Origin of the sequence: Flavobacterium sp. UBA5153 (genome assembly GCA_002413745.1) — a bacterium.
Taxonomy (GTDB): Bacteria; Bacteroidota; Bacteroidia; order Flavobacteriales; family Flavobacteriaceae; genus Flavobacterium.
In genome coordinates this window covers 1-57,671 of record DHXP01000012.1, presented here as the reverse complement: position 1 = coordinate 57,671, position 57,671 = coordinate 1, and the positions used below count along the sequence as shown (strand labels likewise).

Below are 57,671 nucleotides of genomic sequence, written 5' to 3'. Positions count from 1 at the left end.
GTTTTCTAAAAACATCAATATCCGACGGATGATATAGTTTTTTAAGCTTATTCTTGGCGTTACAAAAAACTTGTCCATCATCATTTTGACCGTCTAAAAAATCAAATACTTTTTCGTCTAATCGTTTTATTGTCAAGAACTCATATTTCTTAAGTTGCTCAATATAAACGGGGAACAATTCGTTTATGATAGTTTCTTTTTGGTCTTCAATTTTATTTGATTTCACAAAATAACTCACCTTTTTGTCTAAATCTGATTTGTATGCGGCTTCTGCTTCTTTTGAATAATAGAAACCTCCAACTTTACATTCCTTAATAAGTCCATTTACAATTTCCAATAAATTATTATCAAAGGTATTTGTGTCTATTAATTCGGCGATTTTAGTTTGAATATATTTCCTGTCATCAAGGTTTTTCCAAATGTCGGCATCTACAATATTTTCAATATTTGCCATAAAAACAGCGTGCGAATACAATAATCCTTCTCTTAAAAAAGGATTTATTTTATTAATTGCCGTTAAACTCAAACTGGCAAAGTCTTTCTTTAGTTTTATTTTGCTGAATAAAATGGCTTTTTTATCGTCTAATTTCAATTTGTCTTTTGCAAATTCCTGCAAATACAAATCAGATGTAGATACGGAAATCAAATGCCATAAATCATTATAATCTACATTTCGTGTTACACTTTCACCATTCTTATTAAGAGTTTCATAGCTATAGATTTTAGTCTTCCAATCTTCACCCAAAGCATTTTTAAATGAAGTAGAAACCACACATCCACTCACGGAAGAATTCATATTATAATTAAACAAGTAATTGAAAGTTGCAGCTGTAGACGATTTATAAAAAGCATATTTACTGCCACTTGGCACTAACTCCTTGGCTAAATCTTCAAAATTAAAGTTGTCTTTTTTACGTAAAAACTTGGGAATGATTTTCAATCTTTCTTCGTTTGTAAGGAATCGTAAACCCTCATCGTCAGGAGTTTTTATCTTAATCGTATTGATAAAACACAACATTCTGTATTCCTCGAAATCTGGATGCGAGACTGCACATCGGGACTTGCTTTTTTCAAAAGTACATTTGCCAATTAAGCCTTTTTGGGACTTTAACGGTCTTTGAAAAAAGATTGCTTTATAAAGTTCTTTAGCTAATCCAAAATATCTTTTTTCGGGAAGTTTTTCAGAGGCTATAATTCCTTCAATTCCTTGAGCCAAACAAATAACTTCAAATTCAGAACGGTAATGTTCTTCACGAGAAGTATATTGATTTCTGATTTTGCCTTTGTTATACAAGCTGAAAAAATATTGTCCTAAAGTGGTATAATTTCCCAATTTCATAGCTTGAGAAATCTCGCCAATCTTTTGTTTGACAGCTCCTAAATCTTCTTTCTTGTTTAAACGTTCTATGAGAATGGATTTAGTTTTCTCAAAATCTTTTGGGTTATCTTTAATCGTTTTAAGAAATGAATTGTATAAGGTTTTCAATTTCTTTTCTCCTTCGTCCAAATCCGTGGCTTTGCGTTCAATTAAATCACGATCTTGAAAATAGTCTGTAAGTTCCATTTGAAGTTCGGAAATAGTTGAAACACTTTCAAGAATATCTTCTAAACCTGGTTTATGTTGCTCGATAACACCTTCCGCAGATTGGTCTAATCTGTTGCTCAAAAACCCACGCCTTTGCGCAATATGATACAAAGCTCTTCCTAACTCAAAAAGCGAAACCTTTTGTTTACTGGCTCTATCTCTAAAAATGTAGGGATTTATATTTTGGTCATCATCGGTTCGCAACCATTTCAAAAATTCAGGGTTTAGCGGATATTGCTTAAAGCCCGACTTACGCCATTCTTCAACTTCCTCAATTGACAAAGGGCACATTCCGTTTAAAGAAAGTACTTTTAGAGTTTCGTACTTTCGTAATTTTCTACGAAACTTGATTTTTCTGGCACTTCTAAAAGCTGTTCTTTCAGCTGCACGTGAACTTTCAATTCCTTTTTCTGATTTTACTCCTTCCGAAAATACCCGAACTCCTTTATCAATTAATGAAAAATCACTACTATCTTTCTCCACAATCGCCCACCCAATTGAGTTTGTCCCTAAATCCAATCCTAATATTTTTGCCATAATAATCTGTCTTTTTAAGAATTTCTAAAGTTAATAAGAAAATAATTGAATATTTTACGGTTTTCCACATTCAAACCTAATTATTTTATATGTACATTTGAATAGTGAAAATTTTATTCTAATCTTTAATCTTATCACAATAAGGCTATATGCCGTAGATGAAAATCTTTAGTCCTGCTTCGGTGGGACTTTTTTGTAATTACCCCACACTTCCTTGCTATCAATTCTTAATTATTTGACTTTGGCTAAAATAAATTTCAATTATGTAACTAAAGTTACTGTTAAGCTTTAGTTGATATGCTAACTTTGCCCCATTATAAATTCAAACACACTTTCTTGAGTAAAATCATGACAAGTTTATTATTTTAAAAATGAACATAGAAAAAATTATTACAGAAAAAAAAGGCACAATAGTGGATGTGCGATCCTATGGAGAATTTTTGGGAGGCAATGTTGTCGGATCCATCAATATTCCCTTGAATGAAATCCCACAAAGAATAGAAGAATTACAAAAACTCGAAGCACCATTAGTACTTTGTTGTGCATCGGGAAGCCGAAGCGGACAAGCACACCATTTCCTTTCACAATACGGAATTGAGTGTTATAATGGAGGTTCATGGTTAAGTGTAAATTATTATAATTCTCAAAACAAATAAATAACAATGATAAACACACTCAAGCAACTATTCGGATTTGGACCAAAAGTGGACTTTGCAAAATTGATACAAGAAGGAGCAATAATAATTGATGTTCGCAGCAAGGCAGAATACCAACAAGGGCACATTAAACGTTCTTTAAATATTCCGTTGAACACCCTTCCAAACCATTTCTCAAAAATTAAAAAAGAAACCACCATTATTACCTGTTGTGCTTCAGGAATGAGAAGTGCATCGGCAAAAAGTATTTTGAAATCAAATGGATATACCCTAGTTCACAATGGTGGCGGTTGGGGTCGTCTAGAAAACAAAATAGGATGATCAAACAAACACTATTAACGGGTTGGCACTTTATGCGTTTTCTACGTTTGGGTTTAGGTATTTATATCGCCGTCCAAGCCGTTGAAACCCATAGTATATTTTCAGGAGTTGTAGCCGCATTTTTTATGTTTCAAGCAGTTACCAATACTGGTTGTTGTGGATCAAATGGTTGCGCTGTACCAATAAAAAAGGGCAATTCCGATAAAATTGAAGAAGTTGAATTTGAAGAAATTAAATAAAAATCAAAAATGGAAGCACATTATTACAACGTGAACCTCAGTTGGATTTCAGATCGAAAAGGCGAAATTTCGTCTCCAGAACTGGATCAATCCATTGAAGTGGCCACTCCTCCACAATTCCCCAACGGAATCGAAGGAATATGGTCACCCGAACATTTGCTGACAGCAGCGGCAAGCAGTTGTTTTATGACCACTTTTTTATCCGTTGCCGAAAACTCAAAATTAGAATTTACAAGTTTTAATTGTCCTGCAAAAGGCAAATTAGAACAAGTGGAAGGCAAATTACTGATGACCGAAATAATTCTGGAACCCGTATTAGTCATCACAAAGGAATCTGACAAAGACAGAGCCGAAAGAGTCCTTCAAAAATCAGAAGCAGCCTGTTTAATTTCCAATTCCATAAAATCAAAAGTGACTCTGATTCCAACAATAAAAATTGCCGACGCAGTATCATAATTTTCGGAAATGCATTACCCATTGTAAAATAAAAAAAGTGTTCAACTGTACCGAATACTTTTTGAAAGTCCCGTATTTGCGGGACTTTTTTTATTGCCATATACCATAAATAACTATTCCAAAAATCATTTGTCTTACGCCGAAATAAAAATTACATTTGCAACAGTTTAACTTTTACATATAAAATGAAGCCTAACACACAACAATTAAACGATTTAACTATCCAAGTCAGAAGAGACATTCTTCGTATGGTTCACGCTGTCAATTCAGGTCATCCCGGAGGTTCTCTTGGTTGCACCGAATTTATGGTCACATTGTACCAAAACATAATGGACAGAAAACCAGGTTTTGATATGGATGGAATTGGAGAAGATCTTTTCTTCCTTTCAAACGGTCATCTTTCTGCCCTTTTCTACAGCGTTTTAGCAAGAAGCGGTTATTTTCCGGTTTCGGAATTAGCTACTTTCCGCCTTCTCAATTCAAGATTGCAAGGTCACCCAACTACCCATGATGGTTTGCCTGGCGTGAGAATCGCTTCGGGTTCACTTGGTCAAGGATTATCGGTGGCTATTGGTGCTGCACAAGCAAAAAAATTAAATAATGACAGCCACTTGGTTTTCACCTTGCATGGCGATGGCGAATTGCAGGAAGGTCAAAACTGGGAAGCCATTATGTATGCTTCCGCCAAAAAAGTGGATAACCTTATTGCAACTGTCGATGTAAACGGAAAACAGATTGACGGAACGACAGACGAAGTTTTGGCAATGGGAAGTATTCGTGCCAAATTCGAAGCATTCGACTGGGATGTTGTCGAAATTGCAAAAGGAAATGACATTGAAGCCATTATTGCTGGAATGAACGATGCCAAATCAAGAACTGGAAAAGGAAAACCGGTTTGCGTATTGTTGCATACTGAAATGGGTAACGGAGTAGATTTTATGATGTACAGTCACGCTTGGCACGGAAAAGCGCCTAACGATGCGCAACTCGAAAATGCTTTGGGTCAAAACTATACTGAAGCCGAAAGCGATTATTAATCACCACCTAGCCTCCCCGAAGGGGAGGAACAGCTACAAAATTGATAAATAAAAATATAAAACCCTATTTACCCCAATAGGAACTCCCCTCCTTCGGAGGGGCTGGGGGAGGAAAATGAAAAAATATACAAATACAGGAAGTAAAGATACTCGTTCGGGTTTTGGAGCGGGAATGACAGAATTAGGAGCAAAAAATGAAAAAGTGGTGGCACTTTGTGCTGATTTAATTGGTTCGTTAAAATTTGATGATTTCAAGAAAAATCACCCGGAGCGTTTTTTTCAAATCGGTATTGCCGAAGCCAATATGATTGGTATTGCAGCCGGATTAACCATTGGTGGAAAAATTCCTTTTACGGGAACTTTCGCCAACTTTTCCACTGGAAGAGTTTACGACCAAATTCGTCAATCAGTTGCCTATTCTGACAAAAACGTAAAAATTTGTGCTTCACACGCCGGATTGACATTGGGAGAAGATGGCGCAACACACCAAATTCTTGAAGACATTGGATTGATGAAAATGTTGCCGGGAATGACGGTAATCAATACATGCGATCACAATCAGACCAAAGCGGCCACATTGGCAATTGCAGACCATCACGGTCCTGTTTATTTGCGTTTTGGACGTCCCGTCGTGCCTAATTTCATGCCTGCCGACGAACCTTTCGAAATAGGCAAAGCCATCCTTTTAAACGAAGGAACTGATGTTACCATCATCGCAACTGGTCATTTAGTTTGGGAAGCACTTATTGCTGCCGAAGCTTTGGAAGCCAAAGGAATTTCAGCCGAAGTAATCAATATTCACACCATCAAACCATTGGACGAAGCCGCAATTTTGAAATCTTTGGCAAAAACCAAATGTATTGTTACTGCCGAAGAGCATAATATTCTTGGTGGTCTTGGCGAAAGCGTTGCGAGAGTTTTGGCTTTGAATAATCCATCTCCACAAGAGTTTGTTGCCGTTCAGGATAGTTTTGGCGAAAGCGGAACACCTGCACAATTAATGGACAAATACAAATTGAACAATCAGGCGATTGTTGAAGCTGTTGAAAAAGTGATCAAGAGAAAGTAATATTTAGCTTTGACAAAGTTTTAAACTTTGTCAAAGTGGCAATCAAAAAAATCCCGTCCTGATAATTTATCGGAACGGGATTTTTTTATGTCTGTATTTTAAATTTACGGATGACAAGTTGCATCTAAATAATTTTTCTTCCCTGAGCTACAGGTCGGAATATCTGCAAATGGATAAGGCAATCCAGTTAATGGATTTTTAATTTCCAATTTAGTGGTATAGTTGTCTCCATCATCATCAACATCCAAGAAATTAGGAATTCCATCTCCATCAGTATCGTCAGGATTAATAACTCCCGTTGCCAAAGTTCTCATGTAACCATCTCCATTTATATCCTCTAGATAAGACGGAACACCGTCACCATCCTGATCTAATCGTTGAATTTCAAATAATTTAAAGCTAAAAACCAAGGGAGCATAAGCCGGGATTAAACCCGCTCCAGAATTATAATAAGCCAATCCGGAAGGCACAAACATAACTCCTGCACCAAAATCATTATGGGAAACTGTTCCGTCTGGATTTGATGCGTAGGTTCCTGTTTTGAATTGTGGGAAAATTTCTCCCCATCCTGTTATCGTACTATATAAGCTTAAAAATTGTTGTGGATATTTTACCTCTTCAAAATCAGTGGCAGTAACCGTTGTGGCAGTGCCTGTGGTAACTACACGCTGTAAATAATCCCCCTTATATGATGTCATCACTCCATCAACATTACATGGTGACTGGCCTACACCAGGTCTTAGCACTAAATAGTAAAGTTTATAAGTTATATTGTGTAGATTCACATCCCTACTTTTAAGTTGATAGGTTGTTTGATCCCAAATAGATGTTTCTCCGGCTGAAATACTTGAAATCGTTACGTCTTGGTCATCTGAAAAACCTGGATGATTGATGACGGTTATATAATTTGTTTTTAAATATTCTTCAATATCAGTATTATCTGCGGTAAATTGTGCTGCATAGTCTCGTGGTGGTTCAATTGTGGGTGCATTATTCTTCGAACATGAGAATAAAGAGACTGTTGTAATTAATAAAATAAAATAATACCGAAATTTGTTCATTATTGCTAATTTTTAGGTGCGCAAGATACAATTTTGATTTATTTTTGTAAACAATTTAACTTCGATTTTAGAAAATTTATGAGAATAGACAAATATTTATGGTGCATGCGTTATTATAAGACTAGAAACATGGTTACCGAAGCCTGTAAAAAGAATCATGTCACCGTAAATGGCCAAGTCGCCAAACCATCAAAAGAAGTTTTCCCCACTGATAAAATCACTTTTAGAAAAGACCAAATCACGCAAATAATTACCGTGCTGGATATACCGGACAATCGTGTTGGAGCTAAACTGGTTGATATTTATCGGAAAAATGAAACCCCGGCAGAAGCCTACGAACATTTAGAACTATTAAAATTATCGAAGGAACATTATCGAAAGACCGGAACAGGAAGGCCAACAAAAAAAGACAGACGGGATATTGACGAGTTTGGAAATGAAGTAAAAACAGATTCTGATGAAACTGAATAATCAAAAATATTTCCATCTAATTTTACACCAAAAAAAATAAAAATATTTATAATTCGGTAAAACCCAGAAAAGAGAGCGAACTCTTTTTTACCTTTGAAAAAAAATAATTCCAATGAGCAAAAATATCATCTTATCGAATCAAGAAATTGAGCACACCATAAAAAGAATTGCTTATCAAATATATGAAACATTTGTTGATGAGGAAGAAATTGTCATTGCAGGAATTGCGGCTAACGGATTTACTTTTGCCAAAAAAATCACCGAAGTACTGGAAACTATTTCTCCCCTAAAAATCTCGCTATGTGAAGTTCAAATCAACAAACTGAATCCTGAACTACCCATTCACACTTCCTTGACAAAAGAGCAATATGCCAATAAAGGGTTGATCCTTGTTGATGATGTGTTGAATTCTGGAACTACATTAATCTATGCGGTAAGACATTTTCTGGACGTTCCCTTGAAAAAATTCAAAACTGCCGTGCTTGTGGATAGAAATCACAAAAAATACCCTATAAAAGCCGATTTCAAAGGAATATCCCTGTCTACATCATTATTAGAGCACGTACAAGTAGTTTTTGATAAAAATGGTGATGACTATGCTTATTTAAGCTAAAATGGCAAGAATATCCATAACCGTCTCCTCTTTTGTCCTATCATCTACGCTCACTTTATATTGCGCTTGGTTGTAATAGAAACTTCTGTCAAAAAGGTGCTTGGCAATAAATTCTTTCATTTCGTCCTCATTTTTGTCGGCAATAATAGGCCGTTTACTTTTATTGGAAACCAGCCTGTCAAATAAAGTTTCAATCGAGGCTTTCAGATATATGGACAATACGTTTTCTCCTTTCAATAATTCATGGTTATTCGCATAGCATGGAGTTCCCCCTCCTAAACTTATAATTAAATTTTCGGGTGAATTCAATAATTCAACAAAAACTTCGTGTTCCAGTTTCCTGAAATAAATTTCGCCTTTCTGTTCAAAAATTTCATTTATGGACAAATTTGTTCTCTCTTCGATACATTTATCCAGATCCATAAAGGGAATTTTTGTGCTATTTGAAAGTCTTTTTGCAATTGTAGACTTCCCACACCCCATATAACCTAATAAAATAATTTTTCTCATTTGAATAAAACCTTATATACTAGGACATTAAGTCCTTTTGATTAAAAAAGACAAATTTATACTAAAATAGCTTTGAAAAATTAAAAATAAGACCTTATATTTGCACCCGCATTCAAGAAAAGAAATGACTCGATAGCTCAGTTGGTAGAGCACATCACTTTTAATGATGGGGTCCTGGGTTCGAGCCCCAGTCGGGTCACAAAATTTGTGATTATCAAATACTTTTCTTGAATCAATGACTCGATAGCTCAGTTGGTAGAGCACATCACTTTTAATGATGGGGTCCTGGGTTCGAGCCCCAGTCGGGTCACTTTTTTTATATTATTTAGTCGCGGCGAAGAAGTTTATCCCGATAGCGCAGCAAATCGGGAAGCCCCAGTCGGGTCACAATAGAATACATTAGTTAAAAGAATCTTGAGAGTCTGAAGACTTGATAGCTCAGTTGGTAGAGCACATCACTCTTAATGTTGGGGTCCTGGGTTCGAGCCCCAGTCAGGTCACAAAAACTGGAGAGACGCTGCATTGCAATGTCTCTCCAGTTTTTATTAACGGCCACGTGGAGAAACGGTAGACTTGCCAGCTTGAGGGGCTGGTGCTCGCAAGGGCGTGCGGGTTCAAATCCCGCCGTGGTCACTTTTGGAACAAAAATAAAATTCTAATTACTTATAAATAAAGTAGTTAGAATTTTTTTAGTTTTAAACATGTACGATTTATGTACGATGAGATTTTTAATGGATCAATCCCAAAACCTGTGGAGCGATAAAAATCACGCATAAATAGTAGTTAGCCTAAAAAGAAAAAACTCAACGTTTCTATCGCCTCTAAATTTTGATCTAAAAGCTTTTATTTTAGCATTAAAATTAGGGTTTTTATTCTCAACTTTTTATGCGGGCAAAGTTAGCAAGTCCAGTTTTGAATTACCAATCTTCCTTATTCTTGGTCCTCCTTTGATGCTAATTCCAGATTGCTTGGTTACTGGAGTCTGTCCACAAAATGAACAAAGTTGAGTGCTGTTTTCAAAGCGATTAAAACCATCTGTTAGTACAACAAGCATCATGGCCGTTTTACAACCGATTCCAGATGTGATTTCATACTCACAATTCAAAGAAATTATAAATTCTTAAATAATTTATCGCTACATTTGATATAGATATTGATTTGTTTTTTTTACTTCAATATATTGAATTTCAATATATTGAATACTATTCAAACTGCTTATTTTTAGAAAACAATTACACCCAGCGGGTATAAAATAAGTAAATTAAAATATGAAAAAATTAAAATGAATAAATATAAAGCAGCTGTACAGGAATTAATTTCAGAGACTGGAATTACTATCAATGGTAACAAGCCGTATGATATACAGGTTCATAATCCAAAATTCTATCAACGTGTTTTAAGCCAGGGATCGCTTGGCGTGGGAGAAAGTTATATGGAAGGCTGGTGGGATTGTGAAGACTTAGACACTTTTTTTAATAAAATATTTACAAATGGAATAGAAAAAAAGCTTCAAAATAACTGGAAATTTATTTTGTTAGCTCTTAAAGCAAAAATTTTTAATCTTCAAACTAAATCTAAAGCACTTCAATCCATAGCCCATCATTATGATATTGGCAACCTATTTTATAAAAATATGCTCGATCCTTTAATGATGTATTCTTGTGGTTATTGGGAAGGGGCATCTACTTTAAGTGAAGCACAAGAACAAAAACTGAAATTGATTTGCGAGAAACTACAATTAAAACCGGGTCAAAAAATATTAGACATTGGTTGTGGATGGGGCGGATTTGCTTATTATGCCGCAAAAAATTACAAAGTGAACGTTGTTGGCATCACTATTTCAACGGAACAACAAAAATTAGCCATTGAACGTTGCAAAGGATTGGATGTTGAAATTCGTTTTCAGGATTATAGGGATATTGACGAACAATTTGATCGTATTGTATCCATTGGAATGTTAGAGCATGTAGGTTATAAGAATTACGGTAAATTTATGAAAATTATCAATAAAAATCTAACCGATAATGGTCTCTGCCTATTGCATTTTATTGCCAGCAATAAAACTGATTTGAATACTGATCCTTGGTTTCATAAATATATTTTCCCCAGCGGATTAATTCCCTCTTTGACCCAAATAGGAAAAGCAATGGAAGAAAAACTCCTTCTGGAGGATTTGCATAACATTGGTTTACATTATTATTATACTTTAATGGCTTGGCAAGAAAATTTTAAAAAATCCAGGGATTCTTTAAAAAAGGAGTATAATGAAACGTTTTACCGAATGTGGAATTTTTATCTGGCCACCTCGGCAGCTTCCTTTCGTTCCCGAAGGTTAAATCTTTGGCAGATTGTGGTTGCAAAACCAAGTTTTCAAAAGGAATATAAATCCGTTCGCTTTTGAGTGCCACATTCCTATTAAATTATGGGGACTAACAAAATAAAAGAAAAACTGCTTTTAGAAACTGCTAAGACGGAGAAAGCAATTCAAGATTATAGAAAACTAACCAAACCCGAAGCTCCAGATGTTGCTCTCCAATTCAGTCCTTTTAAAAAAAGGCACTTCCAGAAATGGCATTTTTTAACGAAAATTTAAAATTAGGTGTATCCTGATAATCCTATATAATCCCCTCGTTAACACAAGCGTTCCGTTCGTGCCAACAAACTAACTCATTTATTTAGTTTGTTTAAAAAGTATAATCCAAAAGAGAATAATCCTGCTTTGACAAAATTCGTCTTGAAAAGTCAACCAGAACGGGAAGGTGTGAATGATGCAACTAATCTCTAAAACTGTATAACATCACTTAAACAAAGTAATCTAACTTTACCGAAAAAATTAAAATTTATTAAATGCTTAAAATACTATGCAAATGAAAGCAAGCATGGGAATTTTTGACAAGACAGTGAGAATACTTGTGGCCGCCACAATTGCAGTGTTGTATTTCACCAATCAAATTTCTGGCACAGTAGCAATCCTTCTTTTTGTGCGTGTGGCAAGTTTTATCATCAAAAATTTTATTAATTTTAGTGTGTTGTATTATCCCTTCGGGATTTCAACAGAAAAACAGAATTAACATTCCATAAACTATTATTAGAACCTGACAAAAGCCAAAATGAAATTATCAATTGCTTATCTAAACGATGTTCATGGTTATCTTGAACCACATCCTGAATTATTTTACAAAGGTGGAAAGGAAATAGTAGAAACAGCAGGAGGATATGCTCCGATTGCTTCAATTGTAAAGGATATTCGAAACAATAATTCGAACACTCTATTGTTTGATGGAGGAGATACTTTTCACGGCACATTACCATTGGTTCAATCCAAAGGAGAAGCGATAATTCCAATATTAAATAAAATGGGGTTTAGCGCAATGGTAGGTCATTGGGATTTTGCTTATGGTCCTGTTCAATTAAAAAAACTTGCAAATCAATTGAATTATCCTGTTTTGGGAATTAATGTTTACAACGAAGATGGCAGCCTTTTTCTTCCACCCTACATCATAACCGAAGTTGAAGATTTAAAAATAGCTGTAATTGGCATTTGCTCAAATATTATTGACAAAACAATGCCTAAGCATTTTAGTGAAGGATTGAAAATTACGGATGGAGCAAAAGAATTACCTATAATGGTTCAACGTGTAAAGGATGAAGGTGCAAATCTCATTATCCTTCTTTCTCACAATGGATTTCCGCAAGATGTGGACTTGTTAGCTAATGTTGCCGGTGTTGATATTTGTTTAAGTGCCCATACCCACAACCGTTTATACGAAGCTGTAAAAATTAATGATGCTATCATTATTCAGTGCGGTTGTCACGGGTCTTTTTTAGGTCACTTAAAACTAAAAATTGAACAAAAGAAAATTGTTGACTTTAGCTACGAACTTATCACCATTGATACAACTGTAAAGCCAGATGAAGAGATTGGAAATTTAGTGGAAGGCATAATGAAGCCCTATCAATATTTGAAGCAAGAAGTATTAGGTCAGTCTAAAATTATACTGCACAGATATAACACAATCGCATCTACAATGGATGACCTTTTATTATCAGCCATAAAATCAATAAGTAATGCTGACCTTGCTTTTTCAAATGGCTGGCGGTATGGAGTGCCAATTGCTGTTGGTGCAATAACAAAATGGGATTTATACAATATTATTCCTATGAACCCTGTAGTATCGACTGTGGAATTAAGCGGTGAAGAAATAATACTAATGCTTGAAGAAAATCTTGAACGAACATTTTCTGTTGAGCCGATGAAACAAATGGGCGGTTACATAAAAAGATGTCTTGGCTTAAGCGTAAAAATGAGAATTGAAAATCCAAAAAGCCATCGTATTCAGCAAATATTTATTGGTGCAGAACCACTGATAAAAGAGCAAATATACAAAGCTGCATATGTCACCGTGCAGGGTGTACCAGAAAAATTGGGCACTAACAGGCAAAATCTATCCACTAAAACTGTTGAAGCAATGGCAATATATTTGATTAAAAACCCTGATTATAAAGCTACATCTTACGATACATTTTCCCTGGTTTAATTTTAATACTGCAATCTTACTATCTATATTTGTTAATAAATATGTCTTAAAATGAGTGACCCTAAAAAACAAGATAATTCACGTGAACATTTAGCGAATGAACGTACCTTCCTTGCCTGGATGCGAACCAGTATAGGTATTATGGCATTTGGTTTTGTTGTGGTAAAGTTTGCATTATTTGTAAAACAAGTTTCTATGATGCTTGGCAAAGAGAACATTATTCACTCCAAGGGATATTCCGGTATTATTGGAATAGTTTTGGTGGCTGTGGGAACTGTAACATCAATACTCTCCTACATCAGATATAGGCAAACAGAAAAACAAATAAATGAAGGATACTATACCCATTCCTCATTACTTATAACCATGCTGACAGCATTCATTTTTTTAGTAAGTGTATTTCTAATTGTTTATCTAATAAAAAGTCTTTAATGGTATACTCCCAGCTGGCGCGGATATGTCTCTCGGTTCGTTAGCGCGGATTTGCAACCCGAGACCAAAGGTCAAACAAGCGAAGCAAAATCTGCGTAATCAGTGGCCAATAAAATAGACTTAGTCCGCTTAGCGGACAGCCATATTAAATTAATATCTGCCAAATGTAACCTGTTAATAATCAATTAAATTTAGGTTTCCGGTAATGGCAGTCTTTTTTTGAAAATTCCCCTTAACGCTCCCTAAATATAAAGAATGCACCATTCCATTTCATGAAAATTGTCAGGAATATCAACCATAATTTAGACCTAATTTTCAAAGTTTCAGAACGAATAAAAAATGATACCGAAATTGAAAAAAAATCTTAACTTGTGGGCTCTTTAACACCTAATTGAAAACAGTATGATTACTCTTCTAATTAATGAAAAAAAATACAAGATAGATGTAGATCCGGAAATGCCCTTACTTTGGGCTATTAGAGATATTATTGGACTTACCGGCACTAAATTCGGATGCGGCATCGGTTCCTGTGGTTCGTGCAAAGTATTGATTGACAATTCAGATGTTTTTTCGTGTATGACCCCTGTTTCCGAAGCCGTGGGAAAAAATATTGTAACCATTGAAGGAATCTCAGAAAACTTGCAATTGTTGCAAAAATCATGGTCTGATTTGAATGTGCCGCAATGTGGCTATTGCCAACCTGGTCAATTAATAACGGCAGCTTCCTTACTCAATGCCAATGATAACCCAACAGATACCGACATTGAAGAAGCCATGAGCGGCAATCTTTGCCGTTGTGGAACGTATCAACGCATAAAAAAAGCCATTCACCATACCGTTGAACTTAAAAAACAAAGCAAATAATGGGAAATATTCAAAACATGAGCCGCAGAAGTTTTGTAAAAAACGTTGGTTTAGCCTCAGGCGGATTAATCCTGGCATGCAATACTTCTCTATTTTCCAACGAAAAACAATCAGTTGATTTCACTGAATTTACCCCGAATTTATTTGTTCAGTTAAATTCTGACGGAAGCCTAATTTTAACTGCTTCCCGGTCTGAAATGGGGAACGGAGTCAGAACCTCATTAACCTCAATTATCGCAGACGAAATGGATGCTGATTGGACCAGAGTTTCTGTTAAACAAGCGGTCGGCGATGCCAAATACGGCGATCAAAATACGGACGGTTCCAGAAGTGTCCGTACTTTATATGAACCTATGCGAAAAATGGGAGCCATGGCAAGAGCGATGCTAATTACTGCCGCCGCAAAAACCTGGCAAGTTCCCGAAGGAGAATGTACCGCCCAAAACCATTTTATCGTTCATTCCAGCGGTAAAAAACTAGGATTTGGCGACTTGGTTGAAATTGCCAAAACCCTTGAAGTTCCAACAAAAATTACCTATAAAAACCCAAATGAATTTAAATACATTGGCAAACATCTAAAAAGTGTTGATGTTAAGGAATATGCAAATGGAAGTGCCACTTTCGGATTGGACAAACGCTTGCCCAATATGAAATTTGTAGCCATTGCCCGTTGTCCCGTCACATTCGGAACGGTTAAATCTTTCGACAAAACAGCAGCGATGAAAATTCGTGGAGTTGAAGCAGTCATTGAAATCCCTAGAATTGAAAAACCATTTGGTCCACTTGGAGGCGTAGCCGTTATTGCCACAAATACATGGGCCGCTTTTAAAGGAAAGGCAGCGTTGAAGATTGAATGGGATTATGGTAAAAACGAAGCGTATGATTCTGAAAAATACATGAATCAAATTACCGAAAATGTTCATAAACCGGCTAAAGTTGGAAAAGAAATCGGTGATGTGACCGAAGCTTTCAAGGTTGCTGCCAAAACTATAGAAAGTACGTATCAACTGCCTCATTTAGCACACACTCCTATGGAAGTTCCTAATGCCACGGCTTGGGTTCAAGGGGATACTTGCGAAGTTTGGGCACCCACTCAAGACCCGCAAACTGCCCGGAAAGAGGTTGTAGACTATTTGGGAACCACGGAAGACAAAGTTACCCTAAACGTTACTTTTTTGGGTGGAGGTTTTGGTAGAAAATCCAAACCCGACTTTATCGTAGAAGCGGTTATGGTCTCAAAAGCAATCAATGCCCCGGTTCAAGTAGTTTGGACACGTAAAGACGATATAGCACACGGCTATTACCATACCGTAAGTTCCCAGTATATGAAGGCTTCACTAGATGATCAAGGAAATGTTACCGGCTGGTTACACCGATTTGCAATGCCTTCTATCCTGTCTACATTTTCTCCCGGAACTGATTATGCTGACGGGTGGGAAATGTCGAGTGCCTCAAATTTGCCGTTTGATATCAAAAATTTTAAGGTCGAAGTGGGTCGAGCTCCAGCTCATGTAAGAATTGGCTGGATAAGGTCGGTAATTAATATTCCACACGGATTTTCGGTTAATGTATTTGCAGATGAATTGGCTTTTGCAGCAAATAAAGATCCATTGGAATTTCGAATGAATTTAATTGGTGCCGATAGAATTGAAGAAACTAAAGATCCAGTAAAATACAATACTGCCCGACTCAAGAATGTATTGAAAATTGCCGCAAAAAATGCAAATTGGGGAAAACAATTACCCGAAGGCCACGCTTATGGTTTAGCGGTTCAATATAGTTTCTATTCTTATGTAGCCTCAGTTGTTGAAGTGTCAATGGTCGATAACAAAGTAAAAGTTCATAATATATATACCGCTATTGATTGCGGCACCGTAATTAACAGAGATACCGTAAAAGCGCAAATCGAAGGCGCAGCTATCTTTGGAATGTCATTAACTTTTTATGGAAAAATTACTGCCAAAAATGGCGCCATTGAGCAACATAGCTTTAACGATTACAAAATGATTCGGATGAATGAGATTCCAACCGTTCATGTGGAAATTGTGGAAAGCACTGAAAATCCAAGCGGTGTTGGCGAACCTGGTGTACCTGTAATTGCTCCGGCCATTATAAATGCCATTTTTAAACTTACCGGCAAACGCTATTACAACCTACCATTAAGCGATTATGGCATCGTTTAAATGTGCTTTTTTATTGGCAAAACAATTACAATGAATAATTATTTTAAATGAATAACTGGATTGAATTACTGCAAGAATTTAAAATTAAAAAAATACCTGTCGCTCTGGTTACGGTTACAAAAATTTTAGGGTCAGCACCTTGCAAAGTAGCTTCAAAAATGATTGTTACGTATCAAAAAGAAATTTACGGAACCATAGGCGGCGGCAAATTGGAATTCCGAGTAATAGATGAGGCAGTTCATGCTATTCATGAAAATAAGGTAAAAGAGTTCTCTTATACGTTAGGACCTGAATTTGAACAATGTTGTGGCGGAAAAGTAGAATTAATGATAGAACCTATGAATCAATCTCCTGAATTATATTTATTTGGAGCCGGACACATTGGAGTTGCGTTATGTGCCGTTTTAAAAGATACTCCTTTCAACATCACGCTTTTGGACACACGAGAAAATTGGCGAGATAACATTAGAATAGACAAAGCCGTTTCTTACAGCGCCATTGATTTTGATCACTACAAACAAGCGATCAATTGGGGGACTAATTGCTATGTGGTCATCATGACCCACGACCATAAACTGGATTTTGAAATTACAGCTTTGGCATTGCATTCCGAAACAAAATATATTGGATTGATAGGCAGTAAAACCAAGAAAAACAAATTCAATAATTTACTCATCAAAGAGTTGAATTTTGAGGCTGGAATTGCCCCTGTTCATTGTCCTGTTGGTTTAGATTTGGGCGGTAATTCACCGAAAGAAATTGCCATCAGCGTGGCATCCCAATTATTGAAAGTGTATTATGGAAAATAATACAGTTTTTATATTACTGGCAGGCGGCAAATCAGAACGAATGGGCGTTACAAAAGGCCTGTTGGAATACAATCAAACGTTTTGGATTTTAGAGCAAATACATCGGATTTCAACAGCACAACTTTCGGAAGTTTATATTGGTTTGGGCTTTAATTACCAGCATTATTTAGCCGCTATTCCTTGGTTTGTGGAGGCACAAACCCATTTTGTAAATTATCAAGGGATAAAGGTGAGGATTATTATTAATGAAAACCCAGAAATGGGTTCTTTCTCCACACTTCAAACGGTATTAAAAAAAATACCGTCAAACCAATCTGTTCTAATAAATCCTATTGATATTCCAATACTTGATTTAACAGGACTCAACACAATCATCAGCGCCCAAAACAATATTGTTCTCCCCAATTTTGAAGGTAAAAACGGTCATCCAATAAAGCTTTCCGCTGCGTTTTGGTCTCCTTTAACACTGCTAAATCCAGCCGATAAAAACGCAAGGTTAGATGTTGAGATAAAAAAAGTCGACCCATCAGAAATAGCAATAATTGAACTAACCAATTCGTCCATTGTAAAAAATTTAAACACCAAAAAGGATTGGATTGAATATTTAAAATACTCGGCAAAACATCCGGTGCAATGAAATCCTTTTTTTTTGTGTTTTTCCCCAAAATACTTTTGCAATAAAGGTCATAAACCACAACTTGCCAAAAACGATCCAAAAAACACGGCTATTCTAAAAAATTGGAACCCCCTTATTTTTTACCTTTTGTTGCTCTCTTCAAATCATCTCCACCCGGAATTCGCATTTTGTCTGTAAGAATAGAAATTTCATTCAGGTCAAAATCGCCAGTCAATGACATCAATACGGTTTCGTTTGATTTGCTTCCGCCTTCGATAAACATCAAAAGTTCCTTGATTTGGCTGTCAGCAGCTCCAGATTTAACCAATATTCGCACATTTTTTCCATTGTCATTGACACGCATCAATTCTTCCAATCCGGCAGATTTAACATACTTGTCGGCAGTGGCTTTCATATCGGCGGTGGCTCTGACACTTGTCGTTGTAAAAACTTTTAGATTATCTAATTTCTTTATCAAATTTATATATTGCATTGTTTCTTTATCCGAAGTGTCCATTTTCACCTTACTCATCAATTCAAACATTTTTTTATTGACGATAATCGAAGTCACTCCATCCTGCCCGTCGTATTTGTCAAAAGCCGTCTGGGCGAAAAATGCATTCGAAATTAAGGCTACTACTAATGTGATTATAAATTTTTTCATTTGTTCTATTTATTATTGTTTAAAAATTAATTCTTTTGAATTCTGATATTCTTGGATATACTGTACACTTTCTATGCCAAAGTTTATATGGTTAGACAACAATGATAATGCTTTTTGCGTTTCCCTGAAAGCAATCTCAGGATTGTCATACGTTCCTAAATCCTGATGCTGATTTGCTTTATAATAGTTAACATAAATAGCTGTTCCAATTCCCAACAAAACAACAATCGAAGCCGCAATGGACAACCACGTCACATTTCGTTTTTTGGGGTGCAGTTGAATTTCTTGCCCAAACTTTTGCTCTTTCACCAGCGAAAAGTAAGCAAAAATAGGTTTGTATTGTTCCAAATGAGGTAAAACATTCGATGAAGAAAAGTAATTTCGCAACTCATTTTCTTCGAAAATACTGGTTTCTCCTCGAAAGTATTTTTCTATTAGTGTTTCTATTTTATCTAATTCCATGGCTGTGTGTTTTTATCATAAATTCCCTAACCGTTTTCCTTGCTCTCGAAAGTGCCACACGAATGGCGGTTTCGTTCATCTCCATTATTTTCGCAATTTCTGCAAATTCATATTGTTCGATATCTCTCAATTGAATAATTAACCGCTGTTGTTCCGGCAATTGGTCAATTATTTTTTCAACCCAATTCAAATTGTCAATATCTTCAATTTTTTTGTCCAAACTTGGTTCTTTACCAATAAAATTATCGTGAACAATTTGAAGATTTCCTGTTCTTTTGGACTTCAATTGATCCAAACAATAATTCTTGGTCATGGTCATCGCAAAAGCTTCAACATTATTGTAATTATCCAAACTCGAGTTTCTACTCCATAATTTCACCAAAACTTCCTGGGTAGCATCTTCAGCTTCCTCCGTGCTTATGAGCAATCGCTTTGCCAGTCGAAAGACTTTATCCTTGAAAGGAGCAATTAAATTCACAAACTCGTATCGGTTCATAAAAGCATTTATTAATCCGATTATACATTCAAGACGAAACTAACTTATTTTTGTTGCAAAGTTTATAAAATAAAACTAAAGTTGGTATTTTTGCGTTAGCCTTAAATCAATCCCCAAATATGAAAACAAAATTTAAAATTACGATTCTATTCTTTTTAGCTGTTTTTACTTTCCAAAGTTGCCAAGACAATGACGATGTTGCGGCACCATCTAATCTTGAAGTTCAAAACTTTATTTGGAAAGGCCTAAACCTATATTACCTATGGCAAGCCGACGTGCCTAATTTATCTGATACCCGATTTGCCAATCAAACGGATCTAAACTCTTTTTTATCTGGATATCCTGTTCCCGAAGATTTATTTAATGCCTTGAGAGTAGACAAAACCATTGATAGATTCAGCTGGATCGTGAGCGATTATTTAGTGTTGGAAGGTCAGCTTCAGGGAACGACGAATAACAATGGAGTTGAATTTGGGTTGGTTTATAAATCCGGAAGCACGACAGATATTTTTGGTTATGTTCGCTATATTGTTCCAGGTTCAGATGCGGCTACAAAAAATATCAAACGTGGCGACATTTTTTATGGCGTAAACGGAACCCAACTTACCGTGAGCAATTACCAAGGATTGTTGTTCGGTTCGAATAACGACTACACCTTGAATCTTGCCGATTATAATGCCGGAGCAATTACAGCCAACGGAAAATCAGTGGCGTTGACAAAAACGGTATTGGACGAAAATCCCATTTTGACAAATACGGTAATCAATTCTGGTTCTCATAAAATTGGCTATTTAATGTACAATGGTTTTTATGCCACATACGATACCAATTTAAACGATGCTTTTGGTACATTTAAATCACAAGGAATTACCGATTTGGTTCTTGATCTGCGATACAATGGAGGCGGTTCCATCCTTACCGCAAGCCGATTGGCAAGTATGATAACAGGTCAATTTACGGCGCAAATATTTGCAAAACAGCAATGGAACGCCAAAATCGAGTCCTATTTCGAGACCAACAATCCCGCTGCTTTAAATACTTTATTTACCGATAAAATAGGAACTACTCCCATCAACAGTTTAAATTTAACCAAGATTTACATTCTGACTTCAAAAAGCACGGCCTCGGCAAGTGAGTTGGTAATCAACGGATTGAAACCGTATATTGATGTTGTTCAAATAGGAGATGTAACCGTTGGAAAAAATGTTGGTTCCGTGACTTTATATGATTCTCCTGATTTTAGTGCCACAAACCGAAACCCAAACCACCGTTATGCGATGCAACCGCTTGTTTTGAAAATCGCTAATTCCGCTGGTTTTGGAGATTATTCTAGTGGATTGGTTCCAACGTATCAAATGAAAGAAAACCTAGGAAATCTAGATGTCCTTGGTAGCACAACGGAACCATTTCTAAGCACTGCCATTGCCAAAATTACTGGAACAGGAAAAATGGCACAACCAATTCCTGGAATAGATTTTGACTATTTTAAAGATTCAAAATCAGCAAATGGCATACAAAACCAAATGTATCTTGAAAAAGCTCCCGAAGGTTTATTGAAAGCTTTGGAATAGAAAAAGTAAAAAAAAATGAGGCTTTCATCACTGAAAGCCTCATTTTGTTTAACCCAAATTTGTTAATTATAAATTGATATTCAATCCCAATTTGAAGTTTCTTCCAAGCGTACTATAACCCACATTTTCAACGAAATTGGCATTCAAAATATTTGTTGCCGCACCAAAAATGGACAATCTGTTTTTTACCAATTCATATCGAATGGAAGCATTTACCAATTGGTAAGAACCCAAAACGACATTTTGCGTTTTATAAGAATTGCCATCAAAAAAAGCGTCTTTTCTGCTATCGACATATTGATAATTCACGTTAAAAAAAGCTCTTTTATTAATTTGGAAATCCAAAGACGAATTCACTTTGTGCTTTGGAATCAACCGGTTCAAGGCTTCATCCACTTGCGTATATGTATAATTGGAATTCCATTTGATTTTTTCGCTTAAAGCAAAAGCGATTTCCATTTCAATTCCTTTGGCTTTATTGGTTCCGTCGATGTTGGTATAATTCCCTTTATAAGTTACTGGATTGTAGTAAAACCCAATAAAATTATTTTGCTCACGGTAAAATCCTACCACATTCAATCGGAATTTTTTATCCAAAAGTTGTGTTTCAAAACCTCCTTCGATGGTACTGTTTTTTTCTGGGGTTAAAGACTTGTTTCCATATTCAGAATACAATTGATACAAACTGGGAGTCACAAAAGCAGTGCTGTAAGAAGCTAAAATCTTTAATGGGATGGATTTGAAATCATAAGAAGGATTCAGGTTATAAACCAGTTGATTTCCGTATTCGCTATGAATGTTTAAACGCGCTCCGGCATTGACATTCAAACCAAAATCTGACGTAAAAACTCCTGTTATATAGGGATCAATCATATTGAATTTGGCATTTTCTTTAGCGATATTTCCATAAGGCGTTCCGCTGTTCATGTCAAAAAACTGGTATTGTGTTCCTGTTACCAAAAACAATGATTTAGCAACTTCATATTTGTTATAGGCATCAACATTTACGCTTCTTGACTCGTATTGCGAAAAACCAACCGTTTTGGAATAGCTGTTAAAATCATGATACGAACGCACAATTTTATTAAAACTTGAATTCATTACAAATTCCCCTTTAGTGTATTTGTATTTTGGAGTAAAACCAAATCGAAATTGTTCCGATTTCGAATAATTCAAATTGGTGTCATTAGAACCCGTATTGTCGAAACCAGCATCATAATCATTGTTGATTTTATCAAAATTTCCAAAGAAGTCCAATGCCAATTTATCGGTGGCTTTATACCCTAATTTTGCCAAATAATTTATCCTTGAAAAACGGTCTGATTCATAACTAACGTTTGCATTTGGCGGTGCAATTTGCGACATTCCGTTCGTTTCCGTGCTATTCAACGAAGCAAAATAGTTGACTTTTTTTACGTTTCCATTTACCGAAAATCCTTGGTTGAAATCCTGAAGACCTGTCTTTGAAGTGAAAGCAGTATTGTTGGTTCCAGCATTAATGTAAGCATTTCCTTGAATGGCTTTTTTACCCGATTTTTTCAAAGTAATATTGATTACACCGGTTGCAGCACCGGAACCATATAAAGTACTGGCGGCACCTTTCATAATCTCAATACTTTCGACTTGATCCGCAGGAAGCAAACGCAAATCATATTCAAAACTAATTCCCGAGGCGTCAGTAACAGGAATTCCATCAATAAGGATAAGCACTTGCTTGTTTTTTCCGCCACGAATGTAGTAGCCCAAATTTTTCCCGGCAGCGCTCTGGTTTCCGTTAATTTCTACCCCCGCAACCGAATTAAGAATGGTTGCAATGCTTTGTCCCGCATTATTTTTTAAGTCTTCGGAAGTGATTTTTGTAATTACTTTCCCTGATTTTTCTTTGGCCAAAGCAAATTTGGAATCAGAAATTACTACTTCATCAAGATCTTTGATAGGAATTCCAATCGCTTTATCAACGAAATCAAATTTCTTCTCATTTTTTGTAATTAAGGAATCTTTTTGTTGTGCAAAAGCACAAGTAGTCATTAGCACGCATAACGCACCAATACGAACGATTTTGTTGTTCATTTTAATAAAACATTTTTAATGATAAAAATGGGAGAAAAGCATAGAATTTACCCATACCCAAACCTTTTTTCCCGAAAGTTTGATACTCAATGTAACAGGCAGGTCTCCTGGCTTGCGTCTTGTTGTTTACCTTCTCATTCCTGATTAAGGATTAAGGATTTTAGATTAAGGATTGTTTTAATCCTAATTCCCAAATCACTAATTCCTAAATTTTTGAACAATGGTTTTGTAGATAACAACAAGCTTGATAGCTTACAGTTGCGGGTACAGCCCAGGATTTTTGATTTTTGATTTTCGATTTTTAATTCAGGATTTTTTACAATCCGAAATCTATGATCTATAATCTGCAATCTCTCACCTGATTCCCTTTTAATGCGGTTTTAAAATTAAAAACAGCAACCTCAATACGGCTGCAAATGTAGAATATTTGGAATTGAAATGATTAGAATTTTATTTATATATTTGTATCAAATAATGATATTATGGAAACAATTATCGTCCATCCAAAAAACAATGAAGAAAAAAAAGTGATCAAAGCTTTTCTTGAAGCATTGAAAATCAAGTTTGAAAATTTTAAAACCAAGTCCGAAGAAAGTGCTTATAGTCCTGAATTTGTTGCCACTATGGAACGAAGCATTCAAGATGCGAAAGACGGAAAAGTTACTAGAATGAAACTTGATGATATATGGAAATAGATTTTACTAAAGAAGCAACCGAACATTTGAAACATTTCAAAAAAGCAAATGACCCAATAATTCTGAAGAAAATCCGCCAACTTTTAGAAGTAATTTTAGAAACTCCCTATTCCGGAATAGGAAAACCCGAAGCTCTAAAACACCATTATAGCGGTTTTTGGAGCAGAAGAATAAATAACGAGCATCGTTTAGTATATCGGGTTTTCGAAGAAGAAAAAATTATTATAGTTTATTCCTTAAAAGGCCATTATTAAAAATCAATTGCCTCTTTGCCTTTCTTGAAAAAAACTTTATGAAATCCATTTTTTTTAAATTCCTCTTTTTTTTATTTGTTATTTCCTTTATTGGATGCAAACAAAACAACAAAACTTCCAAGAACACAATTGCAACTTCCGAGAATTCAATTCAGTATGCAAAAGGATTGGAAATCTACAAACGCAAAGGCTTTTCGATAGTTAAAATTACTAATCCTTGGCCGGAAGCCAAAGAGAATTTCACCTATATTCTCAAAGAAAAAAACGGAATTATTCCCGACAGCTTAAAGCAGTTTACCGTTATTCCAATTCCAATAAAATCGATTGTAGTCACTTCAACCACGCATATTCCTTCGCTGGAATTGTTGGGAGTGGAAAACACACTGATTGGTTTCCCAAATACGGCATATATTTCCTCCGAGAAAACCCGGGAATTAATTGACACCGGAAAAATTAGGGAAGTCGGAACCAATGAAAGCCTGAATACCGAAGTTTTAATCGATATGAAACCAGACGTGATTGTGGGCTTTGGTTTAAATAATAGTAATCCTATTTTGGATAACCTGCAAAAAAGCGGTCTAAAAGTGATGTTCGACGGCGATTGGAATGAACAATCACCCCTTGGAAAAGCCGAATGGATTAAGCTTTTTGGCGCCTTATACGAATTAGATTCCAAAGCAAATGCGGTTTTTTCGGAGATTGAAGCAGCATACAACAACACTTTGGCTCTGGCCAAAAAAGCAACTGTAAGACCCTCTGTTCTTTGCGGTTCAATGTACCAAAATCAATGGTTCGTACCACAAGGAGAGAGTTGGGCTTCCTTATTTTTGAAGGATGCACAGTCCGATTATTTATGGAAAAACACCAAAGGAACCGGCAGCTTACCCTTGCCTTTTGAAAATGTGTTGGAACTTGCTAAAAATGCCGAATTCTGGATTGCACCCGGCAATTTTGCTTCCTTGAAAGAAATGAGCGACAGCAATCCGCATTACAATCAGTTTGCTTCGTTTAAAAATAAAAAAGTATATTCGTATGCGGTAAATAAAGGGGCAAAAGGAGGAATCATCTATTTCGAATGGTCTCCAACTCGACCGGACTGGGTTTTGAAAGATTTAATCAAAATATTTCATCCCGAATTATTGCCTAACCATAAACTTTTTTTTTATCAGAAATTAGAATAAATTGACCAAAACCAACCGAAATACTTTTCTTTTTACCTTCCTAATCATCGGAGTCGTGTTCTTGTTTTTAATCAACATCAGCTTGGGCTCGGTTTCCATTCCTATAAAAGACGTATTCAATAGCCTGACAGGAGGAAATTCCAGCAAGGAAACTTGGCAATACATCATCATAAATTATCGATTACCCAAAGCCATCGCAGCAATTCTCGTTGGAATGGGATTATCCATCAGCGGATTATTAATGCAAACCTTGTTCAGAAATCCATTGGCGGGACCTTATGTATTGGGATTAAGTTCCGGTGCCAGTTTAGGGGTGGCAATGGTTATTTTGGGAGCTACTTTATTGCCTGTCGGTTTATCTTCGGTTTTGCTTTCTTCTTACGGAATTGTTTTGGCTTCCAGTTTGGGCAGTTTCTTGGTTTTAATGGCAGTTTTAGCCGTTTCACACCGCTTACGTGACACGATGGCAATATTGATTGTCGGGTTAATGTTTGGGAGTTTAACCAGTGCCATCGTGGGAACGCTCACTTATTTTAGCACGGCCGAACAATTGCAAAAATTCACCTTTTGGTCATTGGGAAACCTCGGCAATTTATCGTGGTCGTCCATCGTAATTTTGTCAATTTGCGTGGCAATTGGTTTGCTTTTAAGCCTTTTGAGCATTAAACCTTTGAACGCCTTGCTTTTGGGCGAAAACTATGCCCGAAGTTTGGGAATGAATTATGAAAAGACTCGATTGATTATTATTTTGGGCACCAGTATTTTGGCAGGAAGCATCACCGCTTATGCCGGCCCAATTGCTTTCATCGGATTGGCCGTTCCACACATTGCCAAGTTAGTTTTTCAAACCAGCAATCACAAAATTTTGTTTTGGAGCACGCTGCTTCTTGGAGCGATTATTATGCTTATATGTGACAGTATTTCTCAACTTCCGGGAAGTGATATTACGTTGCCAATTAATGCCGTGACTTCTATTTTTGGAGCGCCAATCGTGATTTGGTTATTGATTAGAAAACGTAAAATGATTACATAATGTTTTTTTTTAAACGCATAGAAACATAGTTTTTCTAGTTTTTTGAGAGATGATGATAGAAACAAAATCTCCGATTTTTCATAGTATAAAATTAAAAACTATAATTATGTCTTATTAAATAAAAAAAATCGAAATATGATAACACAAAAATATTTAGACGATTTAACTTATGAAGTTATTGGTTCTGCCATAGAAGTGCATAAAATAATGGGGAGAGGTTTGCTCGAAAGTGTTTATCATCAGTGCATAAAAGAAGAATTATCCCAGAGAAAAATAAATTTCTCCACGGAGATGAAAGTTCCTCTAATTTATAAAACCAAAGAACTAAAAATAGATTTTAAATGTGACTTATTGATTGAAAATTGTTTAGTTGTAGAATTAAAATCAGTAATACAACCAAATCCTATATTTGAAGCTCAGCTTCTGACCTATATGAAACTTTTAAAAGCTCCAAAAGGCATTTTAATTAATTTTAATTGTTTCAATATTTTCAAAGAAGGGCAGAAAACTTTTGTAAACGAATATTTTAAAAATTTACCCGAAAAGTAAACTATTTCGCTATGTTTGAAACAAAGTTTCAACTATAAACTCTTTTATAGAATCCAAAAAACTATGTTTCTATGTGTTTAAAAAAATCTAAATAAAAATGAGCCATAATAACATCCTTTCCACTTCAAATTTAAGCATTGGTTATAAAACCAAAAGCTCAACATATACCATTGCCGAAAATCTAAACTTAAATTTAAAGGAAGGAAAATTAATTACCTTAATTGGTGCCAATGGGATTGGAAAATCAACTCTTTTAAGAACAATAACTGGAATCCAAAAACCCATTTCGGGAACCGTTTTGCTTAACGGAAAAGACATTCACAAATTAGAGGCGCTAACCTTGGCAAAAAATCTAAGTGTAGTCCTTACCGAAAAATTGCCCCCAAGCAACTTGACCGTTTTTGAACTCATCGCTTTGGGAAGACAACCCTATACCAATTGGATTGGAAAATTAACCGAAGTAGATTTTGCAAAAGTCAACGAAGCAATGGAACTCACGCAAATTGGCCATTTGGCAACAAAAAAACATTACGAAATCAGTGACGGACAATTACAAAAAGTTTTGATTGCACGAGCTTTGGCACAGGACACTCCGTTGATTATTTTGGACGAACCCACAACACACTTGGATTTATTGCATAAAGTTTCGGTTTTTAAATTATTGAAGAAACTTACCGAAGAAACCCAAAAATGTATATTATTTTCTACTCACGACATAGATTTGGCGATACAATTGAGCGACGAAATAATTATTATGACTCCCGAAAATGTCGTTCAGGATCAACCTTGCAATTTGATTACAAAAGGAAGCTTCAATACTTTATTTAAAGACGAACACATCGTTTTTGATGGCGAAAAAGGGAAGTTTGTGATTTCTTAAATCTTCAAGCTAATCTGCCTCTTGGCTTCGCCAATAACAAACGCAACCGAATTGGCGATATTAAAACTTCGAATCAAATTCGACATTGGAATCGTCAAATGGTTTTCAAATAGATTTAAAAATTCCTCACTCAATCCCACACTTTCCTTCCCGAAAACCAACCAATCTCCATCCTGAAAATCGGCTTCATAAATAGATTTCTCGGCGTGGGAACTCATCAAGAAAACTCGGGATTTGTCGGAAACTTTGGCAATCCATTCTTCGCTATTTTGATATTCGGTAACATCCAAATGTCCCCAATAATCCAAACCCGAACGTTTCAAGTTTTTATCATTAATGACAAACCCAAACGGATGAATCAGGTGCAAACGGCTTTCGGTACCCACACACAAACGGCCAATATTTCCGGTATTGTTGGGGATTTCGGGTTCTACTAAAACAATGTTTAACATATATTTATTTGATTATTTTGTCATTCCGAGGCACGAGGAATCTCACATCAATTAATTAATGAGATTTCTCCTTTGTCGAAATGACAAGATTACGAAAAAAAACTTTCAACCTCAACTACTTCCCCAGCTTGCAAATCGTTCAAATATACGTTTCCTATCCGAACTCTAATCAATCGCAAGGTTGGGAATCCAACGGCCGCCGTCATTTTTCGGACTTGGCGAAACTTTCCTTCATTGACCGTTATGGAAGCCCAGGAAGTTGGCCCGTGACGTTCGTCCCTTATTTTTTTTCCTCTTGCTCCAAAAGCCGGTATTTCATTAATTAGAGATGATTGGCAAGGTTTAGTTGTATATTTTGTTCCGTTAAATCCAATTTCCACGCCCTCTTTCATTTTATCAATGGCTTCCTGATTGATGATACCGTCAACTTGCACATAATATTCTTTGTCGACTTTTTTACTTCGAACGATTTCACTCATTTTTCCGTCAGTAGTAAGCAACAATAATCCTTCGGAATCCTCGTCAAGACGACCAATTGCCATTGTTCCTAATGGAAAATCGTGCAATTCGCCCAAGAGTTTCTTTTTCCGTTTCAATTCATAAATAAATTGACTCAAATAACCATAAGGCTTGTGAATAATGAAATGAGAGTGGTTCATTTATATTTTAATTTAGAGAAAGCAAATATAGTTTTGTTTTGGTAACATTAAAAATTGCGTAGCGATACATTTATACCCACAAACCAAAACCTATGTTAAATGATTGCATTACCATAACCAAATAGAATATCTTTATAAAAATTGACAATAGTAACTCTAAAATAAAACATTATGGAAAGTACTGATTTAGGTTCAAAAAAAATGAACAATAAGCAAAATACAGCAGATGAATTCAGTGCCGAAAATTCAACTGAAAATTACGATCCAGCAGCAACAAAACTTGTGGCAGAAGTTGAAACCAATAGCAGTGGAGAACAAAAAATTGTCCACAGAGCACGCAATGTTGATGCCAATCCAGAACAAAATACTGGCGCCGATAATGAAAATCCGAGTTCTAGCCTTGAGATTTTTTCAGATAAAGAAACACAAAGAATGATCGAAAACAAAGACCACAACTCTGATATTACAGCACACCGATATCCTAATTCAAATCCCGATAATCATAAGGACAGAGGAAATATAAAGCTAGACGAATAATCCTGTATTTTGTTTATGATAAGCCAACAAGAACTAAATTTCTTGTTGGCTTGTTTTATTTTGTCTATTTCTTATATTCTCAAAAAATTATTATAAAAAAAAATAAACTCTAAATATTCCAATTCAATTAGGATAAATTGATTTAATCCTAAAATCTAAAAATACATTTTTCAAATTATCTTCTTATACATTCTTAAATTGATAATATTCCTTACTTTTACTTTTTTACAAAAACAATCCTTTTATGTCAAATATGCTCCCGTTTTTATTGCTGTTTATTGTCGCTCTTGCCATTGGTGTTTTCATTGGAAAATTACTTTTTTCTGCCAAATCACTGTCTGAAAAAACATTTCTAGAAGAAAAACTGAATGATTTAAAAGAGCAATATTTAATTGAAAAAACGGCTTTGGACAAACAACTGCAACAAACCAATCAAGAAAAAGAAAGCATTCGCAACGAAAAAGAAGCCATCAACATTCAACTCACCAAGAAGGAAGTCGATTTTGAAAATCTTTGGCAACGCAACAAAGAACAAAAGGAAGAAGTCGAAAAATTACAAGAAAAGTTTACCAAGGAATTCGAGAATTTGGCCAATAAAATCCTGGACGAAAAATCAAGCAAGTTTACCGAGCAAAATAAGGAGAATATGAAAAATATTCTTTCGCCTTTGCAGGATAAAATACAATTGTTCGAGAAGAAAGTCGAAGACACGCACAAAGAAAGTATCGATTATCACGCGGCTTTACGCCAACAAATACTGGGCTTGCGCGAAATGAATATCCAAATGAGCAAGGAAACCATCAACCTGACAAAGGCTTTGAAAGGCGACAGCAAAATGCAGGGAAATTGGGGCGAACTGGTGCTGGAAAGAGTTCTCGAAAAATCGGGATTAGAAAAAGACCGAGAATATTATGTGCAACAATCTCACACCAACGAAGGTGGTCAACGTGTTTTTCCTGACGTAGTTATCAATCTTCCTGACGGAAAAAAGATGATTGTCGATTCGAAAGTGTCATTGACCGCTTATGAAAAATTCATCAACGAAGAAGATGACAGTTTGAAAAACGGCTATTTAAAAGAGCACGTCAATTCTATAAAACGCCACGTGGAGCAATTGGGAGAAAAAAATTATCATGATTTATACCAAATAGAAAGTCCTGATTTTGTGTTGCTTTTTATTCCGATGGAACCCGCCTTTGCTTTGGCATTGAATGAAGACACAACCTTATACAATAAAGCTTTCGAAAAAAATATTGTAATCGTGACGCCTTCTACCCTTTTAGCAACTTTAAGAACGATTGACAGTATGTGGGCCAACCAAAAACAACAGGAAAATGCTTTTGAAATTGCGCGACAAGCTGGAGCTTTATACGATAAATTCGAGGGTTTTGTGGCTGATTTAATTAAAATTGGAAAAAAAATAGACGAAAGCAAAGTCGAATACCAAGGTGCGATGAATAAACTCGTTGAGGGTAAAGGAAACCTCATCACGAGTGTGGAAAAATTGAAGAAAATGGGTGCCAAAGCCAAAAAAGCACTTCCCGAAAATATCTTGAATCGTGCCAACGTGGACAGTGAACTAAACCTATAAAATTTATTCGATCCATTATAAATGAATTAGGCTCTCCTTTTTGTATCAGGCAAATTTTTCCTACAATTTTTATAGAATTGTCTAAAAAATAGCGTAACTTTAAATAATTCAATTCATACTTCAATATGAAAAAAATTACACTGTTACTGCTGTTGTCAATTTCGAATATTATTATTGCCCAAAAAGAAATGATTACCGATAAAGGGATCATAAATTTCGAGGCCTCTGTTCCTTTATTTGAAGAAGTTAAAGCTTCAAACGAAACAGCTCAATGTGTCTTAAATATAAAAACTGGAGAAATTTACAGTTTATCCTTAATCAAAGATTTTCATTTTAAAATCGCTATAATGGAAGACCATTTCAATGAATATTATTTGGAAAGTGATCATTATCCAAAAGCTACTTTCAAGGGTAGAATTTTGGGTTTTAATTGGAACATTATTGGAACCTCTCCCAAAGAATTTAAAATGAAAGGCAAACTGGAAATACACGGGAAATCAAAAGAAATCACAACTATTGTTTTCCTTAGAAAAGTAGAGGATGGCTTGGAAATTATTTCGAATTTTGATATCAATATAAAAGATTTTAATATTGAAGTCCCAAAAGTATTAAGCATGAAAGTGGCAGAAACAGTGAATGTGAAGACGGAATTTTTTGTGAAATAAACTTATTTTTCCAAACAATCCCTAAGCGCCAATTCCAAACTTTTAAATTGGAATTTGAATCCTAATTTTTCAACCTTTTCAGAAGAAACTCTCCTGCCTGTGAGTATAATTTTGGACATTTCTCCCATTGCAATTTTTATCAAAAAAGCAGGAACATTAGGCAACCAAATAGAATAACCATAAATTTTAGCTAGCGTTTCAGAAAAAATTGAATTGGTTATATCATCAGCAATTGCGGCATTGTAAGCCCCTTTCATTTTTGTGTTGCTTAAAGCTTCAAGATAAATAGCACACAAATCATTAATGTGAATCCAAGGCATATATTGCTTGCCTGAACCTAATGCTGAACCCAGCTTCAATTTAAAAATAGGCGTCAGTTTATTTAAAAATCCATCCTCTTTTCCTAATACCAAACCCGTCCTGATTTTAACAGTCCGAATGCCTAAACTTTCTATAGTATCAGCTGCTGCTTCCCATTTTTGGCAAGTTATTCCCAAAAAATCATTGGCTGGAAGCGTTTCTTCGGTACAAATTGCTGAACCATTCACTGCACCATAAATCCCAATTCCTGAAGCCGAAATAAAGACTTCCAATTTTTTATTGTTTTTTTTCAAAACGTTATAAATTAACTGAATAGATTGTTCTCTACTTTCAATAATTTCCGTTTTCCGTTTTGCTGTCCATCTTTTTTCGGCAATGTTTTCACCAGCAAGATGAATGATGAAATCCGCATTCAAAACGGCATTTTCATCAATATAATGATTGGAAATATCCCATTTATAATAGGTGATATCTTCCGTGTTTTGTTTCAGATTTCGACTTAAAATTGAAACAGAATATCCTTTTTTGACCAACAAATCAGTCAAATTCTTTCCAACAAATCCCGTTCCTCCGCTTATTAGTACATTTTTTTTCATTTCAACAAAATTGATTCTAAAGTTAATACAAAATTCCATTTTTATAACCAACATACCAAAACCTCAAATAAACAGTTGAATCAATGTGTTATTAAACTTATTCACAACAATACCTTTTCATTGAAAGTATAATTTTCTTATAATGCAAACTTGATTTTAAATAGTATTATTTATTTACATAACTTTATCAAAAACTATCTATGTCTATCTCTGACAAATTTCGTCTCGACAATAAAGTCGCTATCATAACTGGCGCCAGCAAAGGAATTGGTAAAGCCATCGCATTAGCATTGGGCCAACAAGGCGCAAAAATCGTGATTGTCAGTCGCAAGCAGGAAGCAGTAGACGAAGTAGTAAGAGAGTTTTTGGACGAAGGCATTGAAGCCATTGGGATTGCTGCAAATATGGGCGATTTTATCCAAATAAAAAAATTGGTAAATAAAACTGTAGAACATTTTGGAGGAATTGATATTGTGGTAAATAATGCCGCCATCAATCCAAGTTTTGGTCCAATAATAGAAACTGACATTTCAACATTCGACAAAATAATGGCAGTCAATGTAAAAGGCCCTTTAGAATTGTGCAAATTGGCTTATCCGCTTATGAAACAAAGAGGAGCCGGTTCCATAATCAACATTAGTAGCATCGAAGGAATTACTCCCGGATTAGGTTTGGGATTATACAGCATTAGCAAAGCCACTTTAATTGCGCTCACAAAAGTTTTGGCAAAAGAATGGGGTAAAGATTCCATAAGAGCCAATGTCATTTGTCCGGGATTAATCAACACAAAATTCAGTCAGGCATTAATAGAAAACGAAAAGATTTTGAAACACGTGTTATCAAAACAGTCGTTGCCACAATTAGCCGAACCGTTTGATATTGCAGGTTTGGCTTTATTTCTGGCTTCGGATTCATCGTCATTTTGTACCGGTTCCGTAATCACTGCCGACGGCGGTTATACCATTTAACAGAAATGCTAAACAAGCTAAACACATAGATTAAACATTATTTTAGTAACCCATAAATTCAAAAAAAGTTATGACAAAGCAATACATAAGTATGGATAACCTTCGTTTTCTTTTATACGAAGTGCATAAAATTCAAGATTTATTGGGTTATAAACGCTATGAACACATTAGTGGCATCGAAGAAATAAACTTGATTATCAATGCCGCAAAAGATATTGCCGACAAAGAAATGTTTCCTTTTTTTAAAGAAATGGATGAAAAACCCGTGGTGTTTAAAGATGGGAAAATCCATTCGCATCCGCAATTGAAAAATGTTTTTAAGGCCGTTGCCGATGCGGGATGGTTCAGCGCCACAACCGAATTAGAACAGGGCGGAATGCAATTGCCTTTTACCTTATATTCGGCGGGACATCTTATTTTTGAAGCCGCAAATAGTAGTGCCCAAGGTTATATTGGTCTTTCCACCGGCGCATTAGAACTCATAGAAACTTTTGGCGACAAATCACTGAATGAAGCCTATGTGCCCAATATGATAGCAGGAAAATGGCAAGGAACAATGGCGCTTACCGAACCACAAGCGGGAAGTTCCCTGTCGGATATTACTACTGCCGCCAACCCAACCGAAAATGATTATTATGAAATTGTCGGGCAGAAAATATTTATTTCTGGCGGAGAACACGAAGCCTGCGACAATTTTGTCCATCTTACATTGGCCAGAATAAAAGGTGCGCCAGCGGGAACGAAGGGCATTTCATTATTTGTTGTTCCAAAATTTGTCCCAGTGAATGGAGAATTGCAATACAACCACGTTGTGTGTGCCGGAGATTTTCAAAAAATGGGGCAACGCGGTTATGCCACCACGCATTTGATTTTTGGCGAAAGCGGAATTACCAAGGGTTTTCTTGTTGGCGAAGCGAATAAAGGCTTGTCGTATATGTTTCAAATGATGAATTCCGCCCGAATTGCTGTTGGACAAACGGCGGCGGCAGTTGCTTCGGCGGCTTATTATGCTTCTTTGCATTATGCCAATGAAAGACCGCAAGGCAGGCCCATTGCCAGTAAAGACTTGGCACAAGAACAAATATTAATCATCAACCACGCAGATGTTCGCCGATTATTGATGCAACAAAAAGCAATTGTGGAAGGTTCTTTGAGCCTTATCTATGAATGTTTGAAATATTTTGACTTGGAGAAAGTAACCGAAGGAGAAGAAAGAGAAAAAATGTATTTACTCTTGGAAATTTTAACGCCAATTGTAAAAACCTATCCCTCGGATGCGGGGATTACATCGGTGAGTAATGCCTTGCAGGTTTTGGGTGGTTATGGTTTTACAATGGATTTTGACTTGCAGCAATACTACCGTGACATTCGAATTATGTCTATTTATGAAGGAACTTCCGGTATCCAGTCACTTGATCTTTTGGGGAGAAAAATACCAATGCAAAACGGAAAAGCGTTCCAGTTACTAATAGGCGAAATAATGCAAGCCATTCATTTGGCAAAAGAATTAGATGAACTAATTCCTTATGCCGAGAAATTGGCTTTGGCAATGGAGACTTATAAAACCACCTTAAATCATTTGCAACAATTTGCAAAACAAGGAGAAATTGAAAGATATTTGGCCGATGCCACCGTGTTTATGGAACTTTCTGGAATAATTACCATCGCTTGGCAATGGCTAAAACAGGCAACCATTGCACAGAAAGCCTTGAAAACCGGTGATACATCAAACCAAAGCACCGTTTTTTATGAAAGCAAGATTGAAACAATGAAATTCTTCTTCAAATATGAATTACCAAAACATCTATCTATCAGCGACACATTGATGAACCCTGAAATTGTGACGATAAAATCGGAGAAGGAAATGTTGATGTAATTAAAATTGCGAAGTTTTACCTAAATAATTTCACTAAAAATCATACTCAAAGTTAAATTTTTAGATATTCTAAATTGGTGATTCACATACGATTAGAACTATTTACAAACTGAAACAAATCGCCCTTTTTTATGATTATCATCCTAAATATTCATTGTTGTCCGATTAAATTTTAAAAAAATGTACCTATCGTCTCTATGGGGCTTTAATCATTCTTCCATTATTTGTTGACATTCCTCATCTAAACGGAAATAAATAACGCTAAATTTGTAGTACTAATTGCAATACTAATCTTTGGAATTATTGGGTTTTTGGGTTTAAAACAAATATTAAATCAGAATCAATTAAAAGCAATGACGAATAAAATAGTAAACTTTTTAGACCTTCACACCGGAGAAGAAGACAAGAAAAAAGTATTGGAAAACGTAAAATCCAATATCTCGTTCAGGGGTTCTAATTTATGGATTTTGGCTTGTGCCATAGTAATCGCTTCCGTTGGATTAAACATGAATTCGACCGCAGTAGTTATTGGTGCCATGCTTATTTCTCCTTTGATGGGGCCAATCGTGGGAGCTGGTTTTAGTTTAGGCATCTTTGATTTTGACCTATTAAAAAAAGCGCTCAAAAACCTTGCAATAGCAACCGTGGTAGGTTTGTTGGTATCTGCAATTTATTTCTTTTTGAGTCCGTTCAAGGAAACACAATCCGAGTTATTGTCCAGAACTTCACCAAACATTTATGATATTTTAATTGCTTTTTTTGGTGGACTTGTTGGAGTTATTGCCATAACCAGAGTCGAAAAAGGGAATCCAATTCCCGGAGTCGCCATTGCCACCGCCTTGATGCCTCCTTTATGCACCGCGGGATACGGACTGGCGATAGGCAATTTTAAATTCTTTCTTGGAGCAATATTTTTATACACCATCAACTGTGTTTTTATATGTATCGCCACCTTTTTTATAGTCAAATATTTAAAATATCCTCCAACAAAACAAATAGATGAAAGACACGAAAAACAAGTAAAGTACGTGATAACGACTTTAATTCTAGCATTACTGTTGCCCAGTACTTATTTTGCCTATAAACTTGTCGACGAAAAAAAATACAATCAAAAAATCGAACTCTTTATCAACAATGAATTTTCAAATAAAGGATATACGCTCCTGTACAAGAAGATTACTTTTAATACCAATCCCAAAATATTAGTGCTTGGTTTTCTGACCAAAAAATTTGCCGATCCTGAAATTAAGACCCTCAACCAAAAATTGAACGAGTATAAAATTGCTAATACCATATTACAAATCAGGCAGGACACAACCGATTTGAAAAAATACATCCTGAACGAGATCAACATTGGAAAGACCGGAATAAATGAAAAAGACTTGAAAATAGCCAATTTAGAACAAAATATATTAGCTAACCAATACGACAACAAAGCACTACTGTCCGAAGCCAAAATAATATTCCCGGAAATCGAGAATCTATCCATTTCCAATCACACTTTCAATAAAAACACCGATAGTTTAAAAACAGTTCCCGTTCTGGTTTACCAAAGCAAAAAAGACCTTCCCGAAGCTTCAAAACAAAAACTGACTTTGTGGTTGCAACAAAGACTATCGAAAAACAAAATCGAAATTTATAAGCAAAACTAAAATGAGCGGAGAAAAAGATTTACAAACATTGCTAAAAACTATGAAACCTGAATAGGGTATGTAAATAAAACCCGTACTATTAGTTAAGCAACATTTTTAAAATTATTTTTCTGGTTCCAAAATTCTTCAATTTTTTTTGTAATCTAAAACGGAATGCCTTCTATAAAAACAGAAAGGGAAACGTAACTTTTCTAGTTTTAAGTTTAGCGTGTTTCCTATTTTATTTTACCCCATCACCCACTGTCTTCAATTAAGCATTTCTGCAAAACCATACGCTTTTTACTCTCAATTTAAATAGTTGAAAATGTGCGAATTATATAACTTATCCCTAAATTTGTGTAACACTTTTCGTGTTATGAGAGTCTACTTTTACATTGTGATAAATTAGTGCTAATTTATGTTCTAGAGAAACAACAATAGTAACTTCAATCAAAGTAAAGGAGATAAATATACTTCCTATCAAAATCCTAATAATTAGGCTAAAAATATTACAAGTAGGTTTGATTTAAAAAAACGAACATGGAATACTATTTTAGTAAAACAATTGGAGGCAGCTTTGAAAACGTCATTCAAAAAGTTACAGATGCTCTCAAAACGGAAGGGTTTGGCATATTGACAGAAATTGACTTAAAAGCCACCTTAAAGAAAAAATTGGAGGTTGATTTTTATAATTATAAAATTCTTGGCGCCTGCAATCCGACTTTCGCATACAAAGCCCTACAACTTGAAGACAAAGGCTTAAAGCCTGGAAAAACCACCAATTATTGTACGAAGCTAAACTGAAAGAAATGCGGCACATCAAAGGACTGGATAATAAACGTTCCTATTTCAGCCATCTTTCTGAAATCATGTATTGTACCATTAAAGTTTCGGATTAAAGCAAGGTAATTTATTCGCGATCTTCTGCCCCATGGCTTTTGATAGCAAAGGAGCCTATTGGATCAGCGACAGTAAAACTGTTCAAAATCCATATTTGGGAAGTAAAATGCCAACTTGTGGCGAAGTCAAGGAAGAATTATAATTCATAAATCAAAAATGGAACATCCAAAACAACCCGATGAGCCTGCAAAAATGGCAAAAATGGATCATTCAAAAATGGACCACGGTTCCATGAAACACGAAGACAACCCATCAATGGGAATGGAAGGGCATAATCATCATGCCATGATGATTGCTGATTTTAAAAAGCGGTTTTATCTGGTGCTTATTCTGACTGTTCCCATCATGCTGTTATCAGCCATGATACAGAAATTTATGGGTGTCGATTGGCAGTTTACAGGTTCCAAGTATATTTTACTTGCCTTATCATCAGTGGTGTTTATTTACGGTGGTTGGCCCTTTTTTAAAGGATTGGTTACTGAAATAAAAACAAAGACGCCAGGCATGATGTTTTTAATTGGCTTTGCCATAACATCAGCTTATACCTACAGTGCCGCCGTTGTTTTTGGTCTGAAGGGCATGGATTTTTTCTGGGAACTCGCCACGCTAATCCTGATCATGCTTTTGGGACATTGGATCGAAATGAAATCTGTTGCTGGGGCATCAAAAGAATTAGAGTTACTGGTTCAGTTGATGCCAGCCGATGCCCACATGGTAATGCCGGATATGGTGCATGATGTAAAGACTGAAACGCTGAAAGAGAACGACATCATTCTTGTCAAGCCAGGTGAAAAAGTTGCTGCCGATGGAATAATTCTGGAAGGGGAAAGCTACCTGAATGAATCCATGCTTACCGGAGAGTCAAAGCCTGTTAAGAAAACAAAAGGTCAAAAAGTAATTGCCGGTTCAATTAACGGGAATGGATCAATTAAAGTGACTGTTACCCATGCCTCGAAAGATTCTTATATCTCACAGCTGGTAAAGCTGGTTGATGCTGCTCAAAAATCAAAATCCAAAACTCAGTTACTGGCTGACACGGCTGCTAAATGGTTAACCATTATTGCCATTGTTGCGGGTATCTCTACATTTTTGTATTGGTATTTAACAGGACAAACATTAGCCTTTGCTCTGGAAAGAATGATTACCGTGATCGTTATTTGCTGTCCTCATGCATTAGGATTGGCAATACCCTTGGTAGTAGCCAAATCAACAGCAATATCGGCAAAAAACGGATTGCTGATCAAGAACAGAATCGCATTTGAAAATTCAAGAAAAATCACGACCATCGTATTCGACAAAACGGGTACCCTTACTGTTGGGAAATTTGAAGTATCAAAAATTGTTTCCCTGAAAAGTGAACTTACTGAAGATGAAATCATTCGGATAGCATCTGCCTTGGAGCAACAATCAGAGCATCCTATTGCAACTGGTATTCTTCTAAAAGCAAAAGACTTATCTGTCGATATTCCTTCAACAGAAAACTTTAAAGCCATAACCGGAAAAGGAATTGAAGCCACCGTGGAAGGTAAAAAGGTACTGGTAGTTAGTCCCGGCTATTTGAAAGAAAATAAGATAGCCGTTCCCGATGACTTCAAAGCCGATGATACCGAAACGGTTGTATTTGTAATCATCAATAATGATTTGGCAGGTTACATTGCTTTGTCTGATGAGCTACGACCGGAATCAGCCGAAGCTATCAAGACTTTAAAAGAAAACCACATTAAATCAATATTGCTAACCGGCGATAACAGTAAAGTAGCAAAAAGTGTAAGTGATAAATTGGGTTTGGATAGTTTTATTGCCGAAGTATTACCCGATCAGAAATTAGATAAGATAAAAGAACTCCAAAGTAAAGGCGAATTTGTGGCTATGACAGGCGATGGCGTAAATGACGCACCGGCACTGGCACAGGCTGATGTGGGCATTGCGGTAGGTTCAGGAAGTGATATTGCAGCAGAAACAGCGGGCATTGTTCTGGTAAACAGTAATCCAAAAGATATTGTGAACCTGATCCTGTTTGGGAAAGCTACACATCGCAAAATGATTCAAAACCTGATATGGGCAACAGGTTACAATATTGTGGCATTGCCTTTGGCCGCCGGTGTACTTTATGCATGGCACATATTGCTCACTCCTGCGATTGGTGCCGCACTGATGTCGGTCAGCACGGTAATTGTGGCTGTCAACGCTAGTATGTTGCGACTGAAAGACGAGCCTAAACTGAATTCCAAAGATGAACCTCGATCAAATGCCGAAGACGAAAATAAGGATGAAGCTAAAGACGATTCTCAGCCTGAAGCAAAGGATGAGTCCCAACCTGAAGCAAAAGCTGAACCTCAATCAGAAGGCAAAGACGAGCCGATGACTCAAGTAAAAGATGATTCTGAAGCAAAGAGCGAATCTCAGCAAGAAGATAAAAGCGAATCAGAAACCAAAGAAGAGTCAATGACTGAAGCAAACGCTCAAGTTAAGCCTGAAGCAAAAGCTGAATCAAAACCTGAAACTAAAGACGAATCTCAGACTGAAGTTAAAGGTGAACCTGATATCAAAGCCGAGCCGATAACTGAAACAAAAGCTGTGAACAAGCCTGAAGAAAATACCAATATACCTTCCACTGTGACTCTGGAAATCGTCAAACGGGTTCATGAATTTTACGAAGAACTCGGACGCGAGGACGTTAGGGCAGTAATGGACATGGAGAAAACGGAGCAGGAAATTCCGAAACCGGAAACCAAAGCTGAAGTTCAACCTGAAACTAAAAGCGAACATAAAGTCAAAGACGAGCCTAAACCTGAAACAAAGGCCAATACAACTTCAGATTCGACGCCGGAAATCGTCACCCGGGAACATGAATTATATGAGAAGCTGGGGCGCGGGGACGTTTCTGCAGTCCAGAACATGGAAATTCCGAAACAGGAAAACAAGGGCGAGTCGAAACCTAAAGTCAAAACCGAAGTCAAGGTTGAATCTAAGGTTGAATCTAAGGTTGAGCCAAAGATCAAAGTTAAGGCTGAACTAAAACATAGAGATGATACCAGGCATCAACCAAAAGACAATGCTGAACATCATACTGTTGCGAAATCCAAGCCCAAACCTGAAGTAAAATCCGGGCATAAACAAGTAGTTAAGGTCAAGCCTAAGCCCGGTTCCAAAAAATAATCAATTTTCAATGAACGGTTGCAGGAATTTTCGATTAACAGGAAAAAACTTGGCGACCAAAATCAAAAAGTAATATTATCAATGCCAATAATAACTTGCTCTGGAAAATGATTTGGAAAAGTAGCCAAAGACTTGACCGATAAAGGATATTGCTCTACAAAAAGTTTGTATTATTTTGGAGTTAAACTTCACGCATTAGCTTTTAGAAGAGAAAAGACAATTCCTTTTCCTGAAGAAATATTAATTACCCCAGCTTCTGTAAATGATTTAACCGTTTTTAAAGAAGCTTGGACAAACAAAGGAAATAGATGCTTTTTTGGTGATAAAATCTATCACAATCAAGATTTTTTTTCTGACCTTGAAAAAGAAAATAACTCTATAATGATGACGCCTGTCAAGGCTGTTAAAGGGGAATGTCAAGATATTAGAAACCGAGATAAAGCAGCAAATGATTTGTTTTCAACAGCAGTATCAAGGGTTAGACAACCAATTGAGTCTTTTTTTAATTGGCTTATTGAGAAAACAAATATTCAAAAAGCAAGTAAAGTAAGGTCAAGTAAAGGGCTCTTGATTCATATATTTGGTAAAATTGCAGCTGCTTTTATATATCTAATTTTTTAACCCTTGATTCGCATAACTTAATAAAAGCATCCCTTTTGAGGTTACTTCCTATTGTGACGAAACTCCAAGGAACAACCCAATCCCATTTTGACAACCAAAAGAAATTAAGAATCACCCAAAACCAGCAAAACAGATGCAAAGGTTGTAAATGATGCAACAAAAGCAAAACCTAATGCCAGATTTATTCCAGCATTAGACTTTTATTGTTGCTTCCCAAATTATAGGATTGTTGTTCTATTTTGACCTTGCCGTAACAGCCTCATTATTAATTATAATTCCTTAAATGGAACGCTTTATTATAAAAGAATCGTGTGAGTAGTAGTTCAACGACTAAATAACGAATTACAACGAGATTATTATCAATTATATCCAATTGATAAAATTTTTAGAAAACCCAGAAAAAGCCTGGATTATCGATAAAGCCGAAATAGAACAATTGTCATTTTTTTGATGCCTTGTTTTGAGAAATGATAGAATATAAAAAACAAACAACTGAATAACAGCTAGATAAAAAAATGAAAACAGTAGTTTTTATTTTTTATCGGACATTAATGAATACAATTTTCATATTTTTTTGATTCACAAAAGTTGTTCAAAACGATCTAAATTATGTATTTAATCGACAAAATAAGTATTTAATCATTTTATTTTTTTTATTTTAATTGTTTCACTTAACTTTAAAGTAGTGTATTATTAAAAAAGATGCGCAAACCATATAAATATGGCGTATTGTATTTATTTTCAGACTACTACAATTATGCGCAATTTATTACAAAGTTATGAATTCATTCATAAAAATCTATTATAACTGGAGATTAAGGAAAATGCCTATTTCAAACCTATAAAGCCAAAAATAACTGATTTAAAGTTAGTTGCGTTAAATATTGTGGCTGAATTTTCAGGAATATATTCTGAATATCAACTATTTAGAAATTTGAAAGAAACATATCTGTTGGATAAAATTGAAAGAAGTGTTTATAATAAACGAAAGAGAAAATTGTTTAATTGGATGGAAGAAATCAGAAAAGAATAATCTTCAAAATTCAATGAATTTGAAGATTATTTTGTGGTTGATTCGATGCCATTAGAAGTATGCAAATTATCGCGAGCAACAAGATCAAAAATATGTAAAGAGATTGAAAATGCAATACCAATAGAGGATATTGTGCATCCCAAAAAAATCATTTTTATGGATATAAACTTCACGCAGTTTGCTCTGTTTCTGGAGTCTTTCAAAGTTTTGATTTAAGTCCTGCATCGATTCATGATTTTCATTATTTGAAAGATATTAAAGTACAAATGGCTGATTGTGTATTGCTTGGAGACAGAGGCTATTTGTCGGCTGAAATACAATTAAATCTTTAGAAGAACTGACCATAGATGTTGCATAAAATGTGTGAATTACGCAACTTTTTTCAATTATTCTGTGACATTTATTCGATTGAAGCCGGCTAACTTTGTTTTCCCAATTCATGAAAAAAAAATCAATCAAAAGGTCAAATCAAATTAAAAATTACAATTATGAAAGGAAATGAAAAGTTAATTACAGTCATGAATGCGCTTTTGGCAGATGAACTTACTGTTATAAACCAATACATGGTGCAATCTGAAATGTGTGCAAATTGGGGTTACAGCAAACTCCATAAAGCTATCCGGAAACAGGCAATGGATGAAATGCTCCATGCCGAATGGCTTATCGAGCGAATCATTTTTTTCGAGGGCTCGCCAACGGTATCCAAACTTAATCCGATGAAGATTGGTAAAACTGTTTCAGAAATGATCAGTAATGACGACGACACTGAACTCAAAGTTGTCAGTGAATACAACGATGCAATCAAGCTTGCCCGCGAGGTTGATGATCAGGGAACTGTTGACCTGCTAACCAAAATACTTAAAATGGAAGAAGACCATGTCGATTGGGCCGAAATACAACGTGCACAGATCGACCAAATGGGACTTGAGAATTATCTGACAAGCCAAACCTGAAGTCCGTCAAGCTGATTCAAAGTTATTTGATAACCAATTAATGGCTATTTTATTTGTAAGAATGCATTCGGTGGTAGTTCACCGCCCTTTTCTGTCTGCAAAAAAACAAATACTAGATTAAAATTTTCTTAATTGTTAACAATATTCATAAGACTATAATGATGAGAGTACCGAAACATATTGGAATAATTCCTGATGGAAACAGAAGATGGGCGGAAGCCAATAAAATGACAAAAGAAAAAGGGTATGATTGTGGCTTAGATCCGGGCTTAATACTTTTTAAATTATGCAAGGAGGCCGACATTAAGGAATTAACGTTTTACGGGTTTACTACTGATAACACGAAAAGACCGACAAAACAAAGAATAGCCTTCACTAAAGCCTGTATCAATGCAGTAAATATATTATCTAAAGAAGATGCAGAATTATTGGTCATCGGGGATTTCGAATCTCCCATGTTTCCAAAAGAATTATATAAATATACAACGAGGCAGATCTTTGGTAAAGGAGGAATTAAAGTTAATTTTTTGGTTAATTATGGTTGGGAGTGGGACTTAAACAATTTGAAATTAGCTGACTCTGCTCAGAAAAATATATCAAGTCATATTAGATCTTTTGATGTTTCAAGAGTAGATATGATTATGCGGTGGGGTGGCAGAAGACGATTAAGTGGCTTCCTTCCGGTGCAATGTATTTATTCGGATTTCTATGTGTTGGATGACTATTGGCCGGATTTTAAACCCGATCATTTTTATGAAGCGCTGAATTGGTATAATGATCAGGATGTCACCCTTGGAGGTTGAGGTTAATCGTTTAAATGTGAATTTTATAAGGATAAACAATGAGAAAAATAGAATTGGTTGTAGTTTTAATCATCTTAGGAATTCTTGGTTTGCATTATACTTTTATTGCACAGCCACAAGAGACTCCAAAAAATCAAATGAAAAAGAATCAAATAAATAAAAACTCTAAAAAATAAAGTACCATGAATACACAAAGCAAATTTGAATTTAAGCCACTGCCTTATTCTTATGATGCTCTTGAACCTTTCATTGATCAGCTCACGTTAGAAATTCATTATGGCAAGCATCACAAAGCATATTATGACAATTTCCTTAATGCAATAAAAGATACTGAGATGGAATCAATGAATGTAAAGGAAATATTCAGGAACATAAGCAAATATCCTTTGGCAGTCAGGAACAATAGTGGTGGTTATTTTAATCATACATTTTATTGGGAAAACATGAAAACTCACGGAGGCGGTCTGCCAACCGGTAAATTATCAGAAGCTGTTACAAAAACATTTAGCTCGTTTGAAGAGTTCAAAAAACAATTCTCAGATGCAGGTAAAACCCGGTTTGGGAGTGGTTGGGCATGGTTATGCCTTGATGATAAAGGCAACCTGTTTATTTGTTCTACACCAAATCAGGATAATCCGTTGATGGATATTGCTGAAAAGAAGGGAATACCTTTGCTTACAATGGATGTATGGGAACACGCTTATTATTTGAAATATCAGAACAAAAGGCCAGATTATATCGATGCATTCTGGAATGTTGTAAACTGGGATGAAGTAGCAAAGAGATACGAAAATGCTTTAAAGGCAGCCAATGTGAAATAAATTATAATATTAAAATGATGGAAAAATTAATAATAAATACCAGAAGAATTAATAATAAATAAAAAACAATTAATATTCAAAATCATGAACCAATTAAAGAAAAAACTAATTTGCTTTTGCATCTTGTTGATTGCAATAATCAACTTCGAAGCTTCTTTCGCTCAGCAACCGAAAATTGTTTCTTCATATGGACCTATTAACCAGGATGTAGGTTTTGACCAAATTAAGGCTGACAGGATGAAGGTAAAGGAGGAGCGTGCAAAAGAACACATGACCTTGTTAAACAATAGGTACGATCTTTCAAAAAAGACATCTCCTGATGTTGTCATGTCAGGAGGAAAACCCATACCGATGGGTCCAACAGCTAAACTTCAAGGTACTAGTTGGTTGGAACTTGATAAGTTAACGCCTGAGCAGATCAAAATGAAGGGAATTTTTCCATATAAGCCCCTACCTTTTGCCGACCATGCCGAGGGTGGCATGCTTTTTCCACCCATGATTACGAATGTGCTTCCACGGCTTGTTCGTTTCGATCTGAATTTTGATCTTCCGGAGCATATTCTCCCGGATGTAGTACCCCCTATTTATCTGACCACACGACCCGATCTGGGTGATGTTTCCAAAGGGCAATTGATAACTATCGATAATTATTACGAAATTTTCAATGGACTTTTGAACCCCAAGCAACTCGAAGGATTGCGCTTATTGGTAACCCAGTTCCCGCAACAACAGTTTAATGCTACCGAAGACCGTCGAACCGATCGCCCCAGCCTTGGCGTCAGTTGTTTTGATTGTCATGCCAACGGACATACCAACGGAGCTAATCATCTGGTTGGAGACATTCGACCACAAGAGTTTAGACATCGAATCGAAACACCATCCTTGCGTGGAGTGAATATTCAGCGGCTCTTTGGTTCGCAAAGGGCACTTAAAACCATAGAAGATTTCACCGAATTCGAACAACGTGCCGCCTATTTTGATGGAGATCATGCCATGGCAGCCAAGAAAGGAGTTAACGTGTTCGAACGAGGCTCGCAAGTTCACTTTATGGCTGAATTCATGGCAATTCTGGCTTTTCCTCCATCACCCAAGCTCAATATATATGGCGAGTTGGATAAAACCAAAGCATCTAAGGCTGAGTTGCAGGGAGAAGCAATTTTCAACGGCAAAGGCAGATGCGTTTCATGTCACCCTGCACCTTATTTTACCGATAATAGTATGCACGATTTAAAGGCAGAACGTTTTTATAAACAAGAAATGGTTAATGGGATGATGATGGCGCATGATGGTATGATTAAAACATTCCCTTTAAGAGGGATTAAAGACTCGCCACCCTATTTGCACGACGGAAGATGTTTTACGTTGGAAGATGTTGTGGAGTATTTTAACCTTGTTCAGGAATTGCATCTGACAGCTCTGGAAAAGAAAAATTTGGCAGCATTTATGCGCGTATTATAGGTATAAAAGACTAAGGGAAGAAAGCCAATAAATCAATCAATCAAATATCAGAACATAATAATGTCTTATTTTAAAACAGAAGAATAGAACGCGGATAAAACGGATTTTATTCCAACAAGTTGGAATATATTTTCGCACTAAAATCAATTGACGAAGTCAATTTAATCCGTATATAAGTCTGATAATTAAGCAATCTGTAAATATCCGCTTAATCCGTTCAATCAGCGTTCTATTCTTTATTAAATGTGACATTATAGCTTTTATAGTACTTAAAATGAAATAAGATAGGAAATCTTAAGTATAAAAAAATAATAATTAAACCATGGATAAATTAATTGAAAAAACAAACTCTGTGTTAGCCAGAGAAGAATATATTGAAGTTGAACCCAATGTCCGACTTCATGTTACAGATTTAGGAGAAGGTAGACCTATTGTGTTAATACCCGGTTGGCCGCTAAGCGATGAAATGTACGAATATCAATACAATGATTTGATAAATAATAATTTTCGGGTTATTGGCATCACGTTGAGAGGTTTTGGTAAATCGGATAAACCGTATGGTGCGTATGATTACGATGTACATGTTTCGGATATTAAAACAGTCTTAAAAAAACTGGATATTAAAGATGCCGTATTAGTTGGTTTTTCGATGGGCGGAGCCATTGCAATTCGTTATATGGCTGCCAATAAAGGAGCTCGCGTTTCGAAGCTGGTATTGGCCGGAGCAGCAGCTCCGGTTTGGACACAACGAGATGATTTCCCATATAACCTTCCTAAAAGTGCAGTTGATGAATTGATTGAATTGAACTATCAGGATAGGCCTAAGCTTTTATCCAATTTCACAAAGATATTCTCTGCCACCGAAACGTCATTAAATGAAGGAATCGGCAATTGGTTGAATGCAATTAATTTAAGCGCCTCATCTTATGCAACAGCGCAATGTTTAATTGCTTTGCGTGATACTGACCTGAGAAATGATTTGAAAAAAATTGAAATTCCGACATTGATTCTGCATGGCAAACACGACAAAATTTGTTCTTTCGATTTGGCAGAACAAATGAAAGATGCTATCTCAGATTCACGCCTCGTTACTTTTGAGCATAGCGGCCATAGCATGTTTCTGGAAGAAACTCAAAAGTTTAATACAGAGCTGATCAAATTTGCAAAAGAAAATTAAAAATCAACACATTTATTAAAGGTTTCAAATGAATACTAACAGATTTTAAAATAGGAGATAATAATATGAAAGCATTAGTTTATTATGGACCCCGCGATGTGCGGGTGATGGATGTGCCGGACGCAAAAATCGAACAGCCCACCGATGTGCTGGTGAAGATCACGAGCACTAATATCTGCGGTTCTGACCTACACATGTATGAAGGAAGAACAGATATGGAAAAAGGAAGAATATTTGGTCACGAAAATTTGGGTAAGGTAGTAGAAATAGGTAAATCTGTAACTAATATTAAAGTTGGTGATATGGTATGCCTGCCTTTTAATATTGGCTGTGGTCATTGCAAAAATTGTGAAAGTGGATATACAGGCTTTTGCCTCACGATGAATCCCGGCATGGCAGGCGCTGCTTATGGTTTTGCAGGAATGGGACCTTACAGTGGCGGTCAGGCTGAATACCTGAGGGTTCCTTATGGCGATTTTAATTGCCTGAAATTACCTGAAGATGCAATAGAAAAAGAAAATGATTATGTGATGTTATCTGATATTTTTCCTACCGGATATCACGCAACCGAACTCGCTAATGTGCAACCCGGAGATTCTGTGGTCATCTATGGCGCAGGCCCTGTTGGGCTTATGGCAGCGCACTCTGCAAGCATTAAAGGTGCCAGCCAGATCATGGTTGTTGATAATCATAAAGACAGGTTGAAACTTGCTGAAGAATTTGGTGCTATTGCTATTGATTTTTCAATGGGTTCTGCTGTTGAACAGGTTCTTGAACTTACCAAAGGTATAGGTGCAGATAAAGGTTGCGAATGCGTGGGCTACCAATGTTGCGATAAGCATGGTACTGAACATTCTAACATTACTATGAACGAACTGGTACAGGCAGTGAAAGCTACAGGATCTATTGGTGTTGTAGGTGTGTTTGTACCCAAAGATCCAAAATCAAAAGATCCACTTCAGAAAGAAGGACACATGGATTTTGACTTTGGTAACTTTTGGATGAAAGGGCAACGCATAGCAACAGGGCAGGCTAATGTAAAGTCTTACAATCGTCAGCTTTGCACACTTATCTCTGCAGGTAAAGCCAAACCGTCATTAATTATCTCACACGAGCTTTCACTTGGCGAGGCTCCGGAAGCTTACAAGCATTTTGATGCACGTGACAAAGGATGGACGAAAGTGATACTAAAACCAGAGTGGTAAAACACTCAAAATTTAATGAAGAGCTGATCAAATTTGCGCTGGAATAAGCTGAATTGTCGTCAACTTACAAAACAATCATAAATATATTATACCATTATGGAAAAACAATTAAATAAGAGAAGAGTAGCTGTCATGGCTACAGATGGTTTTGAACAATCGGAATTTAAGAAGCCAATAAAGGCTCTCAAAAAAGAAGGGATTTTAGTGGATGTACTATCATTAAAAGAAGGAAAAATAAAGGGCTGGAAAGAAACAAAGTGGGGTGATAAATTTAAAGTAGATGTAATTATAAACAATGCGCATTCTACCGATTATGACATGCTGGTATTGCCGGGCGGTGTGATGAATACCGATACATTGCGTATGAATGAATCGGCCGTAAAATTTGTATCTGATTTTTTTGAACAAGGGAAACCGATTGCTGCTATTTGCCATGCCGGTTCAATATTAATTGAAACCGGATTATTGAAAGGGAAAAAGATGACATCGTATAAATCAATTAAAACAGATTTAATCAATGCGGGAGTAAATTGGATAGATGAAGAAGTAGTAGTGGACGACAAACTCATCACGAGTAGAAGCCCGAAAGATCTTCCGGTTTTTTGCAAAAAGATGATTGAAGAACTAAAAGAATGATATAGAAAAATATGTATTTTTTAAAACCTGACTTATGAGTAAAAATGTATCGGATCAACTGGTGGAAACATTGGTTGAAGCAGGCATTCAACGAATTTATGCTGTAACCGGAGATAGTCTTAATCATGTCAATGCAGCAATACAACGTAACGGAAAAATCAAATGGATTCATGTCCGTAACGAAGAAACGGCTGCATTTGCAGCAGGTGCTGAGGCGCAATTAAATGGCTTGGCATGTTGTGCCGGCAGTAGCGGTCCGGGACATGTTCATCTCATCAATGGTTTGTATGATGCACATCGTTCATCGGCTTCTGTATTGGCTATTGCTTCTACCATTCCTACCAAAGAATTTGGTACCGGTTATTTTCAGGAAACAAATACCATCAAGCTTTTTGACGATTGCAGTTGCTATAACCAGATAGCTACAACACCAACTCAATTGCCACGTATGTTGCAGGCTGCACTCCAACATGCTGTACATAAAAAAGGCGTGGCAGTTCTTGGACTACCGGGTGATATTACCAATCTTCCTGCGGTAACGGCTGAAACTACAACAACACTATTCAGGAACGACCCTGTCGTCAGACCATCCGAAGATGAACTGCTACAACTCGCCGAACTATTAAATTCGCACAAAAAGATCACAATTTACTGCGGAATGGGCGCTGCAGAGGCGCATAATGAAATTATTCAATTGTCAGAAAAATTAAAATCTCCGGTGGCATATTCGTATAAAGCCAAGATGGCGATTCAATATGATAATCCGTATGAGGTTGGTCTCACAGGATTATTGGGAATTCCATCGGCTTATCAAAGTATGCACGAATGTGAGTTGCTGGTATTATTGGGAACGGATTTTCCCTATACACCTTTCATGCCGGTTCACAATAAGATCGTGCAAATTGACATTAAACCGGAAAACCTCGGGCGAAGAGCCAAACTCGATCTCGGACTTTGTGGGGATGTGAAAGATAGCTTGCAGACCCTCCTACCCCTGATAGAAAAGAAAGAAGATACTACTTTCCTCGATAGGCAATTGGAGTTTTACATAGAAGTAAAAAAGTATTTGCAAATTTATGTAAATGATCAAGGAAAGCCAAATGCTATTCATCCTGAATTTGTTGCCTCTGTGATTAATGAGCTGGCTGCCAAAGACGCCATATTTACGGTAGATACCGGAATGTGTTGTGTGTGGGCTGCGCGCTACATTGATGGAACCGGGGAACGGATAATGTTAGGTTCATTCAATCATGGTTCTATGGCAAATGCAATGCCTCAGGCTATTGGTGCTGCACTAGCCTGTCCGGGGAAACAAGTGATTGCATTCTGTGGTGACGGAGGTCTGTCCATGATGATGGGAGATCTGATGACCATTGTTCAATACAATTTACCCGTAAAGATTGTGCTTTTTAATAATCGATCATTAGGAATGGTGAAACTGGAAATGGAAGTAGCCGGAATTCCGGACGTGGAAACAGATATGCTGAATCCGGACTTTGATAAACTAGCCGAAGCAATGGGAATGTTTGGCATTACAATTAATGATCCCGTAGAGGTAAAAACAACTTTACAAAAAGTCTTTCAACAGGATGGACCTGCCTTAATTACCATTCAGACTGATCCGAATGCACTTGCCATGCCTCCCAAACTGGAGTTTGACCAGATGAAAGGTGTCGCGTTATATATGGGAAAGATGATCTTAGGTGGGCGTATTGATGAGGTATTTAAAATTTTCAAGTCCAATTATAAACATTTGGGTGAGGTAATATAAAATAAGATTTATTAGTGATGAAATCATTTATTTTCTGGCAACGATGGTTATTTTACAGTAGCCTGGTATTTGCATTCTTCGGGATCGTTTTTGCATTATATGGCAACAATCCATTTTTCATGCCTTATAATAAAGCACTTGCCCACATTTTCAGGTTCGGGGATCAGATACCCTCTGAGATAGCATTCAAGGCTTTTATTTGGGGATCATTGGGTGGTAACCATAGCTTGTTGTTATATTTTGCTGGCCTTTATCGCATGGTTCCCGTTCCAGAGGAAAGAACGCTGGGTCCGAAATGCAATTATCGTAGCATTTGGAGTATGGGTCTTATTGGATTCGGCTGTTTGCCTTTATTATGGAGTATATTTTCAGGTATATATCATTAATGCATTTTCAATTCTGGTAAAAGCATTACCAATCATTTTTATATGGAGAGAGTTTAAGAAAGTTCCTGGAATGGGTTAGCACATCATGAAATTGCTATCATTCAATATCCAGTCATATTCAAGAAATGATCGTGATGATAGCACTACTCATCGATGGCGCCATCCTGTCGATTGCTTATGACAATGTTCATTACTCGAACAAACCAGAGACCTGGAACATGCGACTGGTGATGGGAATCGCCACTGTGGTAAGCGTCATCGGAGTCATGGACTCGTTTGGGATGTTTTATCTTGGCTACAAGGTCTTTCATCTGGATATGGCATTCATCCAAACACTGATGTATTTGAAACTGTCAGTGGCGGGACATTTCAAAATTTTCCTCACCCGCACACGCGGTCCATTCTGGTCCATTCGTCCCGCAACTATATTGCTAGTGGTAGTTTTCGGCAAGCAAATCTTAGCGACGCTGGTGGCAGTTTATGGCTTGTTTATGCCACCCATCGGTTGGGGTTGGGCGCTTATGGTGTGGGGTTACTCTTTAATTTGGTTCCTGATAAACGACCTAATAAAACTGCTCGGCCTATAGGTTTTTCGATCCGGTAAAAACCAAAGTAAAAGTTAATTTGAAACAAGAAATCGCTGACCGTGCATACGAAATTTACGAACAGCAAGGCCATCGTGAAGGAAATGCCGAGCAGGACTGGGAACAGGCTGAGCAGGAGATAAAGAAGGAGGAATCCTGAAAATGAAATGAAGAAAGACAACTTAATACTAAATGAATATAAATTCATTAATAATCGAAAAACAAACGAAAACAAAAAAACAATCGATAAATGCTAAAAACCTGATAATTATATAAATTTTTAGAGGAATTGTATAACTTTATGCAGGTGTATATCAGGTAACTTTAAACAATTATTAATCATTAAATTAAATGCAATGAATAAGTCAAATGAAGTATTCGCTGGATCCGATCAAAAAAGTGAAAATCATTCATGCTGCGGTGGAAATAGTCATCAACATCTTGAAGTGAGTAATGTCGATTCAGGTAAAGAGTACCAATGCCCGATGAAATGCGAAGGAGAAAAAACCTATAAAGCTCCAGGAAATTGTCCGGTTTGCAATATGCACCTGGCGCCAATTAAATAAGTAATTAATTGTTAAAAATTGAAATCATGAAGTATTACATCAGCAAAAAAATCAGTGCAGATTTTGATCAGGCAGTTCTGCTTGTAACCGAATCGTTGAAAAAAGAAGGATTTGGAGTACTTACCGAAATTAACCTTCAGGAAAAACTGAAAGAAAAACTGAATATCGATTTCCGGAAATACAAAATACTTGGAGCCTGCAATCCGGCCTATGCCTACAAAGCATTACAGCAAGAAGACAAAATCGGAACCATGCTGCCATGCAGCGTTGTTGTTCAGGAATTGGGAAACAATGAAATAGAAGTTGCAGCAGTCGATCCAGTGGCTTCGATGATGGCTATTGAAAATCCTAGCCTTGCCGGAATAGCCGGAGAAATAAAAGAAAAACTAGAACGGGCTATTGCATCTTTGTAGCAAGTGATTTATCAAAATCAAAAAATGTAATTTATTAATTTAAGGAGGTATATTATGATGGACGGAATGAATAATGGTTGGGGAATGGGATATGGATCTGGTTGGATTATCGGCTTGGTCTTTATGGTTGTTGTTATATGGCTGGTAGTTAAAGTTTTAAATCGAAATAGAAAATAAAATCTTCCAGTTGTATAGTCTCCGTTGAATTTCTTGAAAGTTAAGATTTGTCTCGTGAAAAATTTATTAAAAGTAATATGAAAAACAAACCAAATGTAGTTGTGCTTGGATGCAATTTTGCAGGACTTACCGTCTCAAGATATCTTCACCAAGAGGCTAAAGAGGTTATCAATATTACGGTGATAGACCGTAAGAATTATGTGAATTTTATTCCAAACATACCAATTGAAGTATTTAATAATCACGATCCTGCCGATAATTTAGAATTTGAATTTTTGAAGTTCTTGAAATCTGATAATTCTACTTTTATTCAAGCACAGATAGAAGAAATAGACGCTGAAAGCAAAAAAGTTTATTTCACTCCAAACGAAAGAGATGGTTCGGCAAGAGAGTTTATCCAGTATGATTATTTAGTAATTGCTTTAGGTTGCAAACTTGCATTTGATAAGATTGAAGGCTTTGCTGAATTTGGCCATACGTTTTCCGACACCTATTACGGAAATAAAATCCGCCAATTTTTGCATCATGAATACAAAGGGGGACCCATAGCCATTGGCTCGGATAGATTTATTCAGGGACAAAGTCCGAAGTTGCCAAAATTGCCTACCGCCCTGGCGGCCTGTGAAGGACCACCGGTTGAAATTGCCTTTTCATTAGCTGACTGGTTAAAACATCATGAACTTGGTGATGCAAAAAAGATAACCGTGTTTACCCCTGCTGAAGTAATTGCAGAAGATGCCGGCAAAAAAATATTGGATCAATTATTACCCATGATGACAGATATGGGATACGGTTATAAAAACAAAACCATTGGTATCAAAAAAATATACAAAGATGGTATTGATTTTAAGGATGGGAGCAGTTTAGAGGCTGAACTAAAAATAATTTTCCCCAATTGGGAGCCCCATAATTTCATGAAGCATCTGCCTTTTGTTGATGACCAGGGATTTGTTGTCACGGATCTTCATATGAGAAACCCTGATTATCCCGAGATATTTGCTGTAGGTGATGCCGCATCTGTAACGGTTCCAAAATTGGGGTCTCTCGGACATATGGAAGCTGAAATTGTAGCAAAGATGATTGCCAACGAGGTAATTAATAACGGCGCAGCACATACTATAGAGCCTTTGCATCCTATGGTTCTGTGTTTTGGAGATATGGGTGATCACAAAGGGTTTTATATGCATACCAATGAATGGTGGGGTGGAGACATTAGCATCTTAAAAATGGGATTTACGCCCTACGCTTTAAAAATAGGATTCAAGAATATGTATTATACGCTTGGAGGAAAAGTCCCAAGTTGGGGCTTGCCTTTATCTGAATTTTTGGGAGACCATACCGTGATTTAAAAAACCATAAACAACGAATAAAAGTAACAATTATGACAATTCAATTAAATTCAGATAATAATTTAACATTACATGACGCATTTAGGTCTCAGTTACACACCTTACTTTCTGAAGAATTAAGCAGGTTTAGTGAACATATAACAAGGTTGGAAGTGCATCTTTCCGATGAGAACGGCCACAAAGAGGGACTAAACGATAAAAAATGTATACTTGAAGCCCGTCTTGAAGGAATGAAGCCAATCGCTGTCACAAACATTGCAAACAACCATGAACAGGCAGTTGAAGGGGCAATTGACAAGTTAAAGACTTCTCTTACTACAATATTTGGTCGTTTGAGTAATCATTAGCAGCAATAAAAAACAAACTGGACTAGAAGTTCCGGATTGAAAATAAGTAGGTTTAACACTAAAAACAAATAAGATGATGAACGATCATTCATGGGGTTGGGGTATGGGTTATTATGGTATGTGGATAGTTCCGCTAATCATAATTCTCATAGTTGTCCTTCTTTTAAGAAACAGACGCAGAAAGTAAACAAAAAAGCTACAGTAAAAAATGTATAACGCCTGGCTATCTATTTTACCTCGCATAATCACTATTGCTGCGGCAATCTGGTCTGAGAAAATCATTGCATCTCTTTTAATAGGGATGCTAACATATTAGCAAACTAGCCTAAAAAAGCCCCTCAACCCTTTCGATAAACGATTGTTGAGGAGCTTTTACATATAACAAATTCAAGTTTATTTACTCAAATACATTTTTCTTCTGGAGTACAATTCATAAAATTGGTCGTCTTTCAAATCCGAAACTAGCTTGCATTGTCTCACCGGATGTGGCAAGTGCTGTTCGAAACCAGACATTCATGCATCACCTTTAGAATTTTTACCTTGGGCATTGCATTTATTTTTGAACGGCAAAGCCGAAAAAATGCTGGCAGAATTAGACGACTCATCCATTATAACTTGTCATATATACAGACCACTTGCCCTTTTAGAACAGTACAACGGAAGCTGTAACAACTACCGCTATCGTGGATTAAATTGCCGGCTTTTTGGCTATGCCGCTAGTAGAGACAAATATGGCAAATTGCGATTAGCTACTTGCAAAATCATAAAAGAAAACCAACTAGAAAATTACAATAACGCCGAAGAAGCCATTAGCAAAGGCCTTTACGTGCCTATTTTTACCGATTATTATATGCAGCTCGCTCAAATTGATTACAGAATGGGAATTACTTTACTCCCAATAAACGAAGCTTTGAAAATGGCAATCGAAGAAGTCTTGCAATATTACGCTTACAAACCTTTTCCGGGTGGATTGGAGAATATTGCTTAATTTAGAAGAAATTTACTTATATTTGAAAAAAAAACTCCCCAAATACATAATGAGAAAATTAGTTACAATATTCTATTTTGTGCTAATAGTGAATTTCATGTTTGCACAAAATAGTGATACCAAAATAATTGATTCTTTAAAACTTGAATTAAGGAAGTCAAAAATAGATACTGCTAAGGTAAATTTACTTAATGAGTTATCTAGAAATAATTTTTATTCCGATCCAATGGAAGGAATGCGATATGGCGAAATCGCATTGAATTTAGCTTCAAAAATACAATGGAAAAAAGGAATGGCTATTGCAAATGATCATATAGGAATTTGCTATTGGGTTACAGCAAACCACCCAAAATCGATACTATATTTTCAAAATTCATTATCAAACTATCAAGACCTGAAAGACCAAGCTGGTACTGCCAATGCATATAATCATCTCGCATCACTTCATTTGGGAATAAAAAAATACAAGCAAGCTTTTGTTTACTTCAATGAAGCCTATAAAATAGATCGATTAACCTCGAATAAAACGCAAATGGCTAATGACCTTACAGGTATTGCCGATGTTTTTTTCAAATTAAATAACTATACAAAAGCCATTGAATTCTATTTAAAAGCAAAAGAACTCTATTTTACGGTCGATAATTTCTATGGTGTAGGTGTTTCCTATATAAATATTGGAAAAGCCTATTCAAGTAAAAAGGAATACTCTGATGGTTTAGTTAATTACAACAAAGCTCTTGATAATTTAAACAAAATAGAAGGTACAAAATATGATATTGGAAATGCTTATCTTGAAATGGGGAAAGCCTATTACAATTTGGCTTTGGAAGATAAAAGAACAAAAACAAAAAATCTAAACCTTTCACTAAAATATTCAAACAAGGCAATTAATACTTTTACAGAAATTAAAACATTTGATAAAATTAACGATTGTAATCTTGAATTATATAAAACTTATAAAGAAACAGGCAACTATAAATTGGCATTAGAATATTTCGAAAAACACCTCAAAATTAAAGAAACATTTTTAAACTATGAAAATAATATTAAATTAGGTGAACTTAAAACCAAACGAGAATTTGAATTAAGAGATAAAAAAATTGAAATTCAAAACCTTCAAATTAAAAGCGAAACTAGTAAAGTATATTTATTAACATAGCTGTCCGAACAAATAAG

61 protein-coding genes, 4 tRNA genes, 2 pseudogenes and 1 riboswitch (1 of these 68 running past the window's edge) are annotated in these 57,671 nt (G+C 36.1%); of the genes and pseudogenes, 56 read left to right on the top strand and 11 right to left on the bottom strand.

Going from position 1 to position 57,671, the window contains the following annotated elements:
- Positions 1-2,122, bottom strand: partial view of a type II CRISPR RNA-guided endonuclease Cas9 gene (gene cas9 / locus B2145_RS02610; RefSeq protein ID WP_291097800.1) — the start only. It extends 2,321 nt beyond the left edge of the window; 2,122 of the gene's 4,443 nt are visible here — the first part of the coding sequence; its start codon is at positions 2,120-2,122; its stop codon lies beyond the left edge, outside the window.
- A 371-nt stretch (positions 2,123-2,493) separates the two neighbouring features.
- On the opposite strand from cas9, the gene B2145_RS02605 reads away from it, so the two are divergent.
- From B2145_RS02605 to B2145_RS02580, 6 genes are all read left to right on the top strand, one after another.
- Positions 2,494-2,778, top strand: a complete 285-nt coding sequence (locus tag B2145_RS02605; protein ID WP_291097798.1) for a rhodanese-like domain-containing protein — start codon at positions 2,494-2,496, stop codon at positions 2,776-2,778.
- Between the two features lie 6 nt (positions 2,779-2,784).
- The gene (locus tag B2145_RS02600; RefSeq protein ID WP_291097795.1) at positions 2,785-3,099 is read left to right on the top strand and encodes a rhodanese-like domain-containing protein; all 315 of its coding nucleotides are present in this window, start codon (positions 2,785-2,787) and stop codon (positions 3,097-3,099) included.
- Positions 3,096-3,338, top strand: a complete 243-nt coding sequence (locus tag B2145_RS02595) for a hypothetical protein (RefSeq protein WP_291097792.1) — start codon at positions 3,096-3,098, stop codon at positions 3,336-3,338. Before B2145_RS02600 ends, B2145_RS02595 begins: the two co-directional genes overlap by 4 nt.
- A 9-nt stretch (positions 3,339-3,347) precedes the next feature.
- Positions 3,348-3,794, top strand: a complete 447-nt coding sequence (locus tag B2145_RS02590; RefSeq protein ID WP_291097790.1) for an OsmC family protein — start codon at positions 3,348-3,350, stop codon at positions 3,792-3,794.
- Between the two features lie 185 nt (positions 3,795-3,979).
- The gene (locus B2145_RS02585) at positions 3,980-4,831 is read left to right on the top strand and encodes a transketolase (RefSeq protein ID WP_291097787.1); all 852 of its coding nucleotides are present in this window, start codon (positions 3,980-3,982) and stop codon (positions 4,829-4,831) included.
- 115 nt (positions 4,832-4,946) lie between these two features.
- A complete protein-coding gene (locus B2145_RS02580; protein ID WP_291097784.1) occupies positions 4,947-5,900 on the top strand; it encodes a transketolase family protein in 954 nt (317 codons plus the stop codon).
- A 104-nt stretch (positions 5,901-6,004) separates the two neighbouring features.
- Here the strand turns inward: B2145_RS02580 and B2145_RS02575 are convergent, their stop codons facing one another.
- The gene (locus B2145_RS02575) at positions 6,005-6,961 is read right to left on the bottom strand and encodes an FKBP-type peptidyl-prolyl cis-trans isomerase (RefSeq protein WP_291097781.1); all 957 of its coding nucleotides are present in this window, start codon (positions 6,959-6,961) and stop codon (positions 6,005-6,007) included.
- 78 nt (positions 6,962-7,039) lie between these two features.
- Here B2145_RS02575 and B2145_RS02570 point away from each other — a divergent pair, with 78 nt between their 5' ends.
- Both B2145_RS02570 and B2145_RS02565 read left to right on the top strand, forming a co-directional pair.
- Positions 7,040-7,432, top strand: a complete 393-nt coding sequence (locus B2145_RS02570; RefSeq protein ID WP_291097777.1) for an RNA-binding S4 domain-containing protein — start codon at positions 7,040-7,042, stop codon at positions 7,430-7,432.
- 112 nt (positions 7,433-7,544) lie between these two features.
- Complete coding sequence (locus tag B2145_RS02565) at positions 7,545-8,045, top strand: phosphoribosyltransferase family protein (RefSeq protein WP_291097775.1); 501 nt, start codon at positions 7,545-7,547, stop codon at positions 8,043-8,045.
- Here the strand turns inward: B2145_RS02565 and B2145_RS02560 are convergent.
- Positions 8,037-8,555 (bottom strand): shikimate kinase, encoded by a 519-nt coding sequence (locus B2145_RS02560; RefSeq protein WP_291097773.1) that lies wholly within the window; start codon positions 8,553-8,555, stop codon positions 8,037-8,039. The genes B2145_RS02565 and B2145_RS02560 overlap by 9 nt on opposite strands.
- Positions 8,556-8,681: 126 nt before the next feature.
- On the opposite strand from B2145_RS02560, the gene B2145_RS02555 reads away from it, so the two are divergent.
- From B2145_RS02555 to B2145_RS02540, 4 genes are all read left to right on the top strand, one after another.
- A tRNA-Lys gene (locus tag B2145_RS02555) sits at positions 8,682-8,754 on the top strand.
- A gap of 38 nt (positions 8,755-8,792) precedes the next feature.
- Positions 8,793-8,865: transfer RNA gene (locus tag B2145_RS02550), tRNA-Lys, on the top strand.
- Positions 8,866-8,982: 117 nt separating this feature from the next.
- A tRNA-Lys gene (locus tag B2145_RS02545) sits at positions 8,983-9,055 on the top strand.
- Positions 9,056-9,105: 50 nt separating this feature from the next.
- Positions 9,106-9,188: transfer RNA gene (locus B2145_RS02540), tRNA-Leu, on the top strand.
- 250 nt (positions 9,189-9,438) lie between these two features.
- On the opposite strand, the gene B2145_RS02535 is transcribed toward B2145_RS02540, so the two are convergent.
- Positions 9,439-9,660, bottom strand: a complete 222-nt coding sequence (locus B2145_RS02535) for a transposase (protein WP_291097771.1) — start codon at positions 9,658-9,660, stop codon at positions 9,439-9,441.
- Positions 9,661-9,786: 126 nt separating this feature from the next.
- Between B2145_RS02535 and cfa the strand changes: the two genes are divergently transcribed.
- The 8 genes from cfa (at position 9,787) to B2145_RS02495 (ending at position 18,018) form a co-directional block, all read left to right on the top strand.
- Positions 9,787-10,956 (top strand): cyclopropane fatty acyl phospholipid synthase, encoded by a 1,170-nt coding sequence (gene cfa / locus B2145_RS02530; protein ID WP_349678071.1) that lies wholly within the window; start codon positions 9,787-9,789, stop codon positions 10,954-10,956.
- Between the two features lie 466 nt (positions 10,957-11,422).
- Complete coding sequence (locus B2145_RS02525) at positions 11,423-11,626, top strand: YgaP family membrane protein (RefSeq protein ID WP_291097769.1); 204 nt, start codon at positions 11,423-11,425, stop codon at positions 11,624-11,626.
- A gap of 39 nt (positions 11,627-11,665) precedes the next feature.
- On the top strand, positions 11,666-13,093 hold the full coding sequence (locus tag B2145_RS02520) for a bifunctional metallophosphatase/5'-nucleotidase (protein ID WP_291097768.1): 1,428 nt from the start codon (positions 11,666-11,668) through the stop codon (positions 13,091-13,093).
- 51 nt (positions 13,094-13,144) lie between these two features.
- Positions 13,145-13,525, top strand: coding sequence for a YidH family protein (locus B2145_RS02515; RefSeq protein ID WP_291097766.1), 381 nt, complete (start codon positions 13,145-13,147; stop codon positions 13,523-13,525).
- A gap of 402 nt (positions 13,526-13,927) precedes the next feature.
- Complete coding sequence (locus B2145_RS02510; protein ID WP_291097764.1) at positions 13,928-14,389, top strand: (2Fe-2S)-binding protein; 462 nt, start codon at positions 13,928-13,930, stop codon at positions 14,387-14,389.
- On the top strand, positions 14,389-16,572 hold the full coding sequence (locus B2145_RS02505) for a xanthine dehydrogenase family protein molybdopterin-binding subunit (RefSeq protein WP_291097762.1): 2,184 nt from the start codon (positions 14,389-14,391) through the stop codon (positions 16,570-16,572). Before B2145_RS02510 ends, B2145_RS02505 begins: the two co-directional genes overlap by 1 nt.
- Before the next feature lie 47 nt (positions 16,573-16,619).
- Positions 16,620-17,381, top strand: a complete 762-nt coding sequence (gene xdhC, locus B2145_RS02500) for a xanthine dehydrogenase accessory protein XdhC (protein ID WP_291097761.1) — start codon at positions 16,620-16,622, stop codon at positions 17,379-17,381.
- Complete coding sequence (locus tag B2145_RS02495; protein ID WP_291097760.1) at positions 17,371-18,018, top strand: nucleotidyltransferase family protein; 648 nt, start codon at positions 17,371-17,373, stop codon at positions 18,016-18,018. Before xdhC ends, B2145_RS02495 begins: the two co-directional genes overlap by 11 nt.
- 112 nt (positions 18,019-18,130) lie before the next feature.
- On the opposite strand, the gene B2145_RS02490 is transcribed toward B2145_RS02495, so the two are convergent.
- Genes B2145_RS02490 through B2145_RS02480 form a run of 3 tightly spaced genes read right to left on the bottom strand, consistent with a single transcriptional unit; the run spans position 18,131 to position 19,619 of the window.
- A complete protein-coding gene (locus tag B2145_RS02490; protein WP_291097758.1) occupies positions 18,131-18,661 on the bottom strand; it encodes a DUF4252 domain-containing protein in 531 nt (176 codons plus the stop codon).
- Positions 18,662-18,673: 12 nt separating this feature from the next.
- Complete coding sequence (locus B2145_RS02485) at positions 18,674-19,123, bottom strand: hypothetical protein (protein WP_291097756.1); 450 nt, start codon at positions 19,121-19,123, stop codon at positions 18,674-18,676.
- Complete coding sequence (locus tag B2145_RS02480; protein WP_291097754.1) at positions 19,110-19,619, bottom strand: RNA polymerase sigma factor; 510 nt, start codon at positions 19,617-19,619, stop codon at positions 19,110-19,112. The genes B2145_RS02485 and B2145_RS02480 overlap by 14 nt, the downstream gene beginning before the upstream one ends.
- A gap of 119 nt (positions 19,620-19,738) precedes the next feature.
- On the opposite strand from B2145_RS02480, the gene B2145_RS02475 reads away from it, so the two are divergent.
- On the top strand, positions 19,739-21,190 hold the full coding sequence (locus B2145_RS02475; protein WP_291097752.1) for a S41 family peptidase: 1,452 nt from the start codon (positions 19,739-19,741) through the stop codon (positions 21,188-21,190).
- A gap of 66 nt (positions 21,191-21,256) precedes the next feature.
- On the opposite strand, the gene B2145_RS02470 is transcribed toward B2145_RS02475, so the two are convergent.
- Positions 21,257-23,260, bottom strand: coding sequence for a TonB-dependent receptor plug domain-containing protein (locus tag B2145_RS02470; protein WP_291097750.1), 2,004 nt, complete (start codon positions 23,258-23,260; stop codon positions 21,257-21,259).
- Between the two features lie 81 nt (positions 23,261-23,341).
- Positions 23,342-23,679: riboswitch (cobalamin riboswitch) on the bottom strand.
- A 63-nt stretch (positions 23,680-23,742) separates the two neighbouring features.
- Here B2145_RS02470 and B2145_RS02465 point away from each other — a divergent pair.
- The 6 genes from B2145_RS02465 (at position 23,743) to B2145_RS02440 (ending at position 27,852) form a co-directional block, all read left to right on the top strand.
- Positions 23,743-23,955, top strand: a complete 213-nt coding sequence (locus tag B2145_RS02465) for a DUF2683 family protein (RefSeq protein WP_291097748.1) — start codon at positions 23,743-23,745, stop codon at positions 23,953-23,955.
- Positions 23,946-24,209 carry a Txe/YoeB family addiction module toxin gene (locus B2145_RS02460; protein WP_291097747.1) on the top strand — a complete coding sequence of 88 codons (264 nt, stop codon included), beginning with the start codon at positions 23,946-23,948 and terminating at the stop codon, positions 24,207-24,209. The genes B2145_RS02465 and B2145_RS02460 overlap by 10 nt, the downstream gene beginning before the upstream one ends.
- A 38-nt stretch (positions 24,210-24,247) precedes the next feature.
- Complete coding sequence (locus tag B2145_RS02455; protein ID WP_291097745.1) at positions 24,248-25,390, top strand: ABC transporter substrate-binding protein; 1,143 nt, start codon at positions 24,248-24,250, stop codon at positions 25,388-25,390.
- A gap of 1 nt (position 25,391) precedes the next feature.
- Complete coding sequence (locus tag B2145_RS02450) at positions 25,392-26,423, top strand: FecCD family ABC transporter permease (RefSeq protein ID WP_291097743.1); 1,032 nt, start codon at positions 25,392-25,394, stop codon at positions 26,421-26,423.
- A gap of 135 nt (positions 26,424-26,558) precedes the next feature.
- Positions 26,559-26,972, top strand: a complete 414-nt coding sequence (locus B2145_RS02445) for a GxxExxY protein (protein ID WP_291097741.1) — start codon at positions 26,559-26,561, stop codon at positions 26,970-26,972.
- 97 nt (positions 26,973-27,069) lie between these two features.
- On the top strand, positions 27,070-27,852 hold the full coding sequence (locus B2145_RS02440; RefSeq protein ID WP_291097739.1) for an ABC transporter ATP-binding protein: 783 nt from the start codon (positions 27,070-27,072) through the stop codon (positions 27,850-27,852).
- Here B2145_RS02440 and B2145_RS02435 read toward each other — a convergent pair.
- Both B2145_RS02435 and B2145_RS02430 read right to left on the bottom strand, forming a co-directional pair.
- On the bottom strand, positions 27,849-28,304 hold the full coding sequence (locus tag B2145_RS02435; protein WP_291097737.1) for a tRNA (cytidine(34)-2'-O)-methyltransferase: 456 nt from the start codon (positions 28,302-28,304) through the stop codon (positions 27,849-27,851). The two genes, B2145_RS02440 and B2145_RS02435, sit on opposite strands and share 4 nt — an antisense overlap.
- Positions 28,305-28,393: 89 nt before the next feature.
- Positions 28,394-28,963, bottom strand: a complete 570-nt coding sequence (locus B2145_RS02430; protein ID WP_291097735.1) for a pseudouridine synthase — start codon at positions 28,961-28,963, stop codon at positions 28,394-28,396.
- A 171-nt stretch (positions 28,964-29,134) separates the two neighbouring features.
- On the opposite strand from B2145_RS02430, the gene B2145_RS02425 reads away from it, so the two are divergent.
- From B2145_RS02425 to B2145_RS02415, 3 genes are all read left to right on the top strand, one after another.
- A complete protein-coding gene (locus B2145_RS02425) occupies positions 29,135-29,500 on the top strand; it encodes a hypothetical protein (protein WP_291097734.1) in 366 nt (121 codons plus the stop codon).
- A 244-nt stretch (positions 29,501-29,744) separates the two neighbouring features.
- Positions 29,745-31,091: a DNA recombination protein RmuC gene (gene rmuC, locus B2145_RS02420; RefSeq protein WP_291097732.1), complete on the top strand. Its 1,347-nt coding sequence runs from the start codon at positions 29,745-29,747 to the stop codon at positions 31,089-31,091.
- A gap of 125 nt (positions 31,092-31,216) precedes the next feature.
- Complete coding sequence (locus tag B2145_RS02415; RefSeq protein WP_291097730.1) at positions 31,217-31,756, top strand: YceI family protein; 540 nt, start codon at positions 31,217-31,219, stop codon at positions 31,754-31,756.
- A gap of 2 nt (positions 31,757-31,758) precedes the next feature.
- Here B2145_RS02415 and B2145_RS02410 read toward each other — a convergent pair whose 3' ends face one another.
- Positions 31,759-32,673, bottom strand: coding sequence for a TIGR01777 family oxidoreductase (locus B2145_RS02410; protein WP_291097728.1), 915 nt, complete (start codon positions 32,671-32,673; stop codon positions 31,759-31,761).
- A gap of 200 nt (positions 32,674-32,873) precedes the next feature.
- On the opposite strand from B2145_RS02410, the gene B2145_RS02405 reads away from it, so the two are divergent.
- The 26 genes and pseudogenes from B2145_RS02405 (at position 32,874) to B2145_RS02290 (ending at position 57,654) form a co-directional block, all read left to right on the top strand.
- Complete coding sequence (locus tag B2145_RS02405) at positions 32,874-33,641, top strand: SDR family NAD(P)-dependent oxidoreductase (protein ID WP_291097726.1); 768 nt, start codon at positions 32,874-32,876, stop codon at positions 33,639-33,641.
- Between the two features lie 70 nt (positions 33,642-33,711).
- A complete protein-coding gene (locus B2145_RS02400; RefSeq protein WP_291097724.1) occupies positions 33,712-35,517 on the top strand; it encodes an acyl-CoA dehydrogenase in 1,806 nt (601 codons plus the stop codon).
- Between the two features lie 353 nt (positions 35,518-35,870).
- Complete coding sequence (locus tag B2145_RS02395) at positions 35,871-37,169, top strand: TIGR00341 family protein (RefSeq protein WP_291097722.1); 1,299 nt, start codon at positions 35,871-35,873, stop codon at positions 37,167-37,169.
- Between the two features lie 519 nt (positions 37,170-37,688).
- Positions 37,689-37,904: pseudogene (locus B2145_RS02390) on the top strand (DUF302 domain-containing protein); the annotation flags it as partial.
- Positions 37,905-37,957: 53 nt separating this feature from the next.
- Positions 37,958-38,047 (top strand): hypothetical protein, encoded by a 90-nt coding sequence (locus B2145_RS17670; protein ID WP_414654639.1) that lies wholly within the window; start codon positions 37,958-37,960, stop codon positions 38,045-38,047.
- A 157-nt stretch (positions 38,048-38,204) separates the two neighbouring features.
- A complete protein-coding gene (locus B2145_RS02385; protein ID WP_291097720.1) occupies positions 38,205-41,207 on the top strand; it encodes a copper-translocating P-type ATPase in 3,003 nt (1,000 codons plus the stop codon).
- 132 nt (positions 41,208-41,339) lie between these two features.
- Positions 41,340-41,828 (top strand): transposase, encoded by a 489-nt coding sequence (locus B2145_RS02380; protein WP_291097718.1) that lies wholly within the window; start codon positions 41,340-41,342, stop codon positions 41,826-41,828.
- An 808-nt stretch (positions 41,829-42,636) separates the two neighbouring features.
- Positions 42,637-43,190, top strand: a pseudogene (locus B2145_RS17665) (IS982 family transposase); the annotation flags it as partial.
- A gap of 159 nt (positions 43,191-43,349) precedes the next feature.
- Positions 43,350-43,814, top strand: a complete 465-nt coding sequence (bfr, locus tag B2145_RS02370; protein WP_291097716.1) for a bacterioferritin — start codon at positions 43,350-43,352, stop codon at positions 43,812-43,814.
- Positions 43,815-43,972: 158 nt separating this feature from the next.
- On the top strand, positions 43,973-44,617 hold the full coding sequence (locus tag B2145_RS02365; protein WP_291097714.1) for an undecaprenyl diphosphate synthase family protein: 645 nt from the start codon (positions 43,973-43,975) through the stop codon (positions 44,615-44,617).
- A 38-nt stretch (positions 44,618-44,655) separates the two neighbouring features.
- The gene (locus tag B2145_RS02360) at positions 44,656-44,793 is read left to right on the top strand and encodes a hypothetical protein (protein ID WP_291097712.1); all 138 of its coding nucleotides are present in this window, start codon (positions 44,656-44,658) and stop codon (positions 44,791-44,793) included.
- A gap of 6 nt (positions 44,794-44,799) precedes the next feature.
- A complete protein-coding gene (locus tag B2145_RS02355; RefSeq protein WP_291097710.1) occupies positions 44,800-45,438 on the top strand; it encodes a superoxide dismutase in 639 nt (212 codons plus the stop codon).
- A gap of 84 nt (positions 45,439-45,522) precedes the next feature.
- Entirely contained in the window at positions 45,523-46,896 is a 1,374-nt protein-coding gene (locus B2145_RS02350; protein ID WP_291097708.1) for a cytochrome C, read from the top strand.
- 352 nt (positions 46,897-47,248) lie between these two features.
- A complete protein-coding gene (locus B2145_RS02345; protein ID WP_291097707.1) occupies positions 47,249-48,073 on the top strand; it encodes an alpha/beta fold hydrolase in 825 nt (274 codons plus the stop codon).
- A 65-nt stretch (positions 48,074-48,138) separates the two neighbouring features.
- Entirely contained in the window at positions 48,139-49,278 is a 1,140-nt protein-coding gene (locus B2145_RS02340; RefSeq protein ID WP_291097705.1) for a glutathione-independent formaldehyde dehydrogenase, read from the top strand.
- Between the two features lie 96 nt (positions 49,279-49,374).
- On the top strand, positions 49,375-49,914 hold the full coding sequence (locus tag B2145_RS02335; RefSeq protein WP_291097703.1) for a type 1 glutamine amidotransferase domain-containing protein: 540 nt from the start codon (positions 49,375-49,377) through the stop codon (positions 49,912-49,914).
- A 34-nt stretch (positions 49,915-49,948) separates the two neighbouring features.
- Positions 49,949-51,685 carry a thiamine pyrophosphate-dependent enzyme gene (locus B2145_RS02330; protein ID WP_291097701.1) on the top strand — a complete coding sequence of 579 codons (1,737 nt, stop codon included), beginning with the start codon at positions 49,949-49,951 and terminating at the stop codon, positions 51,683-51,685.
- A 17-nt stretch (positions 51,686-51,702) separates the two neighbouring features.
- Entirely contained in the window at positions 51,703-52,071 is a 369-nt protein-coding gene (locus tag B2145_RS02325; RefSeq protein ID WP_291097699.1) for a hypothetical protein, read from the top strand.
- 134 nt (positions 52,072-52,205) lie between these two features.
- Entirely contained in the window at positions 52,206-52,658 is a 453-nt protein-coding gene (locus tag B2145_RS02320; protein ID WP_291097697.1) for a hypothetical protein, read from the top strand.
- A gap of 37 nt (positions 52,659-52,695) precedes the next feature.
- On the top strand, positions 52,696-52,815 hold the full coding sequence (locus B2145_RS17660; protein ID WP_291112173.1) for a DUF2934 domain-containing protein: 120 nt from the start codon (positions 52,696-52,698) through the stop codon (positions 52,813-52,815).
- Positions 52,816-53,011: 196 nt separating this feature from the next.
- The gene (locus B2145_RS02315; RefSeq protein ID WP_291097695.1) at positions 53,012-53,221 is read left to right on the top strand and encodes a heavy metal-binding domain-containing protein; all 210 of its coding nucleotides are present in this window, start codon (positions 53,012-53,014) and stop codon (positions 53,219-53,221) included.
- Positions 53,222-53,247: 26 nt separating this feature from the next.
- Positions 53,248-53,634: a DUF302 domain-containing protein gene (locus B2145_RS02310; protein ID WP_291097693.1), complete on the top strand. Its 387-nt coding sequence runs from the start codon at positions 53,248-53,250 to the stop codon at positions 53,632-53,634.
- Positions 53,635-53,888: 254 nt separating this feature from the next.
- Positions 53,889-55,160 (top strand): NAD(P)/FAD-dependent oxidoreductase, encoded by a 1,272-nt coding sequence (locus B2145_RS02305; RefSeq protein ID WP_291097691.1) that lies wholly within the window; start codon positions 53,889-53,891, stop codon positions 55,158-55,160.
- A gap of 32 nt (positions 55,161-55,192) precedes the next feature.
- The gene (locus B2145_RS02300; protein ID WP_291097689.1) at positions 55,193-55,507 is read left to right on the top strand and encodes an HPF/RaiA family ribosome-associated protein; all 315 of its coding nucleotides are present in this window, start codon (positions 55,193-55,195) and stop codon (positions 55,505-55,507) included.
- A gap of 466 nt (positions 55,508-55,973) precedes the next feature.
- Positions 55,974-56,495 carry a YkgJ family cysteine cluster protein gene (locus B2145_RS02295; protein ID WP_291097687.1) on the top strand — a complete coding sequence of 174 codons (522 nt, stop codon included), beginning with the start codon at positions 55,974-55,976 and terminating at the stop codon, positions 56,493-56,495.
- 97 nt (positions 56,496-56,592) lie between these two features.
- Positions 56,593-57,654 (top strand): tetratricopeptide repeat protein, encoded by a 1,062-nt coding sequence (locus B2145_RS02290; RefSeq protein WP_291097685.1) that lies wholly within the window; start codon positions 56,593-56,595, stop codon positions 57,652-57,654.
- Positions 57,655-57,671: the final 17 nt, after the last annotated feature.

Coding starts and splice junctions, on each gene's coding strand:
- B2145_RS02605 (WP_291097798.1), top strand. CDS start 2,494: ATGAACATAGAAAAAATTATTACAGAAAAAAAAGGCACAATAGTGGAT.
- B2145_RS02600 (WP_291097795.1), top strand. CDS start 2,785: ATGATAAACACACTCAAGCAACTATTCGGATTTGGACCAAAAGTGGAC.
- B2145_RS02595 (WP_291097792.1), top strand. CDS start 3,096: ATGATCAAACAAACACTATTAACGGGTTGGCACTTTATGCGTTTTCTA.
- B2145_RS02590 (WP_291097790.1), top strand. CDS start 3,348: ATGGAAGCACATTATTACAACGTGAACCTCAGTTGGATTTCAGATCGA.
- B2145_RS02585 (WP_291097787.1), top strand. CDS start 3,980: ATGAAGCCTAACACACAACAATTAAACGATTTAACTATCCAAGTCAGA.
- B2145_RS02580 (WP_291097784.1), top strand. CDS start 4,947: ATGAAAAAATATACAAATACAGGAAGTAAAGATACTCGTTCGGGTTTT.
- B2145_RS02575 (WP_291097781.1), bottom strand. CDS start 6,961: ATGAACAAATTTCGGTATTATTTTATTTTATTAATTACAACAGTCTCT.
- B2145_RS02570 (WP_291097777.1), top strand. CDS start 7,040: ATGAGAATAGACAAATATTTATGGTGCATGCGTTATTATAAGACTAGA.
- B2145_RS02565 (WP_291097775.1), top strand. CDS start 7,545: ATGAGCAAAAATATCATCTTATCGAATCAAGAAATTGAGCACACCATA.
- B2145_RS02560 (WP_291097773.1), bottom strand. CDS start 8,555: ATGAGAAAAATTATTTTATTAGGTTATATGGGGTGTGGGAAGTCTACA.
- B2145_RS02525 (WP_291097769.1), top strand. CDS start 11,423: ATGAAAGCAAGCATGGGAATTTTTGACAAGACAGTGAGAATACTTGTG.
- B2145_RS02520 (WP_291097768.1), top strand. CDS start 11,666: ATGAAATTATCAATTGCTTATCTAAACGATGTTCATGGTTATCTTGAA.
- B2145_RS02515 (WP_291097766.1), top strand. CDS start 13,145: ATGAGTGACCCTAAAAAACAAGATAATTCACGTGAACATTTAGCGAAT.
- B2145_RS02510 (WP_291097764.1), top strand. CDS start 13,928: ATGATTACTCTTCTAATTAATGAAAAAAAATACAAGATAGATGTAGAT.
- B2145_RS02505 (WP_291097762.1), top strand. CDS start 14,389: ATGGGAAATATTCAAAACATGAGCCGCAGAAGTTTTGTAAAAAACGTT.
- xdhC (WP_291097761.1), top strand. CDS start 16,620: ATGAATAACTGGATTGAATTACTGCAAGAATTTAAAATTAAAAAAATA.
- B2145_RS02495 (WP_291097760.1), top strand. CDS start 17,371: ATGGAAAATAATACAGTTTTTATATTACTGGCAGGCGGCAAATCAGAA.
- B2145_RS02490 (WP_291097758.1), bottom strand. CDS start 18,661: ATGAAAAAATTTATAATCACATTAGTAGTAGCCTTAATTTCGAATGCA.
- B2145_RS02485 (WP_291097756.1), bottom strand. CDS start 19,123: ATGGAATTAGATAAAATAGAAACACTAATAGAAAAATACTTTCGAGGA.
- B2145_RS02480 (WP_291097754.1), bottom strand. CDS start 19,619: ATGAACCGATACGAGTTTGTGAATTTAATTGCTCCTTTCAAGGATAAA.
- B2145_RS02475 (WP_291097752.1), top strand. CDS start 19,739: ATGAAAACAAAATTTAAAATTACGATTCTATTCTTTTTAGCTGTTTTT.
- B2145_RS02470 (WP_291097750.1), bottom strand. CDS start 23,260: ATGAACAACAAAATCGTTCGTATTGGTGCGTTATGCGTGCTAATGACT.
- B2145_RS02465 (WP_291097748.1), top strand. CDS start 23,743: ATGGAAACAATTATCGTCCATCCAAAAAACAATGAAGAAAAAAAAGTG.
- B2145_RS02460 (WP_291097747.1), top strand. CDS start 23,946: ATGGAAATAGATTTTACTAAAGAAGCAACCGAACATTTGAAACATTTC.
- B2145_RS02455 (WP_291097745.1), top strand. CDS start 24,248: ATGAAATCCATTTTTTTTAAATTCCTCTTTTTTTTATTTGTTATTTCC.
- B2145_RS02445 (WP_291097741.1), top strand. CDS start 26,559: ATGATAACACAAAAATATTTAGACGATTTAACTTATGAAGTTATTGGT.
- B2145_RS02440 (WP_291097739.1), top strand. CDS start 27,070: ATGAGCCATAATAACATCCTTTCCACTTCAAATTTAAGCATTGGTTAT.
- B2145_RS02435 (WP_291097737.1), bottom strand. CDS start 28,304: ATGTTAAACATTGTTTTAGTAGAACCCGAAATCCCCAACAATACCGGA.
- B2145_RS02430 (WP_291097735.1), bottom strand. CDS start 28,963: ATGAACCACTCTCATTTCATTATTCACAAGCCTTATGGTTATTTGAGT.
- B2145_RS02425 (WP_291097734.1), top strand. CDS start 29,135: ATGGAAAGTACTGATTTAGGTTCAAAAAAAATGAACAATAAGCAAAAT.
- rmuC (WP_291097732.1), top strand. CDS start 29,745: ATGTCAAATATGCTCCCGTTTTTATTGCTGTTTATTGTCGCTCTTGCC.
- B2145_RS02415 (WP_291097730.1), top strand. CDS start 31,217: ATGAAAAAAATTACACTGTTACTGCTGTTGTCAATTTCGAATATTATT.
- B2145_RS02410 (WP_291097728.1), bottom strand. CDS start 32,673: ATGAAAAAAAATGTACTAATAAGCGGAGGAACGGGATTTGTTGGAAAG.
- B2145_RS02405 (WP_291097726.1), top strand. CDS start 32,874: ATGTCTATCTCTGACAAATTTCGTCTCGACAATAAAGTCGCTATCATA.
- B2145_RS02400 (WP_291097724.1), top strand. CDS start 33,712: ATGACAAAGCAATACATAAGTATGGATAACCTTCGTTTTCTTTTATAC.
- B2145_RS02395 (WP_291097722.1), top strand. CDS start 35,871: ATGACGAATAAAATAGTAAACTTTTTAGACCTTCACACCGGAGAAGAA.
- B2145_RS17670 (WP_414654639.1), top strand. CDS start 37,958: ATGCGGCACATCAAAGGACTGGATAATAAACGTTCCTATTTCAGCCAT.
- B2145_RS02385 (WP_291097720.1), top strand. CDS start 38,205: ATGGAACATCCAAAACAACCCGATGAGCCTGCAAAAATGGCAAAAATG.
- bfr (WP_291097716.1), top strand. CDS start 43,350: ATGAAAGGAAATGAAAAGTTAATTACAGTCATGAATGCGCTTTTGGCA.
- B2145_RS02365 (WP_291097714.1), top strand. CDS start 43,973: ATGATGAGAGTACCGAAACATATTGGAATAATTCCTGATGGAAACAGA.
- B2145_RS02360 (WP_291097712.1), top strand. CDS start 44,656: ATGAGAAAAATAGAATTGGTTGTAGTTTTAATCATCTTAGGAATTCTT.
- B2145_RS02355 (WP_291097710.1), top strand. CDS start 44,800: ATGAATACACAAAGCAAATTTGAATTTAAGCCACTGCCTTATTCTTAT.
- B2145_RS02350 (WP_291097708.1), top strand. CDS start 45,523: ATGAACCAATTAAAGAAAAAACTAATTTGCTTTTGCATCTTGTTGATT.
- B2145_RS02340 (WP_291097705.1), top strand. CDS start 48,139: ATGAAAGCATTAGTTTATTATGGACCCCGCGATGTGCGGGTGATGGAT.
- B2145_RS02335 (WP_291097703.1), top strand. CDS start 49,375: ATGGAAAAACAATTAAATAAGAGAAGAGTAGCTGTCATGGCTACAGAT.
- B2145_RS02330 (WP_291097701.1), top strand. CDS start 49,949: ATGAGTAAAAATGTATCGGATCAACTGGTGGAAACATTGGTTGAAGCA.
- B2145_RS02325 (WP_291097699.1), top strand. CDS start 51,703: ATGAAATCATTTATTTTCTGGCAACGATGGTTATTTTACAGTAGCCTG.
- B2145_RS02320 (WP_291097697.1), top strand. CDS start 52,206: ATGATAGCACTACTCATCGATGGCGCCATCCTGTCGATTGCTTATGAC.
- B2145_RS02315 (WP_291097695.1), top strand. CDS start 53,012: ATGAATAAGTCAAATGAAGTATTCGCTGGATCCGATCAAAAAAGTGAA.
- B2145_RS02310 (WP_291097693.1), top strand. CDS start 53,248: ATGAAGTATTACATCAGCAAAAAAATCAGTGCAGATTTTGATCAGGCA.
- B2145_RS02305 (WP_291097691.1), top strand. CDS start 53,889: ATGAAAAACAAACCAAATGTAGTTGTGCTTGGATGCAATTTTGCAGGA.
- B2145_RS02300 (WP_291097689.1), top strand. CDS start 55,193: ATGACAATTCAATTAAATTCAGATAATAATTTAACATTACATGACGCA.
- B2145_RS02290 (WP_291097685.1), top strand. CDS start 56,593: ATGTTTGCACAAAATAGTGATACCAAAATAATTGATTCTTTAAAACTT.